Below are 44,952 nucleotides of genomic sequence, written 5' to 3'. Positions count from 1 at the left end.
GGACCAGGGTGGCGGTGGCGGCCAATTCGGTGATCAGTTCGGCGGTGAGCAGCCCGTCGGCACTCACGGTCGAGCCCGCGGTGGTGGCGCGGCCCTCCAGGCTGGCCGCCTCGGCGATTACGTGAATCACCACCGGGGACGCAGGCGGGCGCTGGCTGGCCGCGCAGTCGCGGCGCCCGCAGCCACAGCGCAGCCTTTCGGCTCCGGCGGCCAGTGCGCCCAATGCGTCGGCGCGCCGCTGGGCGCGGCTGCGTGGGTCGTGGGCACACACCGTGGCCGCCAGCGCGTCGAGGCGCTGATCCAATGCCAGGGCATCCGGTGTTAGCAGGCTGCCGCGGATCAGCGCGATACCGCCGAGCACCTCGTCGATAGCGATCTCGCGATCGGTTTGATGTTCTTTGCGCCGGCGCAGCGCATCCACGTCGGCGCGCGCCACCACCCGATCCACCTGGGCGCCCAGCCGGCCCCGGCTCATCGACGGCCAGCGCACCACCTTGACGGCCAACTCGGCGTCCACCGCGGCCAACACCTGCAGATCCTCGATCAAATCGGTGCGATACACGATCGTCTGAAACGCCCGATAATCGATCTCGCCGGCCGCAAACAACGCACCTACCTTCGGCAGCCGCTCGCGCATCGCGCGGGCATAGCGCAGCCGGCTGGCCGCCAAACCCTGGCTGATCCGCAACGCCGCGGCCACCTCGGCGGCCACCGCCTCCATCGTGTCGACCGCCCGGAACATCTGTCCAGTGTGTCCGATCAGAAACGCCGGTCAAGGCGCTACCGACCCCATCGCCTGCAACAGACCCGAGATAACACCAGAGGACCGGACTTGAAGCCGACCTTCACTCCGGTTCACTACATCGAGGACACGGTCCCGAAGACCCCGGGGAACATACATTCGATCATGCCACACCCCACCGACAGACGGCGGCCAACCTAGGTGTTGCTCTGGTCGATTCCCAGCACCCAGCGGCTGAACCGCCATACCCCATGTTGCTTGACCGCGGTGAAGTCGTAGCAGGCAGTCAGGTCCGCAATGGGCGGGCCGCCGTCACGGATCGCGAATACCTGGACATAACAGTGGCCGCTCGCCTCGGTGGCGCTGTGGCTGGTGAACCACACCGAGTCGATCGCGTGGCGCCGACGGTTGTTCTCGGCGTTGAACGCCGCTTTCCGCGCCGCCGCAAGGTATGCCACCGTGTCCATGTCTGCCGACACGGTATGGCCGTTTTGCGTCAGGAACAGCTCCGGTGACTCGGTGAACAAGCCTCGATGCGCATCGAGGTGGTCTTGGTCGTAGAGGTAGGCGTAAGCGCCCAGCAAGTTGATGATCGCCAAGCGGTCGGCGGCGTCGAACCTGGCCTCCCCGACATCGATAGCTTCGACCGGCGTCGCATACATAATGTGTGTCTCCTTAATTACATTGGTTATCAACATGTTTCACCGTACAGAGGATCCGATGGAGATGCCGCCATCGACGTCGAGCACGACGCCGGTGACGTAGCCGGCCGCCGGCGAGGCAAGAAACGCCGCCGCCTCGGCGATATCATCCGGTCGGCCGGTACGTTGCACGGGAATCTTGCCGACCAGTTTGCCGCGGGCTGCGTCATTCATTGAGGCCAGCATCGGTGTTTCGATCAGGCCGGGCGCGATCGCGTTGGCGGTGATGCCATGCCGGGCGCCTTCGAGGGCGATGGCGCGGGTCAGTCCGACGATTCCGGCTTTTGCTGCCACGTAATTGGTCTGACCGAAGTTTCCGCGCCACGACATTGAAGCGAGGCTGACGACCCGGCCATAACCCTGATCCTTCATCGGAGCGAATGCGGCACGCGCACAGTAGAACGCGCCGCTGAGGTTGACCGCCAGGACGGAATGCCAGTCGTGGTCCGCGATGTTTTCCAGGCGGTTGTCCCGGATGATGCCGGCGTTGTTGATCAGCACATCGAGACGGCCAAATTCCTTGGTGGTCTTAGCAATCCAGTCGTCGACCGTGCCGGAGCAGCTGACGTCGACGACATCGCAACGCACCGGCCCGTTGAACCGCACGGCGATCGAGTTGCCGGCACCGGCGAGGGCATCTGCGCGGACGTCGGCCAGTGCGACGGCGGCGCCCTCGGCTGCGAACCGCTGGGCCATGGCCAGTCCCAGCCCTTGGGCCGCACCGGTGATCGCGACAACACGGCCGACATATCGATTCATCGAACTTCTCGCTGGCCGACCCGGCTCCGCAGAAACGCCCGAACTGCTGCCGGCGGATGGCCGGTATCCCAGTTCTCCGCAAAGGCGTCCAGCTCTTGCCGCAGCGCGCGGACCATGTCGGCTGAGTCGAGCCGATGCAGCAGTGCCTTGAGGTTGCGCTGGGCGGGACCGGCGCGTTCGGCCAATCGGGCGCAAACCGTTTCGGCGGCCTCGTCGAGTCGATCGGGAGGAACCACGCGCAGAATCCAGCCGGTGTCGGCAAGTTCGCTGGCCGGCAATAGTTCACCGGTGAGCAACAGCCACCGGCACCGGCCGTGCCCGACCGCGCGCGCCAGCCGGACGCTGGAGCCTGCGGCCGGGAGCAGTTGATTGTTGAGGTGACCGTCGCCGATCATGGTGCCCGCCGCGGCGATGACGACGTCACATGCCAGGGCCAATTCCAGGCCTCCGGCGACGACATGTCCGTGCAGGACGGCTACCCACGGCACCGGGCTGGCCTCGATCCGGCTGAAGCAGTCCGACACCGTCTTCAAGAAGTGCACCGGATTGTGGCCACGCTGGTGCAACTGGAGAAAATGACGGAGGTCGCCGCCCGCGCAGAAGCTCGGCCCGTTGCCGGCGACGGCCACCACCGCGGTCTGTGGGTCGGTCTCGGCCAGGGTGATCTGCTCGGTCAGCGCCTCGATGAGCTCACCGTTGAGCGCGTTGCGTCGCGCCGGTCTGTTGAGCCGCAGCCATCGGACCGCGCCGCGCTGCTCGACCTGCAGGCAGCCGTCAGTCCCGTTGCCGCTCATCTGGTTTGCGGTCCTGATGCCGCTTGGCGCTGCAGCCGTAACGCCGACCGCTGGACTTTTCCGCTGCTGGTCTTGGGCAGTTCGGCGACGAAGTGCACCTGCCGCGGGTAGGCGTGGGCGGCGTAGTTGTCCTTGACGAAACGCTGCAACTCGGCCGGCAGTTCCGCGGACCGCGAGTGGTTGCCGCGCAGCACGACATAGGCCTCGATCACCTCCCCGCGAACCTCGTCGGGTGCGGCCACCACGCAACATTCGGCGACGGCCGGATGCCGCGACAGCACCGATTCGACGTCTGCGGGTCCGATGCGATAGCCCGCCATGATGATCACGTCGTCGTCGCGCGCGAAGAAGAAGAAGTCCCCGTCGTCGTCGATGCGGGCGATATCTCCGGTGAGGTAGTAGCGGTGATCCGGGGTGAACCGGCCGGCATGATCCGGATCCTGGTCCTGGTAGGCGCTGAACGTCAGCAACGGGCTCGCCGCGATGTCGATGGCGACCCGTCCCAGAACGCCCGGCGGCGCCGGCCGGTCGTCGTCGCCCAGCACGGTCACCGACCACCCGGGCAGCGGACGGCCCATCGACCCCGGTTTGACCGGTCTGGCCAATTCGGGGTGATGGTGGTTGCCCAGCACCATGCCCAGCTCGGTTTGGCCGAAGTGGTCGTGCACCAGCAAGCCCAGTGCCCGGCTCGCCCAGTCGTTGACTTCGGCGGTGAGCGGTTCTCCGGCGCTGCTGGCGCGGACCAGTTCGAGGTCGCTGGGCGGCGCCGTCGACGCCCGCAGACTGCGGAAAACCGTTGGGGCGGCGGCGAAGTTGGTGACACGGTGGTCGGCGAGGGTGCGCCAGGTCGACTCGGCGCTGAAGCCGCCGCTGAGCAGGATGCTCGACACCCCGGCGGCCATGGGCGCGGCGATGGCGGTGTAGAGCCCGTAGGCCCAACCCGGGTCGGCCGCACACCAGAAGCGGTCGTCGGCCGTCACGCCGACGCTGTATTCCAGGTAGGCCTGGAAACCGGCCAGGTACGCCACGGGGTGCACGACGCCCTTGGGCTTTCCGGTGGTGCCGGACGTGAACATGTGGACCAGCGCTGCGTCGCCACCGACCGCGACGCGCTCGACCGGCTCGGGCGCTGCCGCGGCGACGGCGTCGGCCAGCAACCGGTCGCCGTCATGGGTGGCCGGCGCGGTGCCGGTGACGAGGATTGCCCGGTCACCGCGGTGAGCCAGCTTGTGCCGGTGTTCGGGGTCGGCCACCACCAACACCGTTGCCGATCGCTCCAGACGCTCGGACACTGCGCCGGCGCCGAACGCCGTGAACAGCGGTACATGTACCGCGCCGAGCCGCCAGGTGGCCAGGATGGTGACGACGAGATCGACGCCCTTGCCCATCAATGTCGCCACCCGATCGCCGCGACGAACCCCCGCGGCGCGGAAAGCTTGCGCGTAACGCTGGGACGCGGCGGCGAGGTCGCCGAATGTCACGGACACCGAACCGCCGCTACCGACCACGGTGAACGCGGTGCGTTGCGCCGGATGGCGATCGCAGAGCAGCCAGGCGACGTCGGCGTGCGCATCGAAAAACTGATCTCGTAGTTCCTCGACTCGGCGCAGGCAGTTCATCCATTCACCGATTGGGTACATATTGACGTACAATAGTACCCATTAAATTACCAAGACTGGAAAATTGGTTACAGCTGACTGTGGTGTGCCTATGACCGCTCACTCTCGAAATGACGCCCGCCCCGAGGTGTCGTGTTGAACGGCCCCGGTGGATCGGTCCGGCGGCGTCGGGTCGACCAGGGGCGACGCGCTCGGTTGCTCGCCGACTTGGAGAACCTATTGCTCGCCGAAGGCTTCAAGCGCCTTACCGTCGACGACATTGCCCAGCGATTGCGGTGTTCCAAAGCCACGTTGTACAGCCTGGCGGGCAGCAAGGAGCAGCTTGCCGTCGTCATCACCAAGCAGTTCTTCCGAACCGCGACCGCCGAGATCGAGGAGGCCATCGCCGCGGTCACCGATCCCCGGGTGCGCATCTCGGTCTATCTCGCGGCGATCGGATCGGCGATGAACCGCTGCTCGGCTGCCTTCTACGCGGACATGAAAAGCTACCGCCCCACCGCCGACATCTATCGCGTTAACTCCGCCGTCGCAGCGCGCCGGGTCCAGCAGTTCATTGCCGACGGTATCGATGCCGGTGCGCTGCGCGACGTCAACGGCCTGTTCGTCGGACAGTTGATCGCGTTGGCAATCGATGGCGTGCACTCGGGCGCACTGCTCGACCCCACCGGCCTTACCGCCGGCCAGGCCTATCACGAAATCGCCGACCTGCTGCTGCACGGTCTCAACGCGTCACCCGCACCGACTCAGGCCGGGCGCTCGTAAGTCCATGCCCGCCGTGGCGCGGCGTCGGGAGGCGTCGTTTACTGGTCGGTGGCAGCATGCGGCGCGATCAATCGGAGCAGATCATGCGGGAAACAGTCATCGTCGAAGCCGTCCGTACCGCTATAGGCAAGCGCAATGGCGGATTGTCCGGCATCCATCCCGCAGACCTCTCCGCGGTGGTGCTCAACGAACTGCTGGAGCGCACCGGGGTCGGACCAGACATCATCGACGACGTGATCTGGGGCTGCGTGTCCCAGGTCGGCGACCAGTCCAGCAATATCGGCCGCTTCGCGGTCCTGGCCGCGGGCTGGCCGGAGAGCGTTCCGGGCACCACCGTCAACCGGGCTTGCGGATCCAGCCAGCAGGCTTTGGACTTCGCGGTGCACGCGGTGATGTCGGGCCAGCAGGACATCGTGGTGGCCGGCGGTGTCGAGGTGATGAGCCGGGTACCGCTTGGGTCCGCCAGGGCAACGGGACTGCCGTACGGCCCGAAAGTGCTTGCCCGCTATGACAACTTCTCGTTCAACCAGGGCCTGTCGGCCGAGATGATCGCCAAGAAGTGGGGCTTGTCCCGCACCCAACTCGACGAGTACTCCGCGTTGTCTCATCAGCGGGCCGCCGCGGCCCAGGACAGCGGCGCCTTCATCGAGCAGATCGTCCCGGTATTCGCCGCCGACGGCACCGTCGTCAATGCCGACGAGGGCGTGCGACGCGGGACGACCGTCGAGAAGCTGGCCGCGCTCAAGCCGGCCTTCGTCGAGGACGGGGTGATCCACGCCGGCAACTCGTCGCAGATCTCCGACGGCGCCGCGGCACTACTGGTGACGACCTCGCAGCTGGCGCTGGAGCTGGGCTTGACGCCGATCGTGCGGTACCGCGCCGGCGCGGTCACCGGCGCGGACCCCGTTTTAATGCTCACCGGACCGGTTCCGGCGACCGAGAAGGTGCTGCGCAAGTCCGGCATCGCCGTGGAGGAAATCGGCGTCTTCGAAGTCAACGAGGCCTTCGCGCCGGTGCCGCTGGCCTGGCTGGCCGAGACCGGGGCCGACCCGGATCGGCTGAACCCGCTCGGTGGCGCGATCGCGCTCGGTCACCCGCTGGGCGCCTCCGGCGCGGTGCTGCTGACGCGCATGGTTCATCACATGCGCGACAACGGAATTCGCTACGGCCTGCAGACCATGTGCGAAGGTGGCGGCACCGCCAATGCCACGGTGGTCGAGCTGATGAATTGAGCCCGCCCGACGGTGAATCTGACAACCGACTCGGCGTGTCCCGTCGCCGATTTCACGGTCGGCGCGCGTTTGACGGCGGCCACCTCCTATGGAAATCTCATACTCATGAGTGAGAGGGAGGTTCTCGTGAGCGATTTCGGCGAGCTGGACTTCTTCCGCGACCGCCGGCTCGTCGAGAATCCTTACCCCTATTACGAGGCGCTGCGGGAGCGCTGCCCGGTGACCCGCGAAAACCACTACGGGGTGACCATGGTGACCGGCTGGGATGAAGCGGTGGCGGTGTTGAACGACGCCGAGACGTTCTCCTCGTGCATCTCGGTGACCGGGCCGTTTCCCGGTTTCCCGGTACCGCTCGAGGGTGACAACGTCACCGAGCTGATCGAGCAGCACCGCGACGAGCTGCCGTTCAGTGACCAGCTGCCGACGCTGGACCCGCCCACACATACCAACCATCGCGCCCTGTTGATGCGGCTGATCACCCCCAAGCGCCTCAAGGAGAACGAGGACGCCATGTGGCTACTCGCCGACCGGGTGCTCGACGGGTATTTGGCTGGGGGTCAGGGCGATTTCATCAAGAGCTTCGCGAGCCCGTTCACGTTGCTGGTCATCGCCGACTTGCTCGGGGTGCCCGACGAAGATCGCGACGCGTTCGTCAACAACATTCACCGTCACGCCGGTGGCGGGGTGGGCGGCACCGGCGAGAAACCGCTGGCGCACAACCCGCTGGAATTTCTCTACGGAACCTTTGCCGACTATGTCCGGGACCGTCGCCGGCACCCTCGTGACGACGTGCTGACCGGTCTGGCCACCGCCACCTTCCCCGACGGCTCCATTCCGAGCGTCGAAGACGTGGCCCGGGTCGCCTGCAATGTCTTTTCGGCGGGCCAGGAAACCACCGTGCGGTTGTTGGGGGCCGCCTTGCAGGTCATCGGGGAGCGACGCGACATCCAGACGCAGTTGCGCAAGGACCGCAGCCTGATCCCCAACTTCATCGAGGAAGCGCTGCGCATCGAGAGCCCGGTCAAGGGCGACTTCCGCTTGTCCCGGGTGCCGGTCAACGTCGGCGGCGTCGACCTGCCCGCGGGCACGACCGTGATGATTCTGCAAGCGGCCGCCAACCGCGATCCGCGCCGGTTCACCGAACCCGCCACGTTCGACCCGGCCCGCAAGAACGCCCGCCAGCATCTCTCGTTCGGGCGGGGGATCCACAGTTGTCCCGGTGCGCCGCTGGCGCGCGCCGAGACCCGGGTGGCGCTGGAGCGGCTGCTGGACCGGACGTCGGACATCAGGATCAGCGAGCGGATGCACGGCGCGGCGAATGACCGGCGCTACCAATACGTTCCGACCTACATCCTGCGCGGGCTGACCGAGCTGCACCTGGAGTTCACGCCGACATGAGGGTGTGGGTTGACGACCAGTGCTGCCGCGGCCACGGCATGTGCCTGACGCTGTGCCCGGAGGTGTTCAGTCTCACTGACGACGGCTATGCCGTGGCGATATCATCTGATGTCCCAACCGAATTCGAGGTGGCCGCCCGCGAGGCCATCGAATGCTGCCCGGAGCAGGCGATTAGCGAGCGCTGAGGGGATCAGCCGGGTAGGCCGTCTACTCCCGCGGCTCCCGTGGCGCCGGTCCGACCTGCGGTACCCGCAATTCCGGGAGCGCTTCCCAATCCACCGTGACCGCCGGCCCCCGGAGTACCGCCCGCACCACCACTGCCGCCGTTGCCGCCGCGCGGGCGCCGATCGTGTCGGCCTTTTTGCCGTCCACTTCGTCGCCCGCACTGGCCCCTTGCCGCCACCGGGGCGCACGGGCGCTCTCCGCATTCGCAATCGCCGCGTCGATATGCTCCGAATGCGTTGCAGCAGTGGATAACAGCGCAGGCTGTCGTGGTTCCGTGCTTGCAGCAGCGACGGCAGACACGCCCTAGTCGGTGAGCGAAATCGCTTGGCGGGGGCACTGCCGCACCGCCTCGCGCACCAGCGCCTCGTTCTCGGGAGTGACCTCCGGCTGCAAGACGGTCAGCATGTCGTCGTCGCCGACCCGGAACACCTCCGGCGCGATGCCCATGCATACCGCGTTGCTCTCGCACAGATCCCAATCGACTTCGATTCTCATTGCGGCCTCCTCACCGCAGCACCCGCACCGGCACGTTCTGCCAGCCCAGGACATTTTGCATGTGGACCCGGTTGCAATTCGCCCAGTCAACCTCGTAGCGAGGCATGAAGTCCAGTAGCTTCTCCAGCGCGATTGCGCTTTCCATCCGGGCCAGCGCCGCGCCCAGACAGCTGTGAATCCCATATCCGAAGCCGAGATTGGTGGCTTCGTGCGGGTCGCGGTCGATGTCGAACACGTCGGGGTCGGTCCAGGCTTGCGGATCGCGGTTGGCGGCGCCGTTGATGAGGAACACCGGCTTACCTGCCGGGATGGTGACACCGTGCAGCTCGACGTCTCTCATCGAACGGCGGACCTGATACTGCGACGGCGCCTCGTAGCGCAGCAATTCTTCGACGGCGGCGGGGATCTTGCTGCGATCGTCGAGCAACTTCTGCCATTGGTCGGGAAACCGGGCGAACACCACCGGCGCATTGCCGACCAGCTTGGTCACCGTCTCGGCACCGGCCCCGCCCAATAATGTTGCGAAGCCAGCTATTTCGAGGTCGTCGAGCTTGGTGAGCTGTCCGTCTTCGCGTTCAATCTCGGCGGTGATCAACTTGGTGAACAGGTCGTCGCGCGGTTCGGCACGACGTTGCTGGACCTGGTCGTAGTAGAGCATCGCCGTGTTGATGTTGGCTTGCATGCCCTTTTCGCCGACCTCCACCTGTCCGGGCTCGCGGTGCAACGACTCGTCAATCCAATGCCGCACTTGCTGGGCATATTCCTCGGGCACTCCCAGCATGGTCGTGATCACTTCGACCGGGAACGGGCCGGAAAACTCCTGCACCGCGTCGAAACCCATGGGATCAACCGCGCCCAGGTACTTGTCGATCTTGTCGATGACCGTCCGCCGCTGCGACTGAATGGCGCGCGGCGTGAAGACCTTGTTGAGCAGGCTGCGCATGTGGCGGTGCTCGGGAGGATCCATGAAGATGATCGCCTTGTGCGGCGACGGCTGCCCGGTTCGCACCATCGCAAGGTCGATTCCGTAGGCCGACGAGTACGTCTGGAAGTCCTTGAGTCCCGCGGCCACATCAGCGTGGCGGGTGAGCGCGTAGAAGTCGTATTCCTCGCTGTAGTAGACCGGCGCTTCTTCCTGCATCCGCCGGTAGGTGTCCCAGGGACCGTTGAAGAATTCCTCGGAGAACGGATCGAAGACAACCTTCGAGGTGGTCATGGCACACTCCTCGGGCACCGGGTTGCGGACGAAATCGTTACGACTGAGCGTTCGACTGTAACGGTAACGGTAGCGGCTTCGGGAGCGCAGCGCCACGCACTCCTGCACGAACGCAAAGACCTTGCGGTGATAGTCGGCGGCGCTGTGACCAAGGCTGAGATTGTGCCCGGCGTCGGCCTGCAGCTCGCTGACGAAATGCGGCGCGGCCGAGAACATGTCGGCGATTTCCGCCAAGGCTTGAGGGTCGGACCGAAAGACATTGTCGTGGCGGCCCAGCGTGAACCGCACCGGGATCCGGACCGCAGGCGCCAGCGCGGGGAAGTCCCGGTGCGTCCAGTTCAGCGCCACGGCCCGCTCATACCGCGGAGCCGCCGAGTTCGTGATTGCCCGGACGATGTCGGCCGGATACAACCGCATCGGCTCCCACAGCAGCTCGCGGACCCCTGGGGGACGGTCCTGCTCGGCGGCCGCTCGCATGACCTCCTTGGCGGCGGGGTGGTAGCGCCTTCCGGTACCGCCCAGTTCGACGCCGAGCAGCTCGGCGCCGAGCGGGCTGGCAGCCATCCGCAGCGCCAACTCGCAGCCACCGGAATGGCCCATCAGGAACAGGCCCGCGCCGCGTGGGCGCTGTCCGAGGATGCGCTGCACGGCTCCGAAGGCAAGGGCGACGCGCTGCTGCGGACTTTGCACCGCCTCGGGATACGGCGCCGAGCTGCCGTGGCCGGGGCGGTCGAGCGCGATGACGGTGAAACCCAAAGTCGCGCCGAGCCGTAACAACGACAGCTGCGGGTGGCCTGGGCAGTCGAAATACGTCGATGTGGTGCCGCCGCCGTGCAGGGCCACCACGACCGCCCGGGGATCTGGAACCTCGGCGGCCAGCCCCGACATCGGTACGCCGTCGACCACCACCACCCGGGGACGGACAAGAGCCGGGTTCATGGCTCGGCTCGCAGCAGCAGCACACCGCTGGGCGTCAGGCCGCCGCTGCTGACCACACCGACACGGGCGCCGGCAACCTGGCGCGCGCCGGCTTCGCCGCGCAGCTGGCTGACGGCCTCGTGCAGCAGACCCATTCCGTGGGTGCGGCCGTGCGAGAGCTGGCCGCCGTGGGTGTTCAACGGCAGCACACCGTCGCGGGCGATGTTCTTGCCGCCGTCCAGGAATTCTTTGGCTTCACCGATTCCGCAGAATCCCAGTGCCTCGATCCACGACAGGCAATTCATGGTGAACCCGTCGTAGAGCTCGGCGACGTCGACGTCGTCGGGCCGCAGCGATGTCCGCGTCCACAGATGCGCCGCCTGGCCCAGCACCTGCGGCTCGTGGGTCAACGTGCTCTGGTCCCAGTCGATGCGCTCGATGATCTGGGTTCCGACGGCCTCCACCAGCACCGGCGGTTTGGCCAGGTCGCGAGCGGCGTCGACGGCGGAGACGACGACGGCGACCGCGCCGTCGCACGGCACGTCGCAGTCGTAGAGACCGAACGGCGTGGTGATGGGCCGAGCATCGAGGTAGTCCGCCATCGTCATCGGCGACCGATAGACCGCGGTGGGGTTGAGTTCGGCATTGGCGCGCTGGTTCAGCGCGATCCAGCCCAGCGTCTCTTTCGTGGTGCCGTAACGGTGAAAGTGCCGCTGCGCGTTGATCGCCAGGGTGTGCGCCGCCGAAGTGGCGCCGAACGGGAGCTGCCAGCTGGTGGTGCGACCCCCGGATCCAAATGAGGGCGCGATCTTGCCCTGCTTCATCAGCTCGGTGTAAGTGGCTTCCCACAGCGTCCGGAAACACAGCACGTGGCGAGCCAGCCCACCGGCCACGGCGAGCATCGCCGCGATCACCGACCCGCCGGGGCCGAAGGTTTCGATGCCGCCGTTGTGCCAGGTGGGCCGGATGCCCAGGGCCGACGCCAGCGCGGTCACCCCGCCTTCGCCGAACCCGCCGAGATTGCCGCCACCGGGGTAGGTCGACAGGCCGTCGATGTCGGTGAAACTCAGCCCGGCGTCGGCGATGGCGGCCTCGCAGGCATCGATCGTCAGTGACAGCGGTGTCACCATCAGCCGGCGCCCGATGGCCGACATGCCGATGCCGGTGAGGGCGACGTTGTCCTCGAACTTCGTCGTGGTCACCATCGGACGGACGTATTCGCCGAACCGCTGTGGCTCGATCTCGTCGACTGGTGGGTCAGCCGGCTCTGCGACACTGGCCGGCCGGAACAGCGGTAGCCAGACGTCTTCGATCTGCTCGAAGACCACCTCGACGGGCTGACCGAGCTCAAGCCGATCGGGGTCGCACTCGACGACGTTGGTGGTCAGCCGGACGCGCGGATCCTCCGCGATCGCCACCTGGGCAACCACGTACGGCGCCGGCAGGCCGGGCAGGCTGAATCGATGGTTGACGGTGAACCCGGCGAGCGTCGCCCGACCCGAAACGACCCGCACCCCGATCTCGCGGGATCGGCAATAGCGACACACCGGCGCGGGCGGATGGATCAGCGCGTCGCAGGCCCGGCACTGCTGGAACCGCAGTTCGCCGTGCGCGCCTGACGCCCAAAAGAATTCGTTCTCGTCGGTGATCTGGGGCAGCGGACGTCCTGGTGCTGCTGACACTTCACCTCCGCAGGCTGAATCCGGTAGGCCCGTTATGCGAATACGAGAATTACGTTATCATCTTGGCACGCCACTCCCCGGGCCGTGATGTATCGGCCGACTGCGGTTGCCCGTCGATCGCGCGTCGAAACTGCGCTCAGCGTGCAATCTCGTGGCCGCCACCGCAGACCCGGTCACCGAGGTGATCAGCCAGGCGCAGCGTCCGGTCAACGCGTGAATCCCCACTGCGCTTCGTTGGACTCGGTCTTGAGATTAGCCGCGGGATCCTCCGGGCTGGCGACGTACGGGTGAGCGACTTCCGGTGGGCGGTCACCGATTTCGGTGATGGCGTGCACCGGGCAGTCCAGCAGTGCCCGGATGACCGCATCGCGGTCCTGCTCCCGCACGGTGCCGTCGCCGGCCAGGCACGCATATCCCCAGTCGTCGAGCGAGAAGTAGGCCGGGGCGTGCCTGGCGCACGCGCCGAAGCCGTCGCAGACGGTGCGGTCCAGACGGATTCTCATGGCTGTCCCACCATCGCCGCCGCCTGGTAAGGGCGGTCGGCGCGAAATGCGCCGGCACTGCACTCCTGGCAGCGGCCGCTCAGATGGCGGGCCACCTCGTCGGGAAACTGGTCCAGCAGTGTCCCGGCGACGTTGGTGGCGGCGTCCAGCGTCGCGCAGGCGCCACGTCCGCGTAACACCACCGACCAGCGACGTAGCCGGTCGAGATCCTCCTGTGTCGCGGCGAAGTCGCGCAGCGCCGCGCCGACGGCGGCCATGGCGGCCGTGCCGTTGAAACACGAACCGCACTGCCCGGCGTTCTCGCGGTCGAAGTAGGCCAGCACCGACGCCGCCACCGCGACCGGGCAGTCGTCGGTGATCACCGATATCGCGCCGCAGCCCAAACCGCTGCCGGCTCGCCGTATCGTCTCGTGGTCCAGGGTGGTGTCCAGCACACCGCGGTTGAGCAGGCCGGCGAAGTAACCGCCCATCAGGGTTCCGCGCACCTGCTCGGACGAGACGCCGTGCAGCGCAAGCAATTCGGTGAAACGCAAGCCGTGCGGGAGTTCGTAGAGTACCGGCGGGCGGCTGGCGCCGGTGAGGGTGGCCAGAAAGGTCCCCGGTGATGACAGCGTGCCCTGCGTCCGAAACGCCGCCGACCCGTGTCGCTGCAGGTAGGGGAGATTGGCCAGGGTCTCGACGTTGCTCACCAGCGTGGGCCGGCCGCCGACACCGACTTCGAATGGACGCGGTGGTTTGTCGGTCGGTTTGGCCGGGCCACCGTTGATCGCGCGGACGGCCGCGGTCTCCTCGCCGGCCACGTATCCGGGTGGCACGGTCCACACGCTGATCGCGACACCCCCGGATAGCTCGGGGTGCAGTTCGGCGAGCGCGGTTTCGGCGCTGCGGGCGGCGTCCGGATCGGACACATAGACATAGGCGCGCCTGGCTCCGACTATCGCCGCGGCCAACCGTAGCCCGTCCAGCACCAGGTGCGGACGGTTGCGCAGCAGCCACCGGTCCTTGATCGAAGTAGGTTCTCCCTCTTCGCCGTTCGCGACGACGACGGCGCCGCCGGCGGCACGCCCGTTGCGCCGCACCGCGCGCAACTTCACCCCGAGCGGAAACGCTGCCCCGCCGCGGCCGAGCAGTCCGGCGGATTCGATTTCGTGCAGCACGGTGTCGGCTTCGGCGAGTGGTTGGTAGCCACCCTGCTCCCGATAAGCCGCGATGTCTTCGGGTTCGCGGCCGTCCCGCAGCAACCGGGGCGGGCTGCCCGGCCAGGTTGCCGTCCTGAACATGGTGTCGGTGGCTTCCATCGATTACCCTGCTATCGCTCCGGTTACGCTTGCCCGTATGCGGACTGCGGTGGTGCGGGTCAACGTCGACCCGGCCGGTGTGCTCACGTCTGAGCGGCTACGCGAGGGCATGGCCGCGCTCCGCGGGTTCATTGCCGACATCGGAGCCGAGATGGTCGACAACGACCTCGAAGCCAGGCCGGCCGGCCGCCGCGAGCTGGAACTGCTCATCGCCTGCGACGAGGTCGAAGCGGCCAAGCGAAAGGCAATCAGCTTGTGCGCCAAGGCTTTCAACAGCGCTCCGATGGCCGGGGTGGTCACCTTCATCAGCAGGGGAACCGACGACGACGCCCATGGTGTGCTGTCCGCTTTCGGACTCACCGGCGAGATCACCCGCCGGCACGGTGATGATGGCTTCGACATCGTCTACGTGACCCTGCGCGAAGCCGACCTGGAGCGCGTTCCGGAAAGCCGGATCCACACGGCGCTTGAGGCGTCGCTGAACTGTGAGGTCCACATCCGCACCAGGTGAACGCATCACGGCCCCAGGAATTCGAGGATCGCGGGCGCGGCCTGCACCCAGGTGTCGAACATGTTGAAATGCTTCACTTTTCCCGCGGCCCGTGCTTCGGCGGCACGCTCCCACGCGTCCTCCGGCCAGGGCGGATCGATCAGCACGGATCTTTTGATCAGGCAGCTGACCTCCAGCGAAGTGCGCTTGGGATGATCCCAGTCGTTCTCGCCGCCGCGGATGATCAGTGCGGGAACCTTGATGCGGCCGAACATTTCGTCGTCGACGCCGGGGATCGTCTGTCCCGGTTTGGGGACGAACGCGTTGAGCCAGCGCAACATCACCGCGAGGAACTCTTCGGGGTCCAGATCGAGGAACCGCTGCTTGTTGGCCGGGTTCTGGTCGATGCGGTCGCGCCACTCGGGTACCTTGAGCAGCCCCTCGATACCCGACCAGCGCACCGCCTGGATACTGGGCAGCACGTAGTAGGCGCCCAGCTGATACATGCCGTACACGCCGCCGACGATGTTCCATACCACCAGCTTTTCCACCAGCTCGGGATAGAGCATCGTCGTCAACATGGAATCCCGCGCCCCGCCGGAACCTCCGGCGATGATGCACCGATCGACCCCGAGCGCGCTCAGCACGCCGCGCAGGGTCTCGGCACGCATGTGCGATTCGCTATGACCGTAGAACTGCACATCGGAGGCGCCGCAATTCGGCCGGTCCCACAACAAAACCCGGTAGCCGCCGCCGACCAGTGCCTCGGCCAGCGGACGTAGGCCGGGAATGTCCTTGCCAAATCGGCCGCCTGGTGTCAGGACAATCAGATCCCCTGACGCACCGAGGATTTCGTACACCACGACGCCGCCGTTCACTTCGATGGCAGACTGGGCCGGCGGCGTCATGCCATCACCAGCACGTCGTTGCCCACCACGCGGACCGGGTAGGTGCGAATGCTCCATTCCGGTTTGACCGCCGTCGTCCCGGTCGCCAGCTCGAAACCCCATTGATGCCAAGGGCAGTAGATGTATTCCAGATCGCGGACCATGACCGCGTCGCCGGGGGCGCTTTCGTCGACGACGGTGCGTCCCCGGGCGCGTCCCGAGCACAGCGGACCGCCTTGGTGCGGGCAGTAATTCGCGATGGCATAGAAGGTGCCGTTGACGTTGTAGACACCGACGCCGTGCCGCCCGATGGGCACCAGTTTGTGGGTGCCCGGCGGAATCTCATTCACCGTCGCGACGACATGCTCGCGGCCCTGGGCGAGACGAGGCCGGGGCTGTGTGGGTCGCCCCGCAATTTCCGAGGTCAATTCAGAGCACCCGCGTCTGGCCCTCGAGCACCGGCACCGTCTCGGGCAGGTGATAGGTCTCGATGCCGTTCTGGTACATCACCGCATCCCGGGCAGCTTTGGGCAAGTGCTTGACCAACCAGCGCGGGTCGTCGAACGTCCAGTGCGGGTAGTCGGAGGAGAAGAGCAGGATCTTCTCGCATTCCATCCATTCCAGTGCTCGGGTCAGTTCGGTCTTGTCCTCCGGGTAGTCCAGCGGCTGGGTGGTGAACTTGATGTGTTCCTTGACGTACTCCGACGGCTTGCGCTTGATGTCCACCCGGGATTTGCGCGCCGCGTAGATCGCATCCATGCGCCACATCAGCGGCAGGATCCAGGTGAACGCATGCTCGACAAAGACGATCCGCAGTGTGGGGAACCGGTCGAAGACGCCGTCGAAGATCAGGCTCATCACCTGGTTTGCCGCCAGCAGCGAGTAGGTCACCATGAAGTCGTGGTTGTAGCTGGGGAACCCGACCGGCGGCGTTGGCAGCATCTCGTAGTTGCTGCGCGATAGGTGACAACTCACGGTGATGTCGTGCTTGGTTGCGGCCGCCCAGATCGGGTTGTACATCGGGTGGCCCCATGACGGCCGCGGCTCGGCCTTGATCAGCACCTGCGCCATGTAGGGGTGTCCGGCCCATTCCTCGATTTCGCGGGCCGCCCCTTCGGGGTCCTCGACCGCCGCGCAGATCGAACCGCGCCAGCGCTGATGCCAATTGTTGTGGCCGTCGAGCCAGTGATTGGCCTGCCAGTGATTGAGTGCGGTCGAATATGCCTGGTGCGCTTCGGGTAGGCGTGGCGTGCGGCCGCCGGGCTCCAGGATCGCGATGTCGGAGCCGGCCTCCATGATCAGCTGGCGAAAGGCCATATCCGGGTCGCTGCCGGGAAATTCGCCGTCGGGAGGGAAGGTGTCGACGCGCATCGCGAAGCTGTGGGCGTAGTCGGGGGCGTCGTAGTAGATCAGCTCGCCAACCTTGTGTTCGAGGAAGAATTTGCTGCGCCACGGCTCCGGGATGTACTGCGATATTTCACCGCGTCTGGGCATCGGGTGCACGTCGGAGTCGACGCACCGGACGGCGATGCGCTCGGCGGCGGGAACGCGTTCGTGCAGATGGGTCAGCGTCATCGTGATCTCCTCAGTCCCGTGTCGTCCCCTTGTCATAATTGTGCGACTACCCCCGGCTAACCTCTAGCGAGTCGACGGAAATCTCGATCCCGTAGAGGTCGGCGGCGTTGCGCCAGCACAACTTCTCGCGTTGTTCGGCGGATGGCGCCGTGGGCAGCTTCCGGATGTCCCAGCACTGCCAGTGCGGATAGCTGGAGCCGAACATCACCATGTTCTCCTTGCCGGTGAAAGCCAGCCACTCACCGGCGAAGTCGGCGTCGCCGGGACCGTCGAGACCGCCCTGCACGAAATACACGTGACCGGGCAGGTAGTCGCTCGGTATCCGCGGCGACCACGGGGTCTGTTCCAGGTGCGGCCGACCGAACACGTCCATCCGCCAGATGAACGGTGTCAGGAAGTCCGCGGCGCCGTCGGCCCAGACGAACTTCAGGTTGCCGAAGCGCTCGAACACCCCCTCGGCGATCATGTTCATCAGGTGGTAGAGGTAGTTCAGCGCCATGAAGCCGACGTACTGCTCGTAGGTGCGGGTATGTCCGGAGGGCGTGGGCGGAAATCCGATCCCTTCGCCGGATTCGATGTGGACCGCCACCGGCAGGTTCGCGTCGGCCGCGGCTTCCCACAACGGCCAGAACTGTGGCTTGCCGTAGACCTCGCGGGACTGCAGCGGAACGCCGATCTGAACGACACGCGGGTGGGCGCGCCACTTTTCGATTTCGCGGAGCGCGCCGGCGATGTCGTCGGGGTTGACCCGGATGGTGCCGCGGAACTTCTCGCCGAACCGATCGTGCTCGAGCCAGCGCGACACCATCATCTCGTTGTGGGCGGCGTGCAGCGCGCTGCCGAGGTGCCGGTCGGGCATGATGCCGCGGGCCATCGGATGCAGGATCGCCACGTCGATACCGCGTTTGGAAAAGAGTTCGGCGGCAACGAGTTCCACGTTGGAACCGGGGTATTCGCGGTTCGCCCCCTCGGCGTTCGGGGCGTACTCGCCGCCGGGCGCTCCGTACCAGTCCATCTCATAGTCGGGAAAGCCGCGGCTCTTGAACGGCTCACGCAGGAAGCCGCGCAGGTCTTTGTTGGACGGAAAGAAGATGTGCACGCTGGCATCGATGACCGGCGTGCGCGTTCCCTCGGCATCCTCGATCACGAAACCCACCCTCCGGCTTCGGCGACGACGAGCCCGGCCAGGGCATCTGATAGACAACCTAACATTTCCGTCGGTCGCCGATCAACGCTTTTCCGGTAAGCATCTCGGTTAATCATCTGCCCTGCTACGCGGTGTCGTGCCGGCCATATTGCCAGTGTTGTTCTTCAATACGGATAATATCATTCTCTCCTCGGTTGAGGAGCGCGCTCTAAGCGGGATTCCGAATGCAGGGATGGACTTCGGCCCGCGGATCCCGCGTCGGCCGCCGCGATCGGCAACGGCTAGTTGCACGCCCAGTCGACGATCCGCCCGCCACCCAGGTTGGTCATGGCGTGTGCTTCTGCCGCGCTGCGGTTGTACCCGTAACCGCCGTGGTACTTCGCGCCGTCGTGGGCGACCGCGCCGCATCGGGTGAAGACGCTGACCACTGTGCACGTTTCGATCCCACATAGCTCCAAGGCACGCTGCTTGGCCTGTGCCTTGGAGAGGTGCCGCCACGCCTTGCCATTCGACCCGTCGTGTCCGTACGCGATGGCGCCGTAGTAAACAGGGAACGGCGGCATATTGGACACATCGGTCATCTCACCCCGGTGGGTATGGGCGTCTGCCGGATGGATCTGCGTGACGGTAATTGCGGCCGCAACCGCCAAACCCGACACTGCCAGTACAATTCGGCGGCGAAGCTTTCCGGTACCTTCCTCGGCTCTACTCACCTGGGCTCACCTCCACCACAACCTCACTGTTCTCGATGCCCCGATGGATGAGGGCGCTGCCGCTACATGACACGCGATATTTACTTGGGCGAAATATTTACCATCTACACTACCGGGGCCTTGACCGGTGCCTGGCTGCGTGAATCGGGCTTCATAGGCAATTCATGACGTGGGGGGTTGGCCGTCGCCGCACGCCGGCAATCTCGAACATCGGCACGTCATGCCCTCGGGTGCTGGGAATGCCCCCGACCGGAGTGGTTTCCTGGCTGGGCATCGCCTGCGGGTAGGGCACCCGGTAGTGCGGGTTCAAGTCAACGGTTCCCACGCGTAGCCGACGCCGAAGCAGTCCGGCCACTCCACCGAACCGAGAGAACGCGGTGCAAACGGGCCCGGAATTTTCGGCCGGTCGTTTCTTGGCCCGCACTTTTCGCTGGCCGCGATCGGTGATTTGCGGTTCGCCCTGGCTGGGTCAATACCGATTCACATACCGGCCAGAAAACTTCCCTGTATCTATAAATGCTGGTTATTGGTTGATCGTTTTTTTCGTTTGATATCGTGGATCAGCCGCGGGACGATCCTTCCGGCAGGAGGCTAGTCGCCGCTAAGTGCAAACAATGCAAAATGTGCCGAAATCAAACCAGAGCCTGTTCGCGGCATTGCTGGCCAATCATCTGGACCCGTGGGGGATATGTGATTCGAGTTGCCGGCGGCAGCACCTCAATCGTGGCGTATTTCGGCTTTTTCTTCCGGCCGGTAGTGGGCCGCTACGCGTGGGTGAATGTGTGACGCATCGGCGAAGTAGACCTCATGGATCCGAATGTAACCTGCCCAATCGAATTTGGGCCAATCAAGGTGGTCAACGTCGAACTCTTTGATGGTTTCAGTATGACTAGTTTGATTTTCATGAAGGCCATGTATCGCCGGTGGAGGGAGTGGGAATGTTGGTTCAGTTTTCGTGCTTGCCGCCGGAGGTTAATTCGGCGCGGATGTATTCGGGTGCGGGGTCGGGCTTGGTGGCCACGAATTTTTGGGCCGCAACGCGGCGGCGATCGCGACGACCGAAAGTGTGTACGCCGAGATGTGGGCCCAAGATGTCGCCGCGATGATCGGCTACCACGCCAGGGCGCGAACCGGCGTCAGATAGCAGCACCCCACCCGAATACACGCCCGGCACCGGCATTGGTAGATCTTAGGAGGACCAGCTATGTCATTTGTGACCATCGAGCCGCAGGCATTGCACTGTGCGGCAACCGATCTGGCAAATGTCGGTACGGTATTTAGCCAAGCCAGCGCCGCCGCGGCCACCCCGACCACCGCGCTGCTACCGGCCGGCGCCGACGAGGTATCGGCAGCGATGGCCACCGTGCTGACCCGCCAAGGCCTCACCTGGCAGGCGCTCAGCCGCGACTACGAATGGCTTCACCGGCAGTTTGTCGACCTGCTCAACGGCAGCACCGAGAAATACTGGATCACCGAGATCGACAACGCCGCTCACAATGCGATCAACACCGCCAACGCGGACAGCGAATGGCTTGTGGGGCGCCCGATGATCGGTAACGGCGCCAACGGGCTCAACGGCACCGGACAAAACGGTGGCGCCGGCGGCTGGCTGTGGGGCAACGGCGGCAACGGCGGATCAGGCGCCGCCGGCCACAACGGGGGCAACGGCGGAGCGGCCGGACTCTTCGGTCACGGGGGCAACGGCGGAGCCGGCGGAACCGGCGCCAACGGCGGCAACGGCGGCCACGGCGGACTACTGGTCGGCAACGGTGGCGCCGGCGGAGCCGGTGGAGCCGGAGCCGCGACTATCGCCAGCGGCCGCGGTGGGGCCGGCGGAAACGGCGGAGCGGCCGGACTATTCGGCAACGGAGGCGCCGGGGGCGACGGCGGCAAGAGTGTCGGCGACGGTGTACGCGGCGGCTCGGGTGGAAACGGCGGCGACGGTGGGCTGATTCTTGGCAACGGTGGCGACGGCGGCAACGGCAGTCCGGGCGGCGGTCACGGCAGTCTCGGCGGCAATGGCGGCAAGGGTGGCGACGCTCACCTGTTCGGCAATGGCGGCAACGGTGGCAATGGTGCGAATGGTGGCACCGGAGGTGCCGGGGGCCAGGGGGGCATGCTGTTTGGGAGGCATGGCAAGCACGGTGTCACGCCGTTCTACTCCGCGTCAGCGTCGCCCACCGCTTACTCAAGCGAGCAACCGGCTGATGACATCGAAAGGTTCGTTGCGCATTAGCACGGTAGCGCGGATCGGCTGGGAGCGCGGCATCAACGAAGTCGGATGGCCGCCGATCCTCCGCCGTTCTAGCTGGGGCGCGCGCTATTCCGGCGGTGCTGCGTCGACGACCGACACCAGATGGGGCTTGGCCGCCGCCTTGACCTGCTCGAAAAGATCCTTGTAGTAGGGGAGACATTCGGCTATGGCCTGCTCGGTGGTAAACAGCGGATGGTAGCCGAGATCGCGCTCGGCCTTGGCGATCGAAAAGTAGTTGTCAAGGTAAAGCCGTTCCACCGCAAGGGGTTCCAGTGGCGGCTTCGGCAGCCCGAACCGGAAGTGCAGCCACTGCCACGCTGACATCAGGTCGCGCACCAGGCGGCCGGATACCCTTATCCGCGGCCAACTTTCGCCGCACGCGGTGACGACCGGCCGGGCGAACTCGAACATGTTGATTGGCTCGGCGTCGTTGATGAAGTACGCTTGCCCGGGAGCCGTGCCCCCGGGGACCAAGTGCTGCGCGGCCAGAATAAAACCGTGAATCAGGTTGTCCACGTATGAGTTGTCCAGCCGGGCCGATTTGCGGCCGACCAGCACCTTGACCTGGCCCTTGACCACGCTTTCGAACAGCTTGCGGAACATCGTCTGATCGCCGCGGCCCCAGATGCCGCTGGGCCGGATAGCGCACGTGAGCATACCGTCAACGCCGTTCTGCGACAACACGAATCGCTCGGCGGCTACCTTCGTCTCGGTGTAGAGGTCGTTGAACCGGCTGGTGTAGGGCATCGTCTCGTCACCGCCGGCGATGTTCTGACCGCCCATCACCACGCTGTTGGACGAGGTGTAGACGAACCGCTGCACCCCCGCACGCTGCGCGCCGTACACCAGGTTCTCGGTGCCGCCGACGTTGACCGCGAAGCTGCGTTTGCGGTATTCGTCGGTCACCGATGCGCCGCCCATCAGTTCGATGATGGCCGCGGTGTGGAAAATCGTGTCGATGTCGTCAACTGCGGTGGCGCAGGTAGATGCGTCGGTGATATCACCCTGCAGCACCTCGAGGCTCGGGTGTGGAGGCAACGGCGACGGCGCGCGGTCGAAGGAACGCACCTGGTATCCCCGCTCCAGCAGCGTGGTAACCATGTTGGCCCCGACGAAGCCTGAGCCGCCGGTTACCAGGACGCGGCCGAGTTCAGTTGTCAACGATGCATCACCCATGCGGCGAAGCATAACTAAAACGTGTTCCAGTTTGGAATACGGATTGGCCAGTTAAACCGGCGCAGGTCGGTGTGCGTCAGTTCTCGGAAGCGCCGCCGGCCGCCAGCGCATCGGTCACCCGTTTCCGGGCGCCAGCTAAGTGCTCCTCACATCTTTTCGCAAGTTGCTCGCCTCTTTCCCAGAGCTTCAGCGACGTATCGAGGTCCAGGCCGCCCTGTTCCAGCAGTCGCACGACCTCGATCAGCTCGTCCCGGCACGCTTCATAGCCGAGCTGACTAATGGGTGTAATAGAGCCGTTCCCGTCGTGGTTTTCGTGGTTTTCGTCAGCAGCCATCGGTATGTCCTTCACTGAGCGCCGCAAGGGCGCCGTCGGCAACCCGCACCCGCAGCCTGGTGCCCGCCGGCGCGTCGTGGACCGACCGCAGCACCCCCGTCGGTTGTCCGGCGGCCGAAAGTCTTTGCACGACGGCATAGCCGCGGGCGAGTGTGGCCGCCGGTCCCAGCGTGGTCAATCGCGCCGACAGGTGGCCGACCCGTTCGGTCTCGGCAGCGATCAACCGGTTGATGTCGCGGCGAACTGCGGAGCGGGTCCGCTGAATTTCGTCGTGGCGCGCGGTGAGCGCCTTCAGCGGGTCGGCCAGCACCGGGCGGTTGCGCAGGTGGGCCAGTGCCCGCTCCTCACGAGAGACCCAGTTGCGCAGCGCTGGGGCGCGGCGCCGGCGCAGGTCGACGATCAACCGCTGCTCGGCTGCGGTATCGGGGACGACTTTCTTGGCCGCGTCGGTGGGGGTGGCGGCCCGCAGATCGGCGACCAGGTCACAGATCGGGTTGTCGGGTTCGTGACCGACCGCACTGATCACCGGTGTGCGGCAGGCCGAAATCGCGCGGCACAGCGTCTCGTCGGAGAACGGCAGCAGGTCCTCGACGCTGCCGCCGCCGCGGGCCAGCACGATCACGTCGACCTCGAGGTGGCGATCCAATTCGCGCAGCGCCTCGACGATCTGCACGACGGCACTGGGTCCCTGCACGGCGGTGTTGCGCACCGCGAACCGCACCGCGGGCCAGCGCGCGGCGGCCACCGTCGTCACGTCCCGCTCGGCCGCGCTCGCCCGGCCGGTGATCAGCCCAATCATGTTGGGTAAGAACGGGATTGGGCGCTTAAGCCGCGGGTCGAAGAGGCCCTCGGCGTCCAGGAGCCGGCGTAACCGTTCGATGCGCGCCAGCAACTCGCCGATGCCGACGGCCCGAATCTCACTGAGCCGCAACGAGAATGTGCCGCGCCCGGTGTAGAACGACGGCTTGCCGCAGACCACCACCTGGGTGCCCTCGGTCAGTTTCACCGGTGCACCCAGTATCAGGTCACGGGGGCAGGTGACGTTCAGCGACATGTCGGCTGCCGGGTCGCGCAGCACCATGAACACCGTCTTGGAGTTCGGCCGCATCGTGATCTGGGCCAGTTGCCCCTCGACCCAGACCGTGCCCAGTCGATCGATCCAGCTCGCGACCCGGATGGCTACCGCGCGGACCGGGAACGGATTCTCGGCCGAGTTCGCCTCGGAAGTTCGGGTCACTTGGCGGTCGCGCGGGTGATCCTGTTGGCCAGCAGCGTCTGGAACGGGGCGCGCGCCTTGGTGGCCTGCTCGTAGGCCAGCAGAGCTTCGAGATCGTTGACATCCAGCGATGGCAGCCGGGCCCGCAGCTGGGCCAGGGTCAGCGACGGATAGTCGAGTTCACTCGCGATCGCGGGTGCCGGGACCGCCGAATTCGACGACGTGTTCGGTTGTCTGGCCGGTATCGGCTTGGTCGGGGAATCGGCGGCCCCGGACTCATCCGGGTCGGACACCGAATACAGCGCGAACCGTCCCGCGGACCGACGGTCGGCGCCGGCGGCGTCGGCGCCCGGCAACGCCGTGAAAGACCCGTCCCAGCCATCGCCGGCGTCGAGCTGGTCCTCGTCGAAGGTCGCCCATTCCGGCTGCTCGTCCTTCGGCGGGAACAGCGTCTCCAATGTGCTGTCGCCCTTGATGACCAGCTCGGCAAGGTTCTGTTGAAACCGCATGACCAGGTGCGCGGCCTGACTGATCAGCGTCATCGGGTACATGAGAATGGTGCGCGGCAGTTTGATCGTCTCCTCGACGGCGACTGTCGCCGCGCCGACCAGTAGCCGAACCCCATACGGTGCAGTAGCCATGGGTCCAAGACTGCCTCAAGCGGCGGCTAACTCCAAGCGGGGCGGCGATGAGGCGGGGTTGTGTCATGGCTGTGTCGCGGCCGGCGGGCGGAAAGTACCCTGGATGCATGGTGCCGACTGTCGATATGGGGATTCCCGGTGCGTCGAGGTCGGCGGGCTCGCTAACCCACGCCCCAACCCGCAAGCGGGTGCTGTTGGCCGAGCCGAGGGGTTACTGCGCAGGTGTGGATCGAGCCGTCGAGACGGTTGAACGCGCACTGGAAAAGCACGGCGCTCCCGTCTACGTGCGGCATGAGATCGTGCACAACCGCCATGTGGTCGACACGCTGGCCGCAGCCGGTGCGGTGTTCGTCGAGGAGACTGACCAGGTTCCCGAGGGAGCCATTGTGGTGTTCTCCGCGCACGGGGTGGCGCCCACGGTCTATGCGGCCGCGGCCGAACGCAACCTGCAGACCATCGATGCCACCTGTCCGCTGGTCACCAAGGTGCACAACGAGGCCAGGCGCTTTGCCCGCGACGATTACGACATCCTGCTGATCGGTCACGAGGGCCACGAAGAAGTTGTCGGCACCGCCGGGGAGGCGCCCGACCACGTGCAGCTGGTCGACGGGGTACAAGCCGTCGACCAGGTGACCGTGCGCGACGAGAACAAGGTGGTGTGGCTGTCGCAGACCACGCTGTCGGTCGACGAGACCATGGAGATCGTCGAGAAACTGCGTGAGCGGTTTCCCAAACTGCAGGATCCGCCCAGCGACGACATCTGCTACGCCACCCAGAACCGGCAGGTGGCGGTTAAGGCGATGGCGCCGGAGTGCCAACTGGTGATTGTCGTCGGCTCCCGCAATTCGTCGAACTCGGTGCGGTTGGTCGAGGTGGCGCTGGGCGCCGGGGCCAAGACCGCCCACCTGGTCGATTGGGCTGACGACATCGACTCGACATGGCTGGTGGGCGTCACCACGGTTGGTGTCACGTCCGGGGCGTCGGTTCCCGAGGTGCTGGTGCGCGGCGTGCTGGAACGGCTGGCCGAATTGGGCTACGACATGGTGCAGCCGGTGACCACGGCCAACGAGACGCTGGTATTCGCCCTGCCGCGGGAGATCCGGTCGGCGCGGTAAACCCCGCCCGTCTTAGACGTCGTATTCCCAGGAGTCAGACTGGGGCCTGCGCGGTGTGCGGGAACGATTCCGGCGATCAGGCGGCGACTCGTCGCGCGGCTCGTCATAGGGGACGGAGCCGCGGTAACGGACCTGCGAGATCGGGTGGTGGGTGGGGTTGGCGCCGGTTGGCCCGGCCGGGGCGGAGCGCCGCCGCGGCGGCTCATAGGGCTCGTACCGGGTCCCGCGCCGCTCATACCGGTTGGCCGGCTCGGCCGGCTCGGGCGGCTCGTAGGCGCCGTAGGGATCGAAGCGGCTGCTGCGTGGGGCGGGCCGTTCGTAGGGATTGCGGCGGGTGTGCGGATCTCGGCGCGTCTCCCGCGGCGGCTGGGCGCGTAGCTCGGGGTCGTCTTGAGGCCGCGGCCGGCGGCGTGATCGAGGCGGCGGGTCGGCGACGGCGTCATAATCGCGTGCCGGCGCCGGACGCCGGCGGCGCGGACGTTCGGCGCCTGGATCCGACTGACCATCCGCCGCCGTTCGGGCATGCCGGGATCGGGTCCGATCAGTGCGCCGGGCGGTCCGGCCGCTGCGGGACGTACGGCCGGTCGTGCGGGCCGGCTGTGCGCCCTGGTCGGAAGCTTCCTCGGTGGTGTCGCCGGGGGAGAGCCATCCGCTGAATTTGGCCGCCAACCCGCTGATCGCAGACTTTCGCCGGGTGGTTGTCGTCGTGGCGTCGCCGGCTTTCCCGGCTGTGGTGATGCGCTGGGTCATGCCGAAGTACCACCGGATCAGGCCGATCAGCAGCACGCCACCGGCGGTACCAAGCATGTGCGGGAAGCGCTCGATAAGCGGATAACCGCAATTGATCAGCAGATCTTTGAATTTGCCGATCTTGCCCCCGTGGAACAGCCAGTAGGCGCCGGGCACCGCGAAGAAAAGGATCAGCGGTGGCTGGATGACCGCGGTGAACAAGCCCGATTGGCGCACGGCCAGCACCGCCGTCACGCAACCGGCGACGTAAAAGCCGGTGAAGACGTGCGTCAACTCTTTGTGGCCGGCGTCGAACGCGTACCCCACGGCGGTGGCTGTGACGGCTATCAGCACGGCCCCCCACCAGGGCACCCCGGGGATGGTGGGGACGATGGAGCGGTGACTTGGCTCCACCGCTGAACTCGCCCGCTGCGCTGACACATGTAGACCGTACCGGCTGTGAGCCCGAAGGCTCGTCAACACCTCGCCAGCGGCCGGCGGCGTGCCATCCGCAGCCGATGGCGCCGCCCGCGGGGCAGCCGTCACATCTGCCCCAGGAGCCTCTTTGGCGGAGTCAGTCCACAGTTTGCCCGTGGCAGCGTGACGCGCCGCTTACCCGGGGCGCAACGAACGGGGGATGCCGCTGTGACCGACGTCATAAGCGGTGACGCCCGGACGGCAGGCAGGGTGCCGGGGCGCTGCCGTCCTACACTTGGGTCCCTGTGAGCCTGAGCCTGGGAATCGTGGGTCTGCCCAATGTCGGAAAGTCGACCCTCTTCAACGCGCTGACCCGCAACGACGTGGTCGCGGCCAACTATCCGTTCGCGACCATCGAGCCCAACGAGGGTGTCGTTTCGCTGCCGGATCCGCGCCTGGACAAGCTGGCGGAGCTCTTCGGATCCGAGCGCATCGTCCCCGCGCCCGTGACCTTCGTCGATATCGCCGGCCTGGTCAAAGGGGCATCGGAGGGGGCCGGTCTGGGCAACAAGTTCCTCGCGCACATCCGCGAATGCGACGCCATCTGTCAGGTGGTGCGGGTGTTCGCCGACGATGACGTGACCCACGTGGCCGGCAGGGTCGACCCGCAATCCGACATCGAGGTCGTCGAAACCGAGCTGATCCTGGCCGACCTGCAGACTCTCGACCGTGCCCTGCCGAGGCTGGAGAAGGAAGCTCGCACCACCAAGGAGCGCAAGCCGGTCTATGACGCGGCACTGGCCGCCCGGCAACTGCTCAACGGCGGCACCACGCTGTTCGGCGCCGGTGTGGACGCCTCGGTGCTGCGCGAGCTGAACCTGCTGACCACCAAACCGTTCCTGTACGTGTTCAACGCCGACGAGGCGGTCCTGACCGATGCCACCCGGGTCGCCGAGCTTCGTGCGCTGGTCGCGCCCGCCGACGCCGTCTTCTTGGATGCCGCCATCGAATCGGAGCTGGCCGAACTCGACGACGAATCGGCCGCCGAGCTGCTGGAGTCGATCGGGCAGACTGAGCGCGGTCTCGACGCGCTGGCTCGGGCCGGGTTTCACACCCTGAAGCTGCAGACCTTTCTGACCGCCGGACCCAAGGAATCGCGGGCCTGGGTGATCCATCAGGGCGACACCGCGCCCAAGGCGGCCGGCGTGATCCATTCCGACTTCGAAAAGGGCTTCATCAAAGCCGAGATCGTGTCCTATGACGACCTGGTTGCCGCCGGGTCCATGGCGGCGGCCAAGGCGGCCGGCAAGGTCCGGATCGAAGGCAAGGATTACGTGATGGCCGACGGCGACGTGGTGGAGTTCCGGTTCCAAGCGGCGTCTGGTCAGCAGAAGAAGGCATAGTTAGCTGTGTCATCCCCGCTCAGGGCTTGAAATCCCGGAGGTCCTCTATCAGCCGGGCGACGGGCTCGTTCGATTCCGGCGCCCGGCACGTAGCTGCTTCGCTACCAGCCGCTACAACTACCGCCGGGATCGGAAAATCGCGAATTACCAGGCGCCGACCGTGCACAACTGCTCGTTACAGGTCGTCCGTAACGCAAGCGCCGACCCCCTTAAGTACGTGATGAAGTACTTCAGCATCAAGGCTGACAAGCGCACCTTCCGACGTGGAGAATCTGGGCGAGAACATCACCCAACTCGAAGAGGCAGTCAACAACCTCAAACAGCGTGAGGCGAGTATCGCCCAGTCAGTCAATCCGCCTGCATTCATCCTGAAGCACTACGCAGACGAGTACATGAGGCATGTGGGAGTCGAACTTTCGCCGATTAGCGTTCCGTATCCCGTGTACGTCTTTGAGTACGTCAGTGCCGGTGGGAACAGCTCGCAGCGAACAACCGTCACGTTAGACACCCCAACGATCGACGCGCTCATCGAGACCCTTTCTCAGAAGATCCGCTGGAGAAAGAGTGCTGCCGGTCAACGCGCGCTGATGACTTCAAAGCTGCGCAACTCCATAAAGGCGCCTGACAATCACACCCGCCGGTCCTGCACGGTGTCGCTCGCAGCGGAGCCCCATCTCCTTCTCGAGGTGGACCACATTGTCCCAGTCTCCAAGGGCGGCTTGTCCACACCGGAAAATCTGCAGACCCTTTGCTGGCGTTGCAACCGGAGGAAGGCGAACAAGCTTGCGTCCGCCTGATGGCGTCACGCATACGCGAGATACGTGCAGAGGGGCGTGCAAGCAAGGCCGCCGAGCGGCCGTGATTCTCAGCGCCGACGACTATGACTCGATCATGGAAACCTTGGCGATCCTCAGCGATCAGGAGTTGATGCGTGAGGTCCGGGCAGCCGAGGCCGAGGCTGAGAGCGGCGAGATTTACTCACTCGACGAGGTTACCGAGGAGATGCGCGCCGCCGGTCGGCTTCCGCGATGACCTATCAGGTCGAATTAACCAGAGCGGCGAAGAATGCGTTGACCGATCTCCTACCGGAGCCGGTAGCTATCGCTTGCTGGGAGTTCATCCGAGGTCCGCTCGCCGAGAACCCTCACCGAGTCGGAAAGCCACTTCGTGATCGGTTGGAAGTCCGGTACTCGGCCCGCCGGGGAGAGTTTCGGGTGATCTATCGGATTTTCGACGAGCGTGTCGTCGTCCGAGTCATACATATGGCGCATATCGCGCATCGGCGAGACGTTTACCGGTAGGGGCGACGTGGTCGCTGACGAAGCGATATCGAAGCATCCGCCGGCTCGTCACGGCGCCAACGTCAAGGTCGACCGACCCTAGACCGGGCCCGTGCGGGTGGACTATGTGTTGAGGGTGCGACAAGTGAGGGCCTCGAATGGCTGAATCAATGCGCACGGCGCAACAGGTTCAACGCCAAGCGGCGGCCGCGCAGCGCGAGCAGGCTGACCTGCGCCGCGTCCTAAGCGACGGGCCGAACGGTGGTCGCTGATCACCGCGCCGATGCGTTCGACGAGCTTGAACGCCGAGCAGCCGAACTCGACGAACGCGAGAAGGCGCTGCAACGACGCGAGGCTGGACTGGCAAGACGCGAATGGCTCGCTTCCGAGCGGGATCGGATAGCGGCGGAGCGGGACCGGCTCGCCAACGATCGCGAGTTGTCCGCCGACGAGCGAGAAAGATGCGCAGACCAACGCGAGGGAACCGCCGCCGACCGGGAACGTGAGCGCTTGCAGCGTGCCGCCGACCGAGAGAAGCGGCTGCGAGCCCATGCCGCTCGGGAACAGGCCGAGATCAGGCGTCAAATGGACGAGTCCGAACGAGAACGATGCGCTCAAATCGACTCGGACGAATAACCGACGTGACGCGGTCGAGTAAAGCCCGGCCGCCAAACTCGGTCAGGACGGCGGGTTTCCTGCTCGCCGAGCTGGCTTCGGCCAGCAGATTCGCCGCCGTCGGCCGCGCGGCGCCGGAATCAGTCGACACGGCAATGTGATGGATGTGGTCGATGAGAACAACGGTGACAGTCCGGCCGCGCCCGACCGGTTAACCAGTCGGTGGACCGACCAGGGCGCGGTCCAATGAGTGAGCACGCAGTTGCGGCGACAATCGCACGCATTCGCCGCATTGCCCCATTTCTACTGGTCACACCTCTTTCTGGCGATAACCTTGTGATTAAGTAGCGGTTTGCTGAGTACGCATTGAGCCTTTCTGTTTCAATTCCTAGATAAATGCGTGACAAACCTGCTGTATATGCAGGTCAGACGATTATCTGGTTAATCGTGATAACCACCACATTATTTGGTTTCCTATGCATATTGTCGGTAGTGTCCCTGGCCATGATTGCTTTGGCAACGCTGTTGACGCTTATCAACCAGGTTTCGGGAACCCCCTATATTCCGGGTGGCGATTCGCCGGCCGGCACCGACTGTTCGGGGTTGGCTTCGTGGGTGTCGAATGCGGCTACGGACCGGCCTGTTTTCGGCGATCGCTTCAACACCGGCAATGAGGAAGCCGCTTTGGCGGCCCGGGGCTTTCAACAGGGCACTGCTCCCAACGCCTTGGTGATCGGGTGGAATGGCGGTCACACGGCCGTCACCTTGCCTGACGGCACCCCGGTCGCCAGCGGTGAAGGTGGCGGGGTACGTATCGGTGGTGGTGGTGCCTACCAGGCTCAATTCACCCATCACATGTACCTGCCGCTGGATGCCGACGCGGTCGCGGCGGACGCGCCTCCGCCGGATGCGCCCGCTGTTTTGGTCGATGCCGTGGACCCGGGCGACGCGCCGGCCCCGGCGCCCGACGATCCGGGTCCGATAGGCGATCCGGAAATGGTGAATACATAACTAATCGGTTGCTGTGTGACGCGGGCAACAGCAATTCTGCGACCTGGGTCACATATGTCATGCCGCGCAAATAAACGCAGCCACGCCCTATCGCAATTGTGCGCCCAATCACAATGCGGTTTGGGGGCGTGGTTGCGCCATTCTGTGAGGCACGAATTTGTCACGGCCGCCGGGCTGCCGAATTCGATTTTGGTGGAGGCGGGGGATCCGTTCACGCTGAGGTTTAGGCTCGATTCGACGGTCGATGCTTCATACCATTGCCGCGACGGAAGGAGCTTTGCCGGTGACATCCCAGGCCGCCGAGCCCGGCACCGCCTTGGGCCGGATCATCGCCGCCACCCAGGAGGCGGTAACCGCCGACCGGGCAAACGGGCGGGTGGTAATCCAGGCTTCGGCCACCGCGCACGACGCGGTGGCCAGCACGGTACGCCTCGGCCAATATCGGGTCGAAGTCGACGAGCCGCCACCCCTCGGGGGCGAGAGCAAGGCCCCCAATCCCGTTGAGTACTACCTGGCCTCGCTGCTCTCCTGCCAAATCGTCACCTGGCGCTTCTGGGCGGAAAAGCTTGGGATCGCGGTCGACGACATCACCGCGCATGCCGAAGGTGATCTCGACGTGCAGGGCTTCTTCGGATTCGACGACAACGTCCGCTCCGGCTTCCGGGAGGTCCGCGTGGTGATCAGCGTGACCGGGCCCGAAACGCCGGAACGCTATCGCGAGCTGCAGCAGGCAGTCGACCAGCACTGCCCGGTGCTGGATCTGACTCGAAATGCGACGCCGGTAACCACTCGAGTGCAGCTCAGCTGAGCAGGGTCTGCTGGGTATTCTGGCCCTGCTTGCCAGGCATCAGGCCGGTTGCAGAAGTGGGGAGCGGCAATGATCTTCATCGTCGTCAAGTTCGAAACCAAGCCCGAGTGGACCGAGCGCTGGCCGGAGCTGGTGGCGCCGTTCACCGCGGCCACCCGCGCCGAAGCGGGCAACCTGTGGTTCGAGTGGTCGCGCAGCCTGGACAATCCGGCCGAATACGTTCTGGTCGAAGCCTTCCGTGACGGTGACGCCGGCGCGGCCCACGTCAACAGTGATCACTTCAAGCAGGCCATGCAGCAGCTGCCGCAGGCGTTGGCGTCCACGCCCAAGATCATCAGCCAGACCATCGACGCCACCGGATGGTCGGTCATGGGGGAGATGTCGGTCGGCTAGCCGACGATCACGGCGATCTCGTTGCCCAGCCGGTAACCCGGCGCCAGCGGTAGCGTGTCGCCGCTCCAGAACTTGCCCGGGTCGAACCAGTTCGCGTCCTTGTCGGTGGCGAGCAACCCCATCTCCTCATAGGTGATGGCCACGGTCTCGGCGCAGTACGCCGTCTCCAGCCCCAGTGCCCGCCGGGTTGCCTTGCGTCGTCGGGTCTGTTCGCGGACCTTGTTGTCCACTACGGGTATTCCCCGGATCCAGTCGTTGAGGGTGGGAAGCCGGCCACGCAGCCAGCGGCCGGTCAGCCGAGCGGTGGTCGGAAACGCGGTGCCGTCCATCCGCGCGATCACCCGCAGTAGTTGGTTTTCCTGTTCCCGGTTGGCATACGGGGTCAGCTGACGCAGCCAGCACCGCTGCTGGTAGCGCCCCGTCCATTGCTCCACGACCCCGCGGGCGTCGTTGAGCTGCACCCCCCGATGGTGGGTGCCGGTCCACACGTCGACGAGCTTGTCGCCCAGTTCGGCATGCCAGATCAGCGGCGGCAAGTCGTCGATGGCCACCGTCATACCGACGTGGTTCACCGGGCTGTTGGTCAACGTCTGGATGGCGCGGTCCGGCCCGGACCGTCCCCGAAACAACCACAGATCGCCGGTCCGGGTTTCGTTCAGCGCCTGGTCCAACGTGAGCGTGCTGGATTCCACCCCAGCACCATAGGCAGACATAGGCTGTCGTCATGCGCAGCATCTGGAAGTGGCTAGGCCTGGCCGGTGTCGCCGGCGTCGTCGCCGGAGGGGCGCTGGTGGTGCGCGACGAACGCAAGCGTCGCGCCTACACCGCCGACGAGGTCCGGTCCCGGCTGCACCAGAGGCTGGCCGAATCCGGCGCAGACGGCCTTCAGTCCCCGTCGGACACGGGCGGGGACGCCACCGCGAACAACCGGTAGCTGCCGGAGAAGCCCTTCAATTCGACGTCGCGGCCCTCATCGAAACCGATGTCGTCGCAATCGCCGACGGCGTCGCGAACCGGTTGGCTCACCAGGATCTCGCCGCCGGTGGCCTGCCCGGCAACCCGGGCCGCCATGGCGACGTTGCGACCGAACAGGTCGTCGCCGCGGCGTACCGAGCGGCCCATGTGGATGCCGATTCTGACCTTGATTACGTTGCGGCGCTTACGCTTTGCTTCCCTGTGCAGCGCATCCTGGATGTCGATGGCGCACCGTAGAGCCTGTTCGGCCCGGGCGAAGGCGACCATGAATCCGTCGCCTTGACTCTTCACCACGTGGCCGGACCGGCGTTCGACGAGCTCGTGAATCATCTTGTCATGTGCGGCAATGAGTTTGACCCAGGCTCGATCACCGATTCGCTCGTTGAGCGCGGTGGATTCCTCGATGTCGGAGAACAGGATCACCACGCGACCGTCCGGCGTGACTCGCGCCAGGTCCGGTCGCTCGACTTCGGCCCAGTCCGCCAGGTCCTCGATCGAGCTGCGTACGGCAGCGCCGAAGCCCTCCTTGCGCACCAGGTTTGCGGTCTGCCATACCGTCTTGACGGCCTCGCGGCCACCGGACAACAACCAGTTGCGGGCATCGGCGCGGCGTCGCAGCTCCTCGACCTCCTGACGACTGCGGCTCAGCAACCGCCACAGCACGACCAGCCCGACGGCTTCCGCCACCGCGATCCCGGCCAGCACATAGACCGCGATGTGCAGCGCAGCACCGGAGCCCAACACCCGGTCCATTCTTCCCGGGCCCGGTTGAGTCGATCTTGTCGGGCCAGGGGGCAATGTCTAGGGTTGAGGTCGGCCACCACGGGGAAGTAGCTGTCAAGCCGTTGGGTGACTTTCGCAGATGACGTCCTGGAGGTGGGCATTGGCCGGTAGCGCATCTAGCGCTTCAGACGTGTTGGTGATCTTCGGAATTACCGGTGATCTGGCCCGTAAGATGACTTTCCGCGCGCTGTACCGGTTGGAACGTCGGGGGTTGCTGGACTGTCCGATCGTGGGTGTGGCCAGTGACGATATCCCGGTGGACAAGCTGGTCGAGCGGGCCCGGGAGGCCATTGGTCAGTCGGGGGAGAAGTTCGACGACAAGGTGTTCGGCCGGTTGGCCAGCCGGTTGTCCTATCTATCGGGCGACGTGACCGACAGCGCCTTGTACACCTCGCTGGCCAAGCAAATAGGTTCCGGACATCGCCCCCTGTACTACCTGGAAATGCCGCCTGCGTTGTTCGCCCCGATCGTCGAGAATCTGGCAGCGGCCGACCTGGTTCGGGGCGCACGCGTCGCGGTGGAAAAGCCCTTCGGCCACGACCTGGCCTCGGCGCGCGAACTCAACTCCAGGCTGCGCGCGGTGCTCGACGAAGAGCAGATCCTGCGCGTCGACCACTTCCTGGGCAAACAGCCCGTCGTCGAGCTGCAGTACCTGCGATTCGCCAATCGCGGCCTGGCCGAGTTGTGGGATTCCAAGAGCATTTCCGAGATCCACGTCACCATGGCGGAGAATTTCGGCGTCGAGGACCGCGGCTCCTTCTACGACGCGGTGGGGGCCCTGCGTGACGTCGTGCAGAACCATCTGCTGCAGGTGCTGGCGCTGGTGACGATGGAGCCGCCGGTCGGCGCCAGCGCCGACGATCTCAACGACAAGAAGGCCGAGGTGTTTCGCGCGATGCCGGCGCTGGAGCCGGCGCGTTACGTGCGTGGCCAGTATCGGGGCTACGGCGATGTTGCCGGGGTGGCGCAGAATTCGCAGACCGAGACCTACGTCGCGCTGCGGACCGAGATCGACAACTGGCGCTGGGCGGGCGTACCGATATTCCTGAGGGCCGGAAAAGCATTGCCGGAGAAGGTGACCGAGGTCCGGATGTTTCTGCACCACGTTCCCGGGTTGGCGTTTCTGCCCAACCGCCGGCCGCCCGAACCCAACCAGATCGTGCTGCGCATCGATCCCGACCCCGGGATGCGGCTACAGATTTCGGCCCACACCCACAATGCGTGGCAAGACATCCACCTGGACTCCTCGTTCGCCGAAGACCTTGGTGAGCCGATCCGTCCCTATGAGCGACTGCTGCACGCCGGATTGCAGGGTGATCGCCAGCTTTTCGCCCGCGAAGACAGCATCGAGGAGACCTGGCGGATCGTGCAGCCGGTGCTCGACAACCCGGGCGATGTCCACCAATACGACCGCGGTTCCTGGGGACCCGAGGCCGCGCAGACGCTGCTGCGTGGTCACCGCGGTTGGCAACAGCCGTGGCTGCCTCGCGGCGCAAAAACAGGACAGTAAGGGAGACGAAATCATATGCAGCTAGGGATGATCGGTCTGGGCCGGATGGGCGCCAACATCGTCCGCCGAGTGGTCAAAGGTGGACACGAATGCGTGGTGTACGACCACAACTCCGACGCCGTCAAGGCGATGGCGGGGGAGGACAACACCACTGGGGTGTCGTCCCTGCGGGAGCTGCGTGACAAGCTCTCCGCGCCGCGAGTCGTGTGGGTGATGGTGCCCGCGGGCACCATCACCACCGGGGTCATCGAGGAGCTGGCCGAGACCCTGGAGCCCGGAGACATCGTGATCGACGGCGGCAACACCTACTACCGCGACGACATCACCCATGCAAAGCTGCTGTCCAGCAAGGAAATTCACTTGCTGGACACCGGCACCAGCGGCGGCGTGTGGGGCCTGGAGCGTGGCTATTGCCTGATGATCGGCGGGGATGCCGGCGCATTTGCCCACGCCGAGCCGATCTTTGCCACCGTCGCGCCGGGGGTGGAGGCGGCGCCGCGCACGCCCGGCCGCGACGGCGAGGTCGCGCAGTCCGAGAAGGGCTACTTCCATTGCGGGCCGTCGGGGGCCGGACACTTCGTCAAGATGGTGCACAACGGCATCGAGTACGGCATGATGGCCTCCCTGGCCGAGGGGCTGAACATTCTGCGCAATGCCGACATCGGCACCCGGGTGCAGCAAGGTGACGCCGAGACCGCGCCGCTGTCCAACCCGGAGTACTACCAGTACGACATCGACATCCCCGAGATCGCCGAACTGTGGCGCCGCGGCAGTGTGATCGGCTCGTGGCTGCTGGATCTGACCGCGATCGCACTGCACGAATCGCCTGAGCTGCAGGAGTTTTCGGGGCGGGTCTCCGATTCCGGCGAGGGCCGGTGGACCTCAATCGCGGCGATCGACGAGGGCGTGCCCGCGCCGGTGCTCACCACCGCGCTGCAGTCCCGGTTCGCCTCGCGCGATCTCGACGACTTCGCCAACAAGGCGCTGTCGGCCATGCGGAAGCAGTTCGGCGGCCACGCCGAGAAACCGGCCAACTAACCGGCGGCAACCGTCCGTCTGACGAAGTCCACCACCACATCGCTGAAGGCGTCGTTGTCGTCGCCCGCGGCGGTGTGTCCGGCGTTGGACAGCTCGACGAACTCCGCGCGCGGCACTTTGGTCAGAAAGTCCTGGACCGCTTCCGGGCTCACCACGTCGGAGAGTTTGCCGCGGATCAACAGAATGGGGATCTTCAGGTTCACCGCGGCCCGCTCGAAGTTCTCGGTGCGCAGGTCCGGGTCATCCAGGGGGGCGGTCATCATCGCCGGATCCCAGTGCCAGTACCACCTTCCGCCGCGCTGCCGCAGATTCTTCTTCAACCCCTCGGGACTGCGCGGCTTGGTGCGGTGCGGCAGATAGGCCGCGACCGCATCGGCGGCTTCCTCGAGCGAAGCGAAACCGTCAAGGTTGGTGCGCATGAAATCCCGGATGCGGGCGCTGCCGTCTTTCTCGTACCGGGGTACCACGTCGACCAGCACCAATCCCGTCACCCGGTCGGGGCCTGCGGCGTCGGCGACCAGGATGCCGGTCAGCCCGCCCATGCTGGCCCCGATCACCACCACATGACGACCGATCGCATCCATGACCTGCAACACGTCCTCGGTGAGGGTCTCGACGGCGTAATCCGCGGCCGGCGCTCGATCGCTGTCCCCATGTCCACGGGTGTCCAGCGCGACGACGTGAAACCCCTCGTCGGCAAGGATCTGACCGGTTTTCTTCCAGGAGAACCGGTTTTGGCCGCCGCCGTGCAACATCAAGATGCTCGGCCGGTCAGCCGCCTCGGCGCCGCGGTTCCATTCGTCGGCGACCAGCGTGATTCCCCCGGCGCCGGGAAACTCGACGGTGCGGGGGCTGCTCACGGTGCTCACGCATTCCGACGTTACCTAGTTCGTTTAAGCACCTTCATCCAGGGTGGCGACGTGGGCCATGGGTCAGGTTCGCCGCGGCGACCGCCGGCACCCGGCCTCACAGCAACTTCACGGCTGACACCCACCCGTCCGCAATGGCGCATATGTCATCCTAGGTTGACAAATATTGAGCGGCCTTGCCGGCCAGGGCGACCTGGCGCGGACCAAAGGAGTTCTTATTCTTACGCTTTCACCTCGGCGCCAGGCATCCCGACCGGCCGCCCGCGTGTCGTCGTTCACGCCGCGGGTGTGGCTGGGACCGATCATCGTCGCCGTCGCGCTGATGTACGGGTTGGGTCTGTTCTATGTCGGCGGCACCCTTAACCCCGGCGCCAACCTGCGACACTTTCCGATCGCGATCGTCAACCAGGACACCGGGGTGACGGGCCGACTCATCGCCGACGGGCTGGCGGCCAATATGGACAAGAACCGGTTCGACGTCCGGGTGCTCCCGGCCGATCAAGCGCGCGACCAACTCGAGACCGGGAAGGTCTACGCGCAGGTCTTGCTGCCCTGGGACCTGTCCCAGCGACTGTTCGCGTTGCCGGAGGCGACGTTGCAGCCGGGACAACCGCTCAAGCCGGTCATCACCATCTCGACCGGTCCGCGGGCCGGCGCCGTCGCCGCCGTCATCGCCGAGAAGGCGATGCGCAAGGCATTGGCGGTCGTCAACGCCAGGGCCGGCACCATGCTCACCGCGCAACTACGACGGCACAGCGACGGCGCACCGGTGCCGGGAGGGGCCCTGATGGTGCTGGCCAGCCCGATCGACATCGACACCACCGGGGCCGAGCCTGCCGACGGCGGGAGCGGACTGTACTACTCGTTGCTGCTGGTGATCGGCGGCGTTACGGCCGCGATCGTGGTGCGCCCGACCGCCGCGGCGTTGCTGCGTTCGGCGCCGGCAAAGTATGGGCGATGGCGGCGGTTGGCCGACCGAATCAGGGTCTCCCGGCTGCAGGCGTTGCTCGTGGAGTGGACGCTACTGTCGCTGCTGGCCGTGCCGACATCGGCGGTCTGCCTCTGGATCGCGGTCGCGCTGGGTATGCCGGCGCCGCAGCTGCTGGCGGTGTGGTTGTTCGGTGCCTTCATTGTCGCCACGGTTGGCGCCATGTCCACCTCGCTGATCGCGACCCTGGGCACCTGGGGCGCGTTGCTCAGCGTGTTCGTGTTCATCTTCCTGGGGATTCCGTCGGCTGGTGCCACCATCCCGTTGGAGGCCTCGCCGCGGTTCGTGGCCTGGCTCGCCGAATTCGAACCGGTGCGCCAGGCATTTCTGGGCTGTCGGTCCTTGCTCTATTCGGACGGCGCCGGCGGCGCCGAGCTGATCCGAGCGGTCACGGTGTGCGCGCTCGGCCTGAGCATCGCTTTGTCGGCCGGTGCCTTGGTCACCTACATCCGCGACCGCGACGGGCTGCTCCGCATCGAAGCTTCTGCCACCCGCTGACGCCAAGGCCGCCATTCGGGCCATGGGGGAGCCCACAGCACCAGCAGCGAGCGGCGCGTAGTCACGCTGGGCGTGTGGTTCTGAACAATGTGCGGTGAGTTTTCGACGTCGCCGGGGTCTATCACAGCGACGACGCCCCGACGACACGGAGACTGCCATGCCATCGATCACGCCCGCACTCTGGTTCGACCACAATCTGGAAGAGGCGGCCCAGTTCTACACCTCGGTGTTCCCGAACTCGCACGTCGAGAATTTCAACCGCTACACCGAGGCCGGCCCGGGTGAACCGGGCGCGGTGGTATCGGGCACCTTCGTCCTGGACGGGGTGCGGTTCGTCGGCATCAACGGCGGCCCGGAATTCCGCTTCACCGAGGCGGTGTCCTTCATGGTCGACTGCAAGGACCAGGACGAGGTCGACTACTACTGGGACCGGCTGACCCGGGGCGGCGAGGAATCGCAGTGCGGCTGGTGCAAAGACCGCTTCGGGCTGAGCTGGCAGATCGTCCCGGCCCGGCTGCACGAGTTGCTCACCGACCCCGATCCTGCCGTGACGACCGCGGCGACCACCGCGATGCTCGGCATGCGCAAGATCGTCATCGCCGAATTGGAGAGGGCCGCAGCGCAAGTGTGAGCTCACTCGGTGAGCCGGGCGATCCATTCGATCGCCGTATCGATGATCGGCGCGACGTCGCCGGGCTTCTCGCAGTCGGCGATCATCAACGACGACTCGGCCATCGTCGCCATCAGAAGGCGGCTCAGCAGTTGGCCACGCGGCGACGTGTCCGGCGGCAGCACGACCAGCCAGCGGCGGAAGGCGGCCGACATCCGGTCGCGGCGGACGGTCTCGAACCCGGCGGGCGTGTCACCGGACGACAGCACCCTGGCCCGGCATCGGTTGTCCCACATCGCCTCCAGGTAAGCCCGTACGTGAAGTTGCAGTGCGTGTCGCGGGTCGGCGCCGTCCGGGCCGGACCGGGAGGCGTGCTGCATCGCCGCCTCGATACGGCGTTCCACGTCGTCGGCCACCTGCTCGAAGATCGACAGAAACAGTTCGCTCTTGCCGCCGAAGTGGTGGTAGATGCTGCCGATGCTGGCGCCTGACCTGGCCACCACGTCGGCCATCGTCGCCGCGGTGAAGCCCCTGGCCGCGAAAACCTCGGTTGCCGCATCCAGGATCCGCCGTTGCGTGGCGCCCGTTTTGGCCCATCGGCGGACGGTGTCCGCGTTGGTCACTGAACCCGCCCGCATGTCAGCCGACCATCTCCGGCAGCATCCGCAGCGAGCGGGACTCCAGCCGGGACGGGCCACCGGTCATGTCCCAGGATCCCGCCGCGACCAACATCGACTCCGCCCCGGGACCGGTATACATCCGGCCCGATTTGACTTCTGGGGATAGCGAGGCCAACAGCATCGTTGCTTGGTCCTCCCGTTGACGGCTCTGAAATTCAGGGTGCCGCGACGGCGGCGCGACGTCTGTCGGCCGAGCGGCCACTCCGGGGATGAATGCGGTGTCCCCCGATCGAAGGTCTTTTTGTCCCCCATGCATCCCGGTTACGTTGGATCATGCGCGGGCCGCAGGTGGCGACAGGAGTCAACATGAGGAACCAAGCTGCCCTGCCGGGCGCGACGCCCGGCATGATTGGCAACGCCGCGACCGACCACGCCAACGCCGACCAGGAAGCCAGTCATGTCTGAACCCCACTGGATCGACGTCCCGGGAGCCGACGCCGATCTCAAGGCCCTGACCTGGGGTCCGGCCGACGCCCCGATCGCCCTGTGCCTGCATGGCTTTCCCGACACCCCGTACGGCTGGCGCAAGGTCGCTCCTCGGCTGGCGAAATCGGGATGGCGGGTCGTCGCACCCTTCATGCGGGGCTATGCGCCGTCGTCGATCCCGGCCGACGGCTGTTATCACGTCGGCGCGCTGATGCACGACGCCCTGCGGGTGCGCGCGGCCGCCGGCGGGACCGACGACGACGTGGTGATCGGGCACGACTGGGGCGCGATCACCGCCACCGGTCTGGCCGCGATGCCCGACAGCCCGTTCGCCCGGGCCGTCATCATGTCGGTGCCGCCCGCGGCGGCATTCCGCCCGCTGGGCCGGGTGCCCGACCGCGGGCGGCTGGCCCGCGAGCTACCGCATCAGCTGTTGCGCAGCTGGTACATCGTCTACTTCCAGTTGCCCTGGCTGCCCGAGCGGTCCGCCGCGTGGCTACCGCCGCTGTTGTGGCGCCGGTGGTCGCCGGGTTATTACGCCGAGGAGGACCTGCGCCACGTCGACGCCGCGATCGGCACACCGGAGAGCTGGCACGCGGCGCTGGGCCCTTACCGGGCCACCATCCGCAACACCCGGCCGCCGGCCGGCTACGCCGAGTTGAACCGATGGTGGACCGAGCCGCCACGGTTGCCGAGCCTGTATCTGCATGGTCGCGACGACGGTTGTGCCACACCGGCTTTCACGCATTGGACGGAGAAGGTGCTGCCCGCCGGCAGCGACGTGGCGATCGTCGACCACGCCGGGCATTTCCTGCAGCTGGAACAGCCGGAGAAGGTGGCCGAGCTGATCCTGACGTTCGTCGGCACACCCGGCTGAGGCTGTGGCGGCACACCGGATGGCGGCCGTCGACGCGCAGTTCTACTGGATGTCGGCCAAGATTCCCAATGACCAGTTCCTGTTGTACGCCTTCGACAGAGACGCCGTGGCTGCCGAGCGGGCCATCGCGCAGCTCCTGGACCGGGCCCGCGCCTGTCCGGAGCTGCGGATGCGGGTCCACGACCGGTCTGCCCTGAGTTATCCGCGGTGGGTTGCCGCGGGTGTCGAGCGCGAGCAGGTGGTCCGCCACGGGCCGACCGACGGCAGCTGGCACGGCTGTCTGGCGGCGGTCGCCGCGCTGGCCGACGAGCAGCTCGATATTCGCCGGATGCCGTGGCGGGTCCACGTATTCACCCCGGTGACCGGGATTCCGGGGGTCGGCGGCGCGGGCACCGTCGCGGTCGTCCAAGTCGCGCATGCGCTCGGCGACGGCGCGCGCGCCTCGGCGATGGCGGCCTGGCTGTTCGGGCGGGCGGCTCCGGTGGCGCCGGTCACCGGGCCCCCGCGGGGTGTCCTGCCCTGGCGGGCCGCCGCAGCGGCCCGCATGCACCGCCGCCTGGTCCGCGACACCAGGGCCGCGCGGTTGGCGCCGGGTGCCGGTTCGCGGCCGCTGCTGCCCACCAACGCCCGGCCAGAGGGTGTGCGAGCGGTGCGCACCCTGGTGCGGCAGCGCTCGCAATTGCCCGGTCCCACGGTGACTGTCGCGGTGCTGGCCGCCGTGTCCACGGCGCTGTACAGGCTGCTCGGCGGGTCGGCCGAATCGCTGGCAGCAGAAGTGCCGATGGCCAAACCGGGTGTGCCGCAAGCGCATAACCATTTCGGCAACGTCGCCATCGGCCTGTATCCGGCGCTCGGTCACACCGAGCGGATTGGGCGGATTGCCGCCGACCTGGCCAATGCCCGTCGCCGCATGCAACATCCCGCCGGGCGGGCGGCCGACCTGGCCTTCGCTACCATTCCGGCAGCGCTACTACGTTGGGGAGTAAGCAAATTCGATGCTGACGCCCGGCCGGCGCAAGTGGCCGGCAACACCGTGGTGTCCAGTGTGCACCGCGGAGCCGCCGATCTTCATTTCGGTGCCGCGCCGGTGGTGCTGACGGCTGGCTATCCGGCACTGTCACCGGCGATGGGGCTGACTCACGGGGTGCACGGCATCGGCGACACGATAGCGATCAGTGTCCATGCGGCCGCGTCGGCGATACCCGACATCGATGCCTATGTGGAATTGCTCGACGCGGCGCTGCGATGAATACTATTGGGCATCACCAGATCTGGCCGCTTCTTCGCGAGTCAGGCCCACGGCCAGGATCAGCTCCTCATGCAGTTCGAACCAGACAGTGTGATAGGAGTCGATGAGCGGCCGGCTGAGCCAGCCGATATCGCCGGACCTGACCTTGTCAAGTGCGGCAGTGAGTTTCGCCGAGTAGGCGCGCAGCCGCGGCAGCTGTGCCGCTGCCGCCGCGATGATGGGTAGTACGCGCCGGTGCACATCGTCGAGACGGGCCAATACCGCAGCGTCATAACCGGCGTCGTCGTGAACATTGGGTTGGCCGCCCTTGAGTTGCCAATCCGTGACCACCACTTTGAAATCGGCATTGACGCTACGAAACTCGTTGTAGGCGGCGGCCATTGCCGCCGGGTCGACCTCCTTGCGTTCCTCGGCGAGCAATGCATTGAGCCGGGTGCGGCCTTCGGGGCTGATCCGCAACGTGGCGCCGGCGACCAACAGACTCGATGCGGTGAGCTGATCGACGATTTCGGCGATGACGCGGTGATCTTCACCCAGCGTGGTAGCCAGGTCGGCTAAACTCACCCGGCCCTTCAGGCGGACGGCCTGTAATACCTTGACGTGCATTCCGGATGCTGTGGGGTTGACTTGGCTTGCGGTTTCGTCGTGCATGTCACCGGGTTTCGTCGTTGTCAGGGTTACCTCAGCTCCGCGGGTCTGTTTGCGGACTGCGGTGATTCGCTTAACCTCGCATCGTTTTCGCAGGCCGGCAAGAATGCGAACAACACCTGTCCGCCAAAATACAAAATCCAGTTCGCGGCATACAGGTCGAATATCGGAATATTTCGATCCTGCCCCGGTGCCAGCCACGTGCTGAACAGGTACAAGTCTGATAGCGGGAGAAGCAGCCCGCCGATCAGTACGGGCAACGCTCGCAGGCTGAGTCGGTTCGCCCAGAAATACCAAATACTGAAGCCGATCATCAGGGTATAGATGACGAGGTTGAAAAGGAAGCTCCCAACCTCGAGGAACTGATGACCGGCAACTGGCTCCCGCACGTACGAGATCCAGCCCACAGTGTTGGCCACCGCAATGATCATCACGACGAACCAGCGCATGGGGTAACCGATTCCGCCACGTTGCGCGAGCCTGGGCTGGGAAAAACGGTAGAGGACGTAAACGTACAAGATGTAGCCGGCGCCGAACAGAATGATCGCGACGGACAGCTTTTGGCTGATGGGTTCGATGCCGGATATGGCGCTATTGACCACGTCTCCCACGGCGCACATTGCCATCCCCGCGATCAGGATGCGCGTATACCGTGCCACCTGCTGGGAAAGCTGCTGCTGATAAGCCAGGCGTACGGCGATGACAAAGAGCATCAGAGCCACATGCCACATGCGATAGATCGTCGTAGGTGGCCGGGAGATATTACCTATCCAGAGCACCTCTGTTGTGACGCTGAGGGCGAGCAGGCTGAAAAGTATCGTGGCGTAGGGGAATCTCATGGGCGCCAATTCTTGAGGCGGGTTCGGAAGTGCGCGATGGCCCACGGCCATCGTCGAGTCTGAGCAGTGCCGAGAATCCTCACAGTGGCCCGACTGTATAGCACCGGACCCGATCGGAAATCGAGAGGGGAAATGACCAGCGTCCGGTGGCTATGCGCAGCCGACTGGTTTGACCGCAGCTGCCGTCGGGCATGCCTGCTCACGCTCTCAGGTCGGTGACGCGGGCCCAAACTTCGGGGGTGTCGTGCGTCGACGCCGCTCGAATCGGTGCGCGCTATGACTGCGAGTGTTGGTGTGGGGTTGTGTAGATCTAGGTGGTCCCCGAATCATAAAAAAAAAAAGTGCCGGTCATGCCGGCGAGCTTGTCGAAGAGCCGGCAGTAGATCTGCAGCGAGATGGTGGCCAGCGTCTGGT

Annotated in this window: 48 protein-coding genes and 5 pseudogenes; 22 read left to right on the top strand and 31 right to left on the bottom strand. The window is 65.8% G+C overall.

Going from position 1 to position 44,952, the window contains the following annotated elements:
• The 5 genes and pseudogenes from BST40_RS14100 to BST40_RS14080 all read right to left on the bottom strand — a co-directional run.
• Positions 1–733, bottom strand: a pseudogene (locus BST40_RS14100) (DUF222 domain-containing protein); the annotation flags it as partial.
• Between the two features lie 206 nt (positions 734–939).
• Positions 940–1,404 (bottom strand): nuclear transport factor 2 family protein, encoded by a 465-nt coding sequence (locus tag BST40_RS14095; protein WP_075548201.1) that lies wholly within the window; start codon positions 1,402–1,404, stop codon positions 940–942.
• Positions 1,405–1,443: 39 nt separating this feature from the next.
• A complete protein-coding gene (locus BST40_RS14090; protein WP_075548200.1) occupies positions 1,444–2,202 on the bottom strand; it encodes an SDR family oxidoreductase in 759 nt (252 codons plus the stop codon).
• A complete protein-coding gene (locus BST40_RS14085; RefSeq protein WP_075548199.1) occupies positions 2,199–2,996 on the bottom strand; it encodes an enoyl-CoA hydratase/isomerase family protein in 798 nt (265 codons plus the stop codon). The genes BST40_RS14090 and BST40_RS14085 overlap by 4 nt, the downstream gene beginning before the upstream one ends.
• Positions 2,993–4,636 carry an AMP-binding protein gene (locus tag BST40_RS14080; protein ID WP_241780291.1) on the bottom strand — a complete coding sequence of 548 codons (1,644 nt, stop codon included), beginning with the start codon at positions 4,634–4,636 and terminating at the stop codon, positions 2,993–2,995. Before BST40_RS14080 ends, BST40_RS14085 begins: the two co-directional genes overlap by 4 nt.
• Positions 4,637–4,750: 114 nt before the next feature.
• On the opposite strand from BST40_RS14080, the gene BST40_RS14075 reads away from it, so the two are divergent.
• The 4 genes from BST40_RS14075 to BST40_RS14060 all read left to right on the top strand — a co-directional run bounded on the left by BST40_RS14075 (position 4,751) and on the right by BST40_RS14060 (position 8,192).
• Positions 4,751–5,377: a TetR/AcrR family transcriptional regulator gene (locus tag BST40_RS14075; protein WP_240316502.1), complete on the top strand. Its 627-nt coding sequence runs from the start codon at positions 4,751–4,753 to the stop codon at positions 5,375–5,377.
• An 83-nt stretch (positions 5,378–5,460) separates the two neighbouring features.
• On the top strand, positions 5,461–6,609 hold the full coding sequence (locus BST40_RS14070) for a thiolase family protein (protein ID WP_075548211.1): 1,149 nt from the start codon (positions 5,461–5,463) through the stop codon (positions 6,607–6,609).
• A 105-nt stretch (positions 6,610–6,714) separates the two neighbouring features.
• Positions 6,715–8,007 (top strand): cytochrome P450, encoded by a 1,293-nt coding sequence (locus tag BST40_RS14065; protein ID WP_083154537.1) that lies wholly within the window; start codon positions 6,715–6,717, stop codon positions 8,005–8,007.
• A complete protein-coding gene (locus tag BST40_RS14060; protein ID WP_075548197.1) occupies positions 8,004–8,192 on the top strand; it encodes a ferredoxin in 189 nt (62 codons plus the stop codon). Before BST40_RS14065 ends, BST40_RS14060 begins: the two co-directional genes overlap by 4 nt.
• A gap of 22 nt (positions 8,193–8,214) precedes the next feature.
• Here the strand turns inward: BST40_RS14060 and BST40_RS30110 are convergent, their stop codons facing one another.
• The 7 genes and pseudogenes from BST40_RS30110 to BST40_RS14030 form a co-directional block, all read right to left on the bottom strand.
• Positions 8,215–8,379: a hypothetical protein gene (locus BST40_RS30110; RefSeq protein ID WP_158006367.1), complete on the bottom strand. Its 165-nt coding sequence runs from the start codon at positions 8,377–8,379 to the stop codon at positions 8,215–8,217.
• A 156-nt stretch (positions 8,380–8,535) separates the two neighbouring features.
• Complete coding sequence (locus BST40_RS14055) at positions 8,536–8,727, bottom strand: ferredoxin (RefSeq protein WP_075548196.1); 192 nt, start codon at positions 8,725–8,727, stop codon at positions 8,536–8,538.
• Between the two features lie 10 nt (positions 8,728–8,737).
• Entirely contained in the window at positions 8,738–9,943 is a 1,206-nt protein-coding gene (locus BST40_RS14050) for a cytochrome P450 (RefSeq protein ID WP_075548209.1), read from the bottom strand.
• Positions 9,944–10,105: 162 nt separating this feature from the next.
• Positions 10,106–10,831: pseudogene (locus BST40_RS14045) on the bottom strand (alpha/beta fold hydrolase); the annotation flags it as partial.
• Between the two features lie 47 nt (positions 10,832–10,878).
• On the bottom strand, positions 10,879–12,543 hold the full coding sequence (locus BST40_RS14040; RefSeq protein WP_083154533.1) for a thiolase C-terminal domain-containing protein: 1,665 nt from the start codon (positions 12,541–12,543) through the stop codon (positions 10,879–10,881).
• Positions 12,544–12,749: 206 nt separating this feature from the next.
• Entirely contained in the window at positions 12,750–13,046 is a 297-nt protein-coding gene (locus tag BST40_RS14035) for a ferredoxin (RefSeq protein WP_075548194.1), read from the bottom strand.
• Entirely contained in the window at positions 13,043–14,344 is a 1,302-nt protein-coding gene (locus tag BST40_RS14030) for an NADH-ubiquinone oxidoreductase-F iron-sulfur binding region domain-containing protein (protein WP_075548193.1), read from the bottom strand. Before BST40_RS14030 ends, BST40_RS14035 begins: the two co-directional genes overlap by 4 nt.
• A gap of 37 nt (positions 14,345–14,381) precedes the next feature.
• Here BST40_RS14030 and BST40_RS14025 point away from each other — a divergent pair, with 37 nt between their 5' ends.
• Complete coding sequence (locus BST40_RS14025; protein ID WP_075548192.1) at positions 14,382–14,855, top strand: hypothetical protein; 474 nt, start codon at positions 14,382–14,384, stop codon at positions 14,853–14,855.
• Between the two features lie 5 nt (positions 14,856–14,860).
• On the opposite strand, the gene BST40_RS14020 is transcribed toward BST40_RS14025, so the two are convergent.
• The 6 genes from BST40_RS14020 to BST40_RS29445 all read right to left on the bottom strand — a co-directional run bounded on the left by BST40_RS14020 (position 14,861) and on the right by BST40_RS29445 (position 19,511).
• Complete coding sequence (locus BST40_RS14020; protein ID WP_075548191.1) at positions 14,861–15,742, bottom strand: alpha/beta fold hydrolase; 882 nt, start codon at positions 15,740–15,742, stop codon at positions 14,861–14,863.
• A complete protein-coding gene (locus BST40_RS14015; protein ID WP_083154531.1) occupies positions 15,739–16,149 on the bottom strand; it encodes a Rieske (2Fe-2S) protein in 411 nt (136 codons plus the stop codon). The genes BST40_RS14020 and BST40_RS14015 overlap by 4 nt, the downstream gene beginning before the upstream one ends.
• A gap of 1 nt (position 16,150) precedes the next feature.
• On the bottom strand, positions 16,151–17,296 hold the full coding sequence (locus BST40_RS14010; RefSeq protein WP_083154530.1) for an amidohydrolase family protein: 1,146 nt from the start codon (positions 17,294–17,296) through the stop codon (positions 16,151–16,153).
• A gap of 46 nt (positions 17,297–17,342) precedes the next feature.
• Positions 17,343–18,443, bottom strand: coding sequence for an amidohydrolase family protein (locus BST40_RS14005; protein ID WP_083154536.1), 1,101 nt, complete (start codon positions 18,441–18,443; stop codon positions 17,343–17,345).
• Positions 18,444–18,724: 281 nt separating this feature from the next.
• On the bottom strand, positions 18,725–19,156 hold the full coding sequence (locus BST40_RS14000; protein ID WP_075548188.1) for a DUF4189 domain-containing protein: 432 nt from the start codon (positions 19,154–19,156) through the stop codon (positions 18,725–18,727).
• A 151-nt stretch (positions 19,157–19,307) separates the two neighbouring features.
• Complete coding sequence (locus BST40_RS29445; RefSeq protein WP_131808329.1) at positions 19,308–19,511, bottom strand: hypothetical protein; 204 nt, start codon at positions 19,509–19,511, stop codon at positions 19,308–19,310.
• A 672-nt stretch (positions 19,512–20,183) separates the two neighbouring features.
• Between BST40_RS29445 and BST40_RS30855 the strand changes: the two are divergent.
• Together BST40_RS30855 and BST40_RS32550 are read left to right on the top strand one after the other, a co-directional pair.
• A pseudogene (locus BST40_RS30855) lies at positions 20,184–20,294 on the top strand (PPE domain-containing protein); the annotation flags it as partial.
• Between the two features lie 66 nt (positions 20,295–20,360).
• Complete coding sequence (locus BST40_RS32550) at positions 20,361–21,392, top strand: PE family protein (RefSeq protein ID WP_083154528.1); 1,032 nt, start codon at positions 20,361–20,363, stop codon at positions 21,390–21,392.
• An 84-nt stretch (positions 21,393–21,476) separates the two neighbouring features.
• Here BST40_RS32550 and BST40_RS13980 read toward each other — a convergent pair whose 3' ends face one another.
• The 4 genes from BST40_RS13980 to BST40_RS13965 all read right to left on the bottom strand — a co-directional run bounded on the left by BST40_RS13980 (position 21,477) and on the right by BST40_RS13965 (position 24,777).
• Complete coding sequence (locus tag BST40_RS13980) at positions 21,477–22,598, bottom strand: 3-beta-hydroxysteroid dehydrogenase (protein WP_075545731.1); 1,122 nt, start codon at positions 22,596–22,598, stop codon at positions 21,477–21,479.
• Between the two features lie 64 nt (positions 22,599–22,662).
• Positions 22,663–22,920 carry an exodeoxyribonuclease VII small subunit gene (locus BST40_RS13975; RefSeq protein WP_075545730.1) on the bottom strand — a complete coding sequence of 86 codons (258 nt, stop codon included), beginning with the start codon at positions 22,918–22,920 and terminating at the stop codon, positions 22,663–22,665.
• Entirely contained in the window at positions 22,910–24,157 is a 1,248-nt protein-coding gene (gene xseA, locus BST40_RS13970) for an exodeoxyribonuclease VII large subunit (RefSeq protein ID WP_083154527.1), read from the bottom strand. The genes BST40_RS13975 and xseA overlap by 11 nt, the downstream gene beginning before the upstream one ends.
• Positions 24,154–24,777, bottom strand: a complete 624-nt coding sequence (locus tag BST40_RS13965; protein ID WP_075545728.1) for a lipid droplet-associated protein — start codon at positions 24,775–24,777, stop codon at positions 24,154–24,156. The genes xseA and BST40_RS13965 overlap by 4 nt, the downstream gene beginning before the upstream one ends.
• Positions 24,778–24,884: 107 nt before the next feature.
• On the opposite strand from BST40_RS13965, the gene BST40_RS13960 reads away from it, so the two are divergent.
• On the top strand, positions 24,885–25,892 hold the full coding sequence (locus tag BST40_RS13960; protein WP_075545727.1) for a 4-hydroxy-3-methylbut-2-enyl diphosphate reductase: 1,008 nt from the start codon (positions 24,885–24,887) through the stop codon (positions 25,890–25,892).
• A 12-nt stretch (positions 25,893–25,904) separates the two neighbouring features.
• On the opposite strand, the gene BST40_RS13955 is transcribed toward BST40_RS13960, so the two are convergent.
• The gene (locus BST40_RS13955) at positions 25,905–27,062 is read right to left on the bottom strand and encodes a DUF6542 domain-containing protein (RefSeq protein ID WP_176358042.1); all 1,158 of its coding nucleotides are present in this window, start codon (positions 27,060–27,062) and stop codon (positions 25,905–25,907) included.
• Positions 27,063–27,343: 281 nt separating this feature from the next.
• Between BST40_RS13955 and ychF the strand changes: the two genes are divergently transcribed.
• The 7 genes and pseudogenes from ychF to BST40_RS13915 all read left to right on the top strand — a co-directional run bounded on the left by ychF (position 27,344) and on the right by BST40_RS13915 (position 32,548).
• Positions 27,344–28,441: a redox-regulated ATPase YchF gene (gene ychF / locus BST40_RS13950; RefSeq protein WP_075545726.1), complete on the top strand. Its 1,098-nt coding sequence runs from the start codon at positions 27,344–27,346 to the stop codon at positions 28,439–28,441.
• A 103-nt stretch (positions 28,442–28,544) separates the two neighbouring features.
• Positions 28,545–29,238, top strand: a pseudogene (locus BST40_RS31700) (HNH endonuclease); the annotation flags it as partial.
• On the top strand, positions 29,138–29,473 hold the full coding sequence (locus tag BST40_RS32870) for a type II toxin-antitoxin system Phd/YefM family antitoxin (protein ID WP_338121151.1): 336 nt from the start codon (positions 29,138–29,140) through the stop codon (positions 29,471–29,473). The pseudogene BST40_RS31700 and the gene BST40_RS32870, both read left to right, overlap by 101 nt.
• Positions 29,474–29,982: 509 nt before the next feature.
• The gene (locus BST40_RS33635) at positions 29,983–30,357 is read left to right on the top strand and encodes a hypothetical protein (protein ID WP_075545724.1); all 375 of its coding nucleotides are present in this window, start codon (positions 29,983–29,985) and stop codon (positions 30,355–30,357) included.
• Between the two features lie 426 nt (positions 30,358–30,783).
• Positions 30,784–31,347, top strand: coding sequence for a glycoside hydrolase (locus BST40_RS13925; protein WP_075545723.1), 564 nt, complete (start codon positions 30,784–30,786; stop codon positions 31,345–31,347).
• A 316-nt stretch (positions 31,348–31,663) separates the two neighbouring features.
• Complete coding sequence (locus BST40_RS13920) at positions 31,664–32,155, top strand: OsmC family protein (RefSeq protein WP_371687256.1); 492 nt, start codon at positions 31,664–31,666, stop codon at positions 32,153–32,155.
• Positions 32,156–32,224: 69 nt separating this feature from the next.
• The gene (locus BST40_RS13915; RefSeq protein ID WP_075545722.1) at positions 32,225–32,548 is read left to right on the top strand and encodes a putative quinol monooxygenase; all 324 of its coding nucleotides are present in this window, start codon (positions 32,225–32,227) and stop codon (positions 32,546–32,548) included.
• On the opposite strand, the gene BST40_RS13910 is transcribed toward BST40_RS13915, so the two are convergent.
• Entirely contained in the window at positions 32,545–33,240 is a 696-nt protein-coding gene (locus tag BST40_RS13910; RefSeq protein ID WP_075545721.1) for a guanylate cyclase, read from the bottom strand. The genes BST40_RS13915 and BST40_RS13910 overlap by 4 nt on opposite strands.
• 32 nt (positions 33,241–33,272) lie before the next feature.
• On the opposite strand from BST40_RS13910, the gene BST40_RS13905 reads away from it, so the two are divergent.
• Complete coding sequence (locus tag BST40_RS13905; RefSeq protein ID WP_075545720.1) at positions 33,273–33,482, top strand: hypothetical protein; 210 nt, start codon at positions 33,273–33,275, stop codon at positions 33,480–33,482.
• On the opposite strand, the gene BST40_RS13900 is transcribed toward BST40_RS13905, so the two are convergent.
• Positions 33,434–34,267, bottom strand: a complete 834-nt coding sequence (locus BST40_RS13900) for an adenylate/guanylate cyclase domain-containing protein (RefSeq protein ID WP_240316485.1) — start codon at positions 34,265–34,267, stop codon at positions 33,434–33,436. The two genes, BST40_RS13905 and BST40_RS13900, sit on opposite strands and share 49 nt — an antisense overlap.
• 118 nt (positions 34,268–34,385) lie before the next feature.
• Between BST40_RS13900 and BST40_RS13895 the strand changes: the two genes are divergently transcribed.
• Together BST40_RS13895 and gnd are read left to right on the top strand one after the other, a co-directional pair.
• Positions 34,386–35,816 carry a glucose-6-phosphate dehydrogenase gene (locus BST40_RS13895; RefSeq protein WP_083154525.1) on the top strand — a complete coding sequence of 477 codons (1,431 nt, stop codon included), beginning with the start codon at positions 34,386–34,388 and terminating at the stop codon, positions 35,814–35,816.
• A gap of 15 nt (positions 35,817–35,831) precedes the next feature.
• Positions 35,832–36,854 (top strand): phosphogluconate dehydrogenase (NAD(+)-dependent, decarboxylating), encoded by a 1,023-nt coding sequence (gnd, locus tag BST40_RS13890; protein ID WP_075545717.1) that lies wholly within the window; start codon positions 35,832–35,834, stop codon positions 36,852–36,854.
• Here the strand turns inward: gnd and BST40_RS13885 are convergent.
• Positions 36,851–37,723, bottom strand: coding sequence for an alpha/beta fold hydrolase (locus tag BST40_RS13885; protein WP_083154524.1), 873 nt, complete (start codon positions 37,721–37,723; stop codon positions 36,851–36,853). The genes gnd and BST40_RS13885 overlap by 4 nt on opposite strands.
• Before the next feature lie 265 nt (positions 37,724–37,988).
• Here BST40_RS13885 and BST40_RS13880 point away from each other — a divergent pair, with 265 nt between their 5' ends.
• Positions 37,989–39,209 carry a YhgE/Pip domain-containing protein gene (locus BST40_RS13880; RefSeq protein ID WP_083154522.1) on the top strand — a complete coding sequence of 407 codons (1,221 nt, stop codon included), beginning with the start codon at positions 37,989–37,991 and terminating at the stop codon, positions 39,207–39,209.
• A gap of 157 nt (positions 39,210–39,366) precedes the next feature.
• A complete protein-coding gene (locus tag BST40_RS13875) occupies positions 39,367–39,840 on the top strand; it encodes a VOC family protein (protein ID WP_083154521.1) in 474 nt (157 codons plus the stop codon).
• Between the two features lie 2 nt (positions 39,841–39,842).
• Here the strand turns inward: BST40_RS13875 and BST40_RS13870 are convergent, their stop codons facing one another.
• Both BST40_RS13870 and BST40_RS33260 read right to left on the bottom strand, forming a co-directional pair.
• Positions 39,843–40,457 (bottom strand): TetR/AcrR family transcriptional regulator, encoded by a 615-nt coding sequence (locus BST40_RS13870; protein WP_075545714.1) that lies wholly within the window; start codon positions 40,455–40,457, stop codon positions 39,843–39,845.
• A gap of 1 nt (position 40,458) precedes the next feature.
• Positions 40,459–40,620, bottom strand: coding sequence for a PPE domain-containing protein (locus BST40_RS33260; RefSeq protein ID WP_099224760.1), 162 nt, complete (start codon positions 40,618–40,620; stop codon positions 40,459–40,461).
• 276 nt (positions 40,621–40,896) lie between these two features.
• On the opposite strand from BST40_RS33260, the gene BST40_RS13860 reads away from it, so the two are divergent.
• Positions 40,897–41,802 (top strand): alpha/beta fold hydrolase, encoded by a 906-nt coding sequence (locus BST40_RS13860; protein WP_075545713.1) that lies wholly within the window; start codon positions 40,897–40,899, stop codon positions 41,800–41,802.
• Between the two features lie 4 nt (positions 41,803–41,806).
• The gene (locus BST40_RS13855; protein ID WP_083154519.1) at positions 41,807–43,051 is read left to right on the top strand and encodes a wax ester/triacylglycerol synthase domain-containing protein; all 1,245 of its coding nucleotides are present in this window, start codon (positions 41,807–41,809) and stop codon (positions 43,049–43,051) included.
• A 3-nt stretch (positions 43,052–43,054) separates the two neighbouring features.
• Here the strand turns inward: BST40_RS13855 and BST40_RS13850 are convergent, their stop codons facing one another.
• The 3 genes and pseudogenes from BST40_RS13850 to BST40_RS33255 form a co-directional block, all read right to left on the bottom strand.
• The gene (locus BST40_RS13850) at positions 43,055–43,657 is read right to left on the bottom strand and encodes a hypothetical protein (RefSeq protein WP_075545788.1); all 603 of its coding nucleotides are present in this window, start codon (positions 43,655–43,657) and stop codon (positions 43,055–43,057) included.
• Between the two features lie 71 nt (positions 43,658–43,728).
• Positions 43,729–44,538, bottom strand: a complete 810-nt coding sequence (locus tag BST40_RS13845) for a lysoplasmalogenase family protein (protein ID WP_083154517.1) — start codon at positions 44,536–44,538, stop codon at positions 43,729–43,731.
• Between the two features lie 340 nt (positions 44,539–44,878).
• Positions 44,879–44,952: pseudogene (locus BST40_RS33255) on the bottom strand (hypothetical protein); the annotation flags it as partial.

The sequence above is a fragment of the Mycobacterium persicum genome (genome assembly GCF_002086675.1).
Classification (GTDB): Bacteria; Actinomycetota; Actinomycetes; order Mycobacteriales; family Mycobacteriaceae; genus Mycobacterium; species Mycobacterium persicum.
The sequence above is the reverse complement of the archived record's forward strand: the minus strand, read 5'-3'. Positions and strand labels throughout refer to the sequence as shown.

Coding starts and splice junctions, on each gene's coding strand:
- BST40_RS14095 (WP_075548201.1), bottom strand. CDS start 1,404: ATGTATGCGACGCCGGTCGAAGCTATCGATGTCGGGGAGGCCAGGTTC.
- BST40_RS14090 (WP_075548200.1), bottom strand. CDS start 2,202: ATGAATCGATATGTCGGCCGTGTTGTCGCGATCACCGGTGCGGCCCAA.
- BST40_RS14085 (WP_075548199.1), bottom strand. CDS start 2,996: ATGAGCGGCAACGGGACTGACGGCTGCCTGCAGGTCGAGCAGCGCGGC.
- BST40_RS14080 (WP_241780291.1), bottom strand. CDS start 4,636: ATGTACCCAATCGGTGAATGGATGAACTGCCTGCGCCGAGTCGAGGAA.
- BST40_RS14070 (WP_075548211.1), top strand. CDS start 5,461: ATGCGGGAAACAGTCATCGTCGAAGCCGTCCGTACCGCTATAGGCAAG.
- BST40_RS14065 (WP_083154537.1), top strand. CDS start 6,715: ATGAGTGAGAGGGAGGTTCTCGTGAGCGATTTCGGCGAGCTGGACTTC.
- BST40_RS14060 (WP_075548197.1), top strand. CDS start 8,004: ATGAGGGTGTGGGTTGACGACCAGTGCTGCCGCGGCCACGGCATGTGC.
- BST40_RS14055 (WP_075548196.1), bottom strand. CDS start 8,727: ATGAGAATCGAAGTCGATTGGGATCTGTGCGAGAGCAACGCGGTATGC.
- BST40_RS14050 (WP_075548209.1), bottom strand. CDS start 9,943: ATGACCACCTCGAAGGTTGTCTTCGATCCGTTCTCCGAGGAATTCTTC.
- BST40_RS14035 (WP_075548194.1), bottom strand. CDS start 13,046: ATGAGAATCCGTCTGGACCGCACCGTCTGCGACGGCTTCGGCGCGTGC.
- BST40_RS14030 (WP_075548193.1), bottom strand. CDS start 14,344: ATGGAAGCCACCGACACCATGTTCAGGACGGCAACCTGGCCGGGCAGC.
- BST40_RS14025 (WP_075548192.1), top strand. CDS start 14,382: ATGCGGACTGCGGTGGTGCGGGTCAACGTCGACCCGGCCGGTGTGCTC.
- BST40_RS14020 (WP_075548191.1), bottom strand. CDS start 15,742: ATGACGCCGCCGGCCCAGTCTGCCATCGAAGTGAACGGCGGCGTCGTG.
- BST40_RS14010 (WP_083154530.1), bottom strand. CDS start 17,296: ATGACGCTGACCCATCTGCACGAACGCGTTCCCGCCGCCGAGCGCATC.
- BST40_RS32550 (WP_083154528.1), top strand. CDS start 20,361: ATGTCATTTGTGACCATCGAGCCGCAGGCATTGCACTGTGCGGCAACC.
- BST40_RS13980 (WP_075545731.1), bottom strand. CDS start 22,598: ATGCTTCGCCGCATGGGTGATGCATCGTTGACAACTGAACTCGGCCGC.
- BST40_RS13975 (WP_075545730.1), bottom strand. CDS start 22,920: ATGGCTGCTGACGAAAACCACGAAAACCACGACGGGAACGGCTCTATT.
- BST40_RS13965 (WP_075545728.1), bottom strand. CDS start 24,777: ATGGCTACTGCACCGTATGGGGTTCGGCTACTGGTCGGCGCGGCGACA.
- BST40_RS13960 (WP_075545727.1), top strand. CDS start 24,885: ATGGTGCCGACTGTCGATATGGGGATTCCCGGTGCGTCGAGGTCGGCG.
- BST40_RS13915 (WP_075545722.1), top strand. CDS start 32,225: ATGATCTTCATCGTCGTCAAGTTCGAAACCAAGCCCGAGTGGACCGAG.
- BST40_RS13905 (WP_075545720.1), top strand. CDS start 33,273: ATGCGCAGCATCTGGAAGTGGCTAGGCCTGGCCGGTGTCGCCGGCGTC.
- BST40_RS13895 (WP_083154525.1), top strand. CDS start 34,386: ATGACGTCCTGGAGGTGGGCATTGGCCGGTAGCGCATCTAGCGCTTCA.
- gnd (WP_075545717.1), top strand. CDS start 35,832: ATGCAGCTAGGGATGATCGGTCTGGGCCGGATGGGCGCCAACATCGTC.
- BST40_RS13875 (WP_083154521.1), top strand. CDS start 39,367: ATGCCATCGATCACGCCCGCACTCTGGTTCGACCACAATCTGGAAGAG.
- BST40_RS13870 (WP_075545714.1), bottom strand. CDS start 40,457: ATGCGGGCGGGTTCAGTGACCAACGCGGACACCGTCCGCCGATGGGCC.
- BST40_RS33260 (WP_099224760.1), bottom strand. CDS start 40,620: ATGCTGTTGGCCTCGCTATCCCCAGAAGTCAAATCGGGCCGGATGTAT.
- BST40_RS13860 (WP_075545713.1), top strand. CDS start 40,897: ATGTCTGAACCCCACTGGATCGACGTCCCGGGAGCCGACGCCGATCTC.
- BST40_RS13850 (WP_075545788.1), bottom strand. CDS start 43,657: ATGCACGTCAAGGTATTACAGGCCGTCCGCCTGAAGGGCCGGGTGAGT.
- BST40_RS13845 (WP_083154517.1), bottom strand. CDS start 44,538: ATGAGATTCCCCTACGCCACGATACTTTTCAGCCTGCTCGCCCTCAGC.